General features: G+C 32.3%; 40 protein-coding genes and 6 pseudogenes (1 of these 46 running past the window's edge). 36 read left to right on the top strand and 10 right to left on the bottom strand.

The annotated features are described in order from the left end of the window. Positions 1-352 precede the first annotated feature (352 nt). Positions 353-2,050 carry a helix-turn-helix domain-containing protein gene (locus ABH959_RS26010; RefSeq protein WP_002068881.1) on the top strand — a complete coding sequence of 566 codons (1,698 nt, stop codon included), beginning with the start codon at positions 353-355 and terminating at the stop codon, positions 2,048-2,050. Between the two features lie 183 nt (positions 2,051-2,233). Further along, complete coding sequence (locus tag ABH959_RS26005) at positions 2,234-2,884, top strand: RpiB/LacA/LacB family sugar-phosphate isomerase (protein ID WP_404493372.1); 651 nt, start codon at positions 2,234-2,236, stop codon at positions 2,882-2,884. Here ABH959_RS26005 and ABH959_RS29445 read toward each other — a convergent pair. Further along, a pseudogene (locus ABH959_RS29445) lies at positions 2,872-3,093 on the bottom strand (IS256 family transposase); the annotation flags it as partial. The gene ABH959_RS26005 and the pseudogene ABH959_RS29445 overlap by 13 nt on opposite strands. Positions 3,094-3,142: 49 nt before the next feature. Continuing rightward, positions 3,143-4,840 (bottom strand): helix-turn-helix domain-containing protein, encoded by a 1,698-nt coding sequence (locus ABH959_RS26000; RefSeq protein WP_002068878.1) that lies wholly within the window; start codon positions 4,838-4,840, stop codon positions 3,143-3,145. Positions 4,841-6,161: 1,321 nt separating this feature from the next. Between ABH959_RS26000 and ABH959_RS25995 the strand changes: the two genes are divergently transcribed. The 14 genes and pseudogenes from ABH959_RS25995 (at position 6,162) to ABH959_RS25930 (ending at position 22,147) form a co-directional block, all read left to right on the top strand. Beyond that, a complete protein-coding gene (locus ABH959_RS25995; RefSeq protein ID WP_404493371.1) occupies positions 6,162-7,871 on the top strand; it encodes a hypothetical protein in 1,710 nt (569 codons plus the stop codon). Positions 7,872-8,812: 941 nt separating this feature from the next. After that, a pseudogene (locus tag ABH959_RS25990) lies at positions 8,813-9,183 on the top strand (ATP-binding cassette domain-containing protein); the annotation flags it as partial. A gap of 251 nt (positions 9,184-9,434) precedes the next feature. Then, positions 9,435-9,518 (top strand): annotated as a pseudogene (locus tag ABH959_RS25985) (GNAT family N-acetyltransferase); the annotation flags it as partial. Positions 9,519-9,801: 283 nt separating this feature from the next. Further along, positions 9,802-10,278 carry a GNAT family N-acetyltransferase gene (locus tag ABH959_RS25980; protein ID WP_016096899.1) on the top strand — a complete coding sequence of 159 codons (477 nt, stop codon included), beginning with the start codon at positions 9,802-9,804 and terminating at the stop codon, positions 10,276-10,278. Positions 10,279-10,989: 711 nt separating this feature from the next. Next, positions 10,990-12,318: a nucleotide sugar dehydrogenase gene (locus tag ABH959_RS25975; RefSeq protein ID WP_002068787.1), complete on the top strand. Its 1,329-nt coding sequence runs from the start codon at positions 10,990-10,992 to the stop codon at positions 12,316-12,318. Positions 12,319-12,326: 8 nt separating this feature from the next. Beyond that, positions 12,327-13,484, top strand: a complete 1,158-nt coding sequence (locus tag ABH959_RS25970) for a DegT/DnrJ/EryC1/StrS family aminotransferase (protein ID WP_242311585.1) — start codon at positions 12,327-12,329, stop codon at positions 13,482-13,484. Positions 13,485-13,490: 6 nt separating this feature from the next. Continuing rightward, positions 13,491-14,414 (top strand): NAD-dependent epimerase/dehydratase family protein, encoded by a 924-nt coding sequence (locus tag ABH959_RS25965; RefSeq protein ID WP_016096897.1) that lies wholly within the window; start codon positions 13,491-13,493, stop codon positions 14,412-14,414. After that, complete coding sequence (locus tag ABH959_RS25960; protein WP_404493369.1) at positions 14,389-15,630, top strand: aminotransferase class V-fold PLP-dependent enzyme; 1,242 nt, start codon at positions 14,389-14,391, stop codon at positions 15,628-15,630. The genes ABH959_RS25965 and ABH959_RS25960 overlap by 26 nt, the downstream gene beginning before the upstream one ends. A gap of 11 nt (positions 15,631-15,641) precedes the next feature. Next, the gene (locus ABH959_RS25955) at positions 15,642-16,523 is read left to right on the top strand and encodes a peptidoglycan bridge formation glycyltransferase FemA/FemB family protein (protein WP_113937380.1); all 882 of its coding nucleotides are present in this window, start codon (positions 15,642-15,644) and stop codon (positions 16,521-16,523) included. Positions 16,524-16,526: 3 nt separating this feature from the next. Next, a complete protein-coding gene (locus tag ABH959_RS25950; RefSeq protein ID WP_085313268.1) occupies positions 16,527-17,216 on the top strand; it encodes a WbqC family protein in 690 nt (229 codons plus the stop codon). A gap of 6 nt (positions 17,217-17,222) precedes the next feature. Beyond that, positions 17,223-17,900 carry a PIG-L deacetylase family protein gene (locus tag ABH959_RS25945; protein WP_002068796.1) on the top strand — a complete coding sequence of 226 codons (678 nt, stop codon included), beginning with the start codon at positions 17,223-17,225 and terminating at the stop codon, positions 17,898-17,900. Between the two features lie 11 nt (positions 17,901-17,911). Then, positions 17,912-18,847 carry a sugar phosphate isomerase/epimerase gene (locus ABH959_RS25940; RefSeq protein WP_242311581.1) on the top strand — a complete coding sequence of 312 codons (936 nt, stop codon included), beginning with the start codon at positions 17,912-17,914 and terminating at the stop codon, positions 18,845-18,847. Between the two features lie 131 nt (positions 18,848-18,978). Then, the gene (locus ABH959_RS25935; RefSeq protein ID WP_404493368.1) at positions 18,979-20,352 is read left to right on the top strand and encodes a M28 family metallopeptidase; all 1,374 of its coding nucleotides are present in this window, start codon (positions 18,979-18,981) and stop codon (positions 20,350-20,352) included. Between the two features lie 520 nt (positions 20,353-20,872). Continuing rightward, entirely contained in the window at positions 20,873-22,147 is a 1,275-nt protein-coding gene (locus ABH959_RS25930; protein ID WP_085313271.1) for an MDR family MFS transporter, read from the top strand. A 179-nt stretch (positions 22,148-22,326) separates the two neighbouring features. Here the strand turns inward: ABH959_RS25930 and ABH959_RS25925 are convergent, their stop codons facing one another. Continuing rightward, positions 22,327-22,794: an RsfA family transcriptional regulator gene (locus ABH959_RS25925; protein ID WP_002068801.1), complete on the bottom strand. Its 468-nt coding sequence runs from the start codon at positions 22,792-22,794 to the stop codon at positions 22,327-22,329. A gap of 301 nt (positions 22,795-23,095) precedes the next feature. On the opposite strand from ABH959_RS25925, the gene ABH959_RS25920 reads away from it, so the two are divergent. The 6 genes and pseudogenes from ABH959_RS25920 to ABH959_RS25895 all read left to right on the top strand — a co-directional run bounded on the left by ABH959_RS25920 (position 23,096) and on the right by ABH959_RS25895 (position 27,152). Beyond that, positions 23,096-24,736, top strand: coding sequence for a S8 family peptidase (locus ABH959_RS25920; protein WP_404493367.1), 1,641 nt, complete (start codon positions 23,096-23,098; stop codon positions 24,734-24,736). A gap of 428 nt (positions 24,737-25,164) precedes the next feature. Beyond that, on the top strand, positions 25,165-25,512 hold the full coding sequence (locus ABH959_RS25915; protein ID WP_404493366.1) for a YxeA family protein: 348 nt from the start codon (positions 25,165-25,167) through the stop codon (positions 25,510-25,512). A gap of 233 nt (positions 25,513-25,745) precedes the next feature. Beyond that, entirely contained in the window at positions 25,746-26,153 is a 408-nt protein-coding gene (mntA, locus tag ABH959_RS25910) for a type VII toxin-antitoxin system MntA family adenylyltransferase antitoxin (RefSeq protein WP_404493364.1), read from the top strand. Next, positions 26,143-26,556: a type VII toxin-antitoxin system HepT family RNase toxin gene (gene hepT, locus ABH959_RS25905; protein ID WP_016093854.1), complete on the top strand. Its 414-nt coding sequence runs from the start codon at positions 26,143-26,145 to the stop codon at positions 26,554-26,556. Before mntA ends, hepT begins: the two co-directional genes overlap by 11 nt. Positions 26,557-26,690: 134 nt before the next feature. Continuing rightward, a pseudogene (locus ABH959_RS25900) lies at positions 26,691-26,777 on the top strand (chemotaxis protein); the annotation flags it as partial. A 159-nt stretch (positions 26,778-26,936) separates the two neighbouring features. After that, positions 26,937-27,152, top strand: coding sequence for an alpha/beta-type small acid-soluble spore protein (locus ABH959_RS25895; protein WP_001167047.1), 216 nt, complete (start codon positions 26,937-26,939; stop codon positions 27,150-27,152). 75 nt (positions 27,153-27,227) lie between these two features. Here ABH959_RS25895 and ABH959_RS25890 read toward each other — a convergent pair whose 3' ends face one another. Together ABH959_RS25890 and ABH959_RS25885 are read right to left on the bottom strand one after the other, a co-directional pair. Next, on the bottom strand, positions 27,228-27,641 hold the full coding sequence (locus ABH959_RS25890) for a hypothetical protein (protein ID WP_098717920.1): 414 nt from the start codon (positions 27,639-27,641) through the stop codon (positions 27,228-27,230). A 743-nt stretch (positions 27,642-28,384) separates the two neighbouring features. Continuing rightward, positions 28,385-28,846, bottom strand: a complete 462-nt coding sequence (locus ABH959_RS25885) for a hypothetical protein (RefSeq protein WP_219303816.1) — start codon at positions 28,844-28,846, stop codon at positions 28,385-28,387. 1,004 nt (positions 28,847-29,850) lie between these two features. On the opposite strand from ABH959_RS25885, the gene ABH959_RS25880 reads away from it, so the two are divergent. After that, positions 29,851-30,177, top strand: a complete 327-nt coding sequence (locus ABH959_RS25880) for an ArsR/SmtB family transcription factor (protein ID WP_404493363.1) — start codon at positions 29,851-29,853, stop codon at positions 30,175-30,177. Between the two features lie 1,027 nt (positions 30,178-31,204). Further along, positions 31,205-31,630 (top strand): DUF4879 domain-containing protein, encoded by a 426-nt coding sequence (locus ABH959_RS25875; protein WP_002017095.1) that lies wholly within the window; start codon positions 31,205-31,207, stop codon positions 31,628-31,630. A 100-nt stretch (positions 31,631-31,730) separates the two neighbouring features. Here ABH959_RS25875 and ABH959_RS25870 read toward each other — a convergent pair whose 3' ends face one another. Both ABH959_RS25870 and ABH959_RS25865 read right to left on the bottom strand, forming a co-directional pair. Then, complete coding sequence (locus ABH959_RS25870) at positions 31,731-31,844, bottom strand: YjcZ family sporulation protein (protein ID WP_113937363.1); 114 nt, start codon at positions 31,842-31,844, stop codon at positions 31,731-31,733. Positions 31,845-32,393: 549 nt separating this feature from the next. Next, positions 32,394-32,501, bottom strand: coding sequence for a YjcZ family sporulation protein (locus ABH959_RS25865; protein ID WP_404493362.1), 108 nt, complete (start codon positions 32,499-32,501; stop codon positions 32,394-32,396). A gap of 247 nt (positions 32,502-32,748) precedes the next feature. Here ABH959_RS25865 and ABH959_RS25860 point away from each other — a divergent pair, with 247 nt between their 5' ends. Next, positions 32,749-32,883 carry a hypothetical protein gene (locus tag ABH959_RS25860; RefSeq protein ID WP_002016520.1) on the top strand — a complete coding sequence of 45 codons (135 nt, stop codon included), beginning with the start codon at positions 32,749-32,751 and terminating at the stop codon, positions 32,881-32,883. 217 nt (positions 32,884-33,100) lie between these two features. Here the strand turns inward: ABH959_RS25860 and ABH959_RS25855 are convergent, their stop codons facing one another. Then, positions 33,101-33,565: a hypothetical protein gene (locus ABH959_RS25855; protein WP_016093847.1), complete on the bottom strand. Its 465-nt coding sequence runs from the start codon at positions 33,563-33,565 to the stop codon at positions 33,101-33,103. A gap of 143 nt (positions 33,566-33,708) precedes the next feature. Further along, positions 33,709-34,272, bottom strand: a complete 564-nt coding sequence (locus ABH959_RS25850) for an excalibur calcium-binding domain-containing protein (protein ID WP_078205658.1) — start codon at positions 34,270-34,272, stop codon at positions 33,709-33,711. Between the two features lie 800 nt (positions 34,273-35,072). Here ABH959_RS25850 and ABH959_RS25845 point away from each other — a divergent pair. From ABH959_RS25845 to ABH959_RS25830, 4 genes and pseudogenes are all read left to right on the top strand, one after another. After that, positions 35,073-35,231, top strand: a complete 159-nt coding sequence (locus tag ABH959_RS25845) for a hypothetical protein (protein ID WP_181777931.1) — start codon at positions 35,073-35,075, stop codon at positions 35,229-35,231. Next, entirely contained in the window at positions 35,222-35,416 is a 195-nt protein-coding gene (locus ABH959_RS25840; protein ID WP_113937361.1) for a hypothetical protein, read from the top strand. Before ABH959_RS25845 ends, ABH959_RS25840 begins: the two co-directional genes overlap by 10 nt. Further along, positions 35,413-35,626, top strand: a pseudogene (locus tag ABH959_RS25835) (hypothetical protein). The gene ABH959_RS25840 and the pseudogene ABH959_RS25835 overlap by 4 nt, the downstream one beginning before the upstream one ends. 308 nt (positions 35,627-35,934) lie before the next feature. Continuing rightward, entirely contained in the window at positions 35,935-36,270 is a 336-nt protein-coding gene (locus ABH959_RS25830; RefSeq protein ID WP_016093844.1) for a hypothetical protein, read from the top strand. 152 nt (positions 36,271-36,422) lie between these two features. Here the strand turns inward: ABH959_RS25830 and ABH959_RS25825 are convergent, their stop codons facing one another. Next, complete coding sequence (locus ABH959_RS25825; protein ID WP_078205660.1) at positions 36,423-36,638, bottom strand: spore germination protein; 216 nt, start codon at positions 36,636-36,638, stop codon at positions 36,423-36,425. 253 nt (positions 36,639-36,891) lie between these two features. On the opposite strand from ABH959_RS25825, the gene ABH959_RS25820 reads away from it, so the two are divergent. From ABH959_RS25820 to ABH959_RS25790, 7 genes and pseudogenes are all read left to right on the top strand, one after another. Beyond that, positions 36,892-37,014: a DUF3983 domain-containing protein gene (locus tag ABH959_RS25820; protein WP_087943100.1), complete on the top strand. Its 123-nt coding sequence runs from the start codon at positions 36,892-36,894 to the stop codon at positions 37,012-37,014. 103 nt (positions 37,015-37,117) lie between these two features. Beyond that, positions 37,118-37,312, top strand: a pseudogene (locus ABH959_RS25815) (ArpU family transcriptional regulator); the annotation flags it as partial. A gap of 129 nt (positions 37,313-37,441) precedes the next feature. Next, a complete protein-coding gene (locus tag ABH959_RS25810) occupies positions 37,442-38,812 on the top strand; it encodes a lytic polysaccharide monooxygenase (RefSeq protein WP_404493361.1) in 1,371 nt (456 codons plus the stop codon). A 577-nt stretch (positions 38,813-39,389) separates the two neighbouring features. Then, positions 39,390-40,136, top strand: a complete 747-nt coding sequence (locus ABH959_RS25805; RefSeq protein ID WP_340853228.1) for a zeta toxin family protein — start codon at positions 39,390-39,392, stop codon at positions 40,134-40,136. 566 nt (positions 40,137-40,702) lie between these two features. Beyond that, positions 40,703-41,626, top strand: a complete 924-nt coding sequence (locus tag ABH959_RS25800; protein WP_404493360.1) for an HNH endonuclease — start codon at positions 40,703-40,705, stop codon at positions 41,624-41,626. A gap of 57 nt (positions 41,627-41,683) precedes the next feature. Continuing rightward, on the top strand, positions 41,684-42,046 hold the full coding sequence (locus ABH959_RS25795) for a hypothetical protein (protein WP_404446457.1): 363 nt from the start codon (positions 41,684-41,686) through the stop codon (positions 42,044-42,046). Positions 42,047-42,114: 68 nt separating this feature from the next. Further along, a protein-coding gene (locus ABH959_RS25790; protein WP_078205664.1) for a nucleotide pyrophosphohydrolase crosses the window boundary here: on the top strand, positions 42,115-42,253 show its start. It continues 191 nt past the right edge of the window; the window shows 139 of its 330 coding nt (coding positions 1-139); it begins with the start codon at positions 42,115-42,117; its stop codon lies beyond the right edge, outside the window.

The following is a 42,253-nucleotide window of genomic DNA, read 5'->3' as shown; positions in this document are numbered from 1 at the left end:
AGCGCAAAAGGAATGCAAGCAAAGAGGAATAGGGAAAAGAAAGAGCAAACGTGTTGCAAGTTGAAGAGGAAAGGAAAGAAAAGCGCAAAAGGAATCAAGCAAAGAGGAATAGGGAAAAGAAAGAGCAAACATGTTGCAAGTTGAAGAGTAAAGGAAAGAAAAGCGCAAAAGGAATGCAAGCAAAGAGGAATAGGGAAAAGAAAGAGCAAACATGTTGCAAGTTAAGGAATTAAGGAGAAGAAACCGCAAAATCTTGTAAATATCTGTTACAATAAATTAAATATAATAGTAGTAAAGATTTTTATGATGAAAACTACTTTGTTGTGATCCATGGTTTAGGGAGGAATATAAAGTGGATAACTTATTACAAATGTTCCGAGATGCATTGCTAATCTCTGAGCCAATTTATAAAACGAACGAGCTATTATGGAATAAGTGGAATGCGTACTTTAAAGATGTTGAAAACAATAATAACAAAGTACTAACCTCACACTATGCTTCTCCATCATTTACTGCATTAGTATCTTGGTTAGAGAAAAAGCAAGAATCCGGAATTACATTAGTACAAATTTATGCGAAGATTGATTCTTATAAGGAAGAAATATATAAGGAAATTGAAGAGTATATAGAAAAAGAATTTCAGAATGTAGCGCATTCAAATTCCATAATATTAGAAAATGATCAAAATATAGATAAGACAAATATAGTGAACCATGAGGATTATTACGAAGTAAATAATTCTGCTGTTTATTATAAACTAAGAGATGGAATTGCAAAGAATCAATTTGAAGAAGATGAAAAAAGTAAAGTCCTACAGTATCCCATTGAAACGAAGTCTTCTAATGGTGTAGCTCAACTTTCTTCACACAAAGACGAGGATTTAAGACTTACAAACAATGAAGAATCAGCTCGATGGAATACCCTTGTTGATGATGTAATGAGTAATATGGATGATTTGACGGCAGACTGTTTAGATGCAATTACAATACAGTGGATAAATGAGGCGAAATCTCCAGATGAATTCATTGATTTTTCATACGAGCAAGTTTTAGAGATGTGCAATATTCCAAAGACAGTCGTTAAAAATAAAGAATATTATCGAGCGGAAGATAAAATTAAAATAGCGAAGAGGATTGCGGCTTTAGCAAGTATTTTTATCTATTTAAATGATGATAATGAGGTCGTAGTACTAAACGATCGTGATGACGAAGGAGAACGAGTAGAATTAAAGCGTGAGGTTATTAAAAGGTTATTTGTTTTAGATTCGGTTGTATTGTGGAGACATAGTGTTACAAACGAATATATGGGGATTGAATCTTGTCGTATTAAGCCAGGTAGTTTTTTAACGAATTATTTATACGGATCAAATAATACAACAGCATTATTGTCAAAAAAAGCACTTGAATACAATAGTTATAGACATAAATATCATAAAAGGTTAATTCGATATTTAACATGGCAATGGAGAATTAGACAAATGTATTCATCATTGAAAAAGCCATATTCTATAGGAGGGGACAAGGGTTTACTATCAGTAATGGATATTCCAAAAGATTGGAAGCCAAATCGAATTAGAGAACAGCTAGAGAATGTTTTAATGGATTTAGAAAATGAGAAGGTAATTTCTCATTGGGAGTATAGTGACCCGCTTGATGAACAACAAGTTGGGAAACGTAACTGGTTTAAAAATTATTACTCTAACTTAGGTATAACTATTTTACCGCCTGAGGAAATGCTACAGTCAATGGATAGTGGAATAGGAAAGAAATTTATAGAGGAACCACAAGATCAATTACCTGTAGTAACAGTTGTTGAAGAGGTTAGGGAGACTGTGGAACCAGTCGAACAAAGAGAGAAGAAAATTCGGGATCAAATACTGAAAGTGCATAATGAAAAAAATGTAAGTATTCGTGAAATAGCAGATGAAGTTAGTATTTCGCCATCTACGCTGTCTAGATTTTGTAATTATAAAACAAAACGCTTGTCTAAAAAAGCATTAGAAAAGTTAACAAAATGGTGTGAAAGACAAGAAATATTAGAGAAGATGTAACGTAGACTAAAAACTACTTATAGAAATAGTTATAAATAAAATATTGGGATTGTCAAGAAATCTGTGTAAGTTTTTGAAACGAACACAGAGAATAGCAAATATTAAGGCAAGATCGCTTCTGTCTTTTTTATCTTCTTTTGACTTTCGGTTTGTGTGATAATTAAATCGAAAGGTCGTGGAAGAATGAAGATAGCGGTGATACAAGCAAGTACCCAAATTAGCAAAAATGAACTGATTTTTGAAGGGACAAAAAGGGCTGTGGCGAGGCATGGATATGAAGTGCTCAATTTTGGTGTTACAGTTGAAGAATCCGAGTTAAGCTATATCCAAGTGTCCTTAGCTGTTGGTCTACTTCTAAATTTAGGTGCAGTTGATTTTGTCGTCACTGGATGTAGTAGCGGTGTTGGTATGTCGATTGCCTGTAATACACTTCCGAATGTCATTAGTGGTTATCTGCCAACTCCAACAGATGCGTTCCTATTCGGTAGGATAAATAACGGAAACTGTGCATCACTGCCACTTGGATTGAACTTCGGTTGGGCGGGCGAATTAAATCTTCGCTTCACGCTTGAGAAACTATTTGAAGAACCGTTCAATACTGGGTATCCTGAAGAATCCGCCGAACGAAAGAAACGTGATGCAGAACTTTTTAAAGCAATCAAGAGTTTTTCACATCATGGCATCGTTGAGATTCTAAGTCAGATAGATGGAGCCGTTATTAATCCTGTTCTTCAAAAGCAAGATTTAGTGGAATTCCTCTTGCGAAATGGCACCAACACAGATATATCAAATTATCTTATCGAACAAACGAAGCATTTAAATTACGATAGGTAAATACTGTATTTTTTCAATACGTTTTGGCGAATTTATCGTTATCTATAAGTTGATTCAACACCATTGACCACTTGCGGATATGACCGACATTCCATTTGTTTTGGATTTCTTTTACACGTAAAAACAGAACTTTTATTAAGGCGTTTCCGGTCGGGAAAGCGCTTTTTCGTTATCTTACGGAAACTTGAATTGACACATTCGGCAACATTACACTCTCTAAAAAAGAAGCAGGTACCTCTTAAAGGTATCTGCTTCTTTTCACATAGATTCTATAATCATTTGTCTTTCATACCACTTGTTAAGTTTTTCATTAACACTTTTTGAAATGCGTTTCATTTTTTTATTACAAAATCTTGATAGCGTAGCAGGGGATAAACCTATTTCATCTGCTATCTCACGCATTGTTTTATTTTGATGCATATGCTGATGCATGATTTTTTCCCGAATCATATCCTCTGATCCTATAGTAGTTTGTTTTACTGTATCTGCAGTATAAGGTTCTTCCTGCTTCTCTTGCATATCTATTGTTTTTTTCTTCACCATACTATCTATATTATTCATCAATTCTTTTGGAGGTAAGATAATGATTCCCAACTTTTCATAGTAATTCTTAAACCAATTACGTTCGCCTATCTTTGTTTCATCCAATTCTTCTGCATATGCCCAATGTGAAATGACATTTTCTTTTTCTAAGTCAATTAAAACATTTTCCAGTTGTTCTCGGATTCGAGTTGGGCGACCCTTCGTTGTTTTAATACCTATTACAGATAGTAGACCTTTTTCTCCACCAATGGAGTATGGCCTTTTTAAAGTACTGTATTGTTGACGAATTCGCCACTGCCAAGATAAATAACGTATTAAACGTTTATGAAACTTGTGTCTATAGCTATTATACTCTAATGCTTTTTTCGACAATAAAGCAGTTGTACTATTAGATCCATACAAATAACCTGATAAGAAACTACCTGGCTTAATCTTACAGGATTCTATTCCCATGTATTCATTAGTATTCTTATCTCTCCATAACACTACAGAATCAAGTACGAACAGCCTTTTGATTACTTCACGTTTCATTTCGAATTGTTTCCCAGTTTCTGCTTGATCGTTCAATACTACAACTTCATTATCATCATTCAAATAAATAAAGATACTAGCTAAAGCTGCAATACGTTGTGCTATTTTTATCTTATCTTCTGCGCGATAATACTCTACACCATTTGCGGATGCTTTTGGCATATTGCACAATTCCAATACGTTTTCATAACTAAAATCTATGAATTCATCTGGTGATTTAGCTTGATTTAGCCACTGGATTGTAATGGTATCCAAACAATCTGCTGTAAGGTCATCCATATTACTAATTACTCCATCGACCAATATGGACCATCTCTCTGCTTCGTTTGTGTTAACTAGTCTCAAATCCTCATCCTTATGTGAGGATAGTTGTGCAACTCCACTTGAATTTTTCGTTTCTAATGGCAATACCGGTTTTGCTACTGCTTCATCTTCCTCAAAATGATTTTTTGCTATTCCATCACGTAATTGATAGTACATTGCGTCATTAGTTACAGGATAGTAATCATCCGATATATCTGCTATATGTTCTTTTACCTGACTATCTTCAAAAATTGAAATTTGAGTTGGCTCAACTGCTTCAACTTTTCCTCCGAATTCTTGTTCAATGATCTTATCTAGTACATTTTGAATCTCAATTTTATATTTATCCAGATTGGCATAAATGTTCAATACCGATACTCCTTGCTCTTGTTTCTGACCTAACCAAGAAACAAGCGTTGAAAAGGAAGGGGACATATTAGCAGATGTTACTAATTTATCGTGATTCTCTTGTACTTCTTTATAATATTTATTCCATTTGCCCCATAACTGCTTATTTTCTTCATAAATTGGAGCAGCAAGTAGGAGGGCATCACTGAACAATACTAATACTTTTTCCATATTTAAATACCTCCTAACAATGTTAATTACAAACATAATTTGCATCTTAAAAATGTGAAACGTCATAGCTATATGATGGCTACATAGCCTTGAAGTTAAAATATTATCAGAATAGTCCTTACAAGTATCAGCTTTCTTATACAATCTAATTATGGACTCATTTAATTTCTTCTGTGCTTGTCTTTATTATATAAAACTGTTTCTATTTGTAAAATTACTACTTTACAATACAGTTTCAATTTTTAAAAGTAAATTAACTATTTACACTGATTTTCTTCCTACAGCTTAGATAACTTACTACATTAGGTTACACCCTTTATAACCAGCTGCTTCTTACTTGAAATCATACAGCCTTATCATGGCTATAACTCCTTACTTGAAATCATACAGCCTTATCATGGCTATAACTCTTTACTTGAAATCATGCAGCCTTATTGTGGCTATAACTCTTTACTTAAAATCATACAGCCTTATCATGGCTATAACTCTTTACTTGAAATCATGCAGCCTTATTGTGGCTGCAATTCCTTATCTTTAATTAGACATAGCTCTATTGTGGCAACAATTTAGTAATTTATGAAACGTTATAGCTATATGATGGCTACAACTCTTAAAAAATGAAACGAGCATGCCCTGATCATTATCCTTCTAAAAAAAATTTTATTCTATATGATTTTATGATAAACGTTGATATAAAGCCATTTCATAAAATATGATTGAAAACTCGATTAAACCATTATAGCTATATGATGGCCACAACTATCATCATAAAAAATCACGAAAACCCTTATATACCAAGGGTTACAGCGGTTTTTTATATAAGTTAAGTTGTTTTGAAAACATGAAACGCTATAGCTATATGACGGCAGGAAATATGAAATAAAATGAAACGTTTATAGCGGTATGATGGCTACAACTTTTCAAATAAAAGCAAATCTATATCCCTATATAACAACGTTTCTGTGGTATTTACAAAATATTATTATTCAACCAAAACATGAAACGTTATAGCTATATGATGGCTACAACTTTAAAACGAAATCAGCGAAAAACCCTATTAAATCAATGCTTAATAAAGATTTACTACAATTTATACTACGTTTCATATTTACTAAACTTCATAGACCTATGGTGGCAACAAACTTTTTTTCATGAAACGTCAAACCCCTTGTCGCACAAGGGATTGAGGCACGTTTCATTTTTTTGTTTTTCCTCTTAAAGGGACAGATTTCACCAGCATTCGATTTGATATAATCAAAAATGTAATTCTATACCTAATTGTGGGGAAAACTGCAACTTAAAATAAAAGGAGGTGAAAAAGATGGAAAAACCTTTCGTTATAAAGAACAAACGTAGTTTGAATGGTGAAACAACAACACCGGTAATTGTAACAATTAAATCATGGCAAAAGTTAGTAGAAGCTTTGGAAGGTAGGTATTACAGTTTTAAAGATACTTATTTAGAAGACATTGTGAAGTCAATGTCCTATGAAGAACGAATTGCAGATGAAGAGGGGTTTGTTGAACAAGCAAAGCCATCTTTTTCACTGAAAATGAAAAAAGTTTTAGATAAAGTAAGTGTATTTGATAAAAATGAGGGCAGAAAACATAAGCTATATGGTATTACAAATGCTGATTTAGAAGTATTTCTATTTCTTTATAAAAAATGTAATATATATGGTGAGCTTTCGCATGTATCGATCCACATGCTTTGGGAAGATTATAAAAATTATAAAGAAGCATTTGCACATATTCACCACTCACAATTTTATGTGGCTTTGAAGAAGTTAAGTTTCCATAACATCATTACAATCGAAAATGAGTACAGTGGTAAATATAAAATCATCTTAACTGATTTCATGAATAAGGAAACGAATAAAGCAAATGCATATACATTTATTAGCCCGATAGTATTTACCAAAGAATTCTTTGAGTTATCCATTGCAGCTAAGAAACTATTCATGGATGTAGCAATGCAGCAGAAACGCGAAACTACCCTGAAACGTTCTTTATTCAAAGTTGATGAACAAGGAAACTCAACACACTTTGGTGGTATGTATCGTTACTTACATAAGAAATACCCACATCAGATTCGTGCTGTACTTGAGGAATTAGAAACAAAACTTTCTGCTACTGGATCTCCTTTATTTAAAATTTGCAAGTTAGAAAAAGGGAAGAGGAATAAAAAGCAATACACAACATTGCATTTATCTGTACATCCTGATTTCTTATGCGCGAAAGAAGAAGGAGCAGAATACCGTGATCCATTTACACCACGAGATACATATAAGCGTAAAGTTAAATTCATTGAGAACTTGTTAGTTGAAATGAATATTGCTGAATTTGCAAAGGATATGAACCAATTCATTAACGTTTTAAAACACTCTTGTCATCGTCAAATTCGCCAAGTAGTTCGTGGATTACGAGAAATAATTGATCGACAAGAAGGATATCCGAAAAAGCTTGTTTATACACTAAGTAAATTATTAAAGCAATCTTCTCAATATCGTGTATTAGACACAGCCGCTAAAACTGGTATTTATCCTTTAATTACACACAATGTACCAAAGCATGAACAAGAAGAGGCCATTTTTAAATTTGGTACTCATTTTGCTATATACTCTTTACGCAATGTTCAAAAGCTATTCCGGAAAGCGCATGACCTGCTTCATGCGAAATATGCTGTACCTGTAACCATAGATGCTTATCACCGTAATTACATGCAGTATCAAGAGGAATCACTATTTAGGAAATATGCTTATGAGCAAGGAGTAAATATTAACGCATATACAGCATTAGAAATTGAAATTCGCGAACTATTAAAATCTAGTGGGCATAAAGGAAATCAAATCCCTAGCGATATTCGTGAACTGTTCATTGAAAAAATTGATAAATTGCCGAAGGAAAAGATTCGTGTAATTGAGGTCGCTGAAGACTTTAATTTAATTCAGTTTCTACAGTCCTTAGAAGCATATTACCGTTCAACTAGTGAAGTACCGCATACGGTCGATCAGCTGCTTCCAGCAATGTAAAGATAAAGCTCTCTATTTTTGAAAAAACAAAAGTGGAGGGCTATTCGTATTGGAGATAACATGTGGAATGCATTACTTCAAACAAAACAGAGAGAAAGTTTTCAATCTTAATGATTACGACTCTCTATTTTTTATGCAATTACATACATTGCACGTGGAACAAAATGAGATATTCACAATTTCCGAGTTGAAGAATCTGAATTTTTATTTTTTTATGCCATTTCATCTACAAAAAAGCATAAATATTTTTTATTATTCTGTTGATATCTTAATAATTTTGTCCTGATGTGTATAATAGAAAGCTTTAAGTACTGTTCTTATCATGTTCTATCTCTAAATCTACTTAAAATCAGAAAAAATTCTGTTAGTTATGTTTAAAAAGTGGATTCTGTTCCTAACTATGACCAATTTGTTAATAAATTGGTCATAGTTTTTAAGAAATGTGGAAAGTTTGTTCGTAAGTCAGCGAAATTTGCATTTATTATTTATTCATTCACTCGAATCAAATTAACGATGATTATATGTAGATTTTATATACCTACTTTACGATATTTTGTAGTTTTTAATCATCATCCAGCTCATTAAGTACGTTCCCAGTATTTACTTTTTATGATTTTTTGCGGCTAGAGTAATTATGAACCCTTAGCACAGCACTGTTTTAACACTCTTTTCCCTCTGTATAAAAGTATTATCTTTTTTCTTTATATATTAAAGATATATATTATATTAGGTTTTAATATTGTTTAATGCTTACTATAGAGAATAGGTCCTGTGTAAAACCAATTTCATTTCTTAATGGAATTGGTTCTTTTATGTACTGTAATAAACATTTTATTTAGTATTAATCATTCCTAAAAAACTTTGATATAAAATATAAATTTTTTTATATTCTCTTAGATTTCCGAAAAAAGTAAATCATACTTAAAGTAGATAGTTGATTAATGGAAATTACAGGTGTGAAGGTACAAAATAAAAAAGCAAGAGCATTAGAATTATTAGAGAAGGTAGGACTCACAGAAGTAGAAGCGAACCGAAACGAAATGTCTTGCAACTAAGTGGTGGACAACAACAACGTGTAGCAATTGCTCGAGCACTATCTTGCAATGTCGATTTATTGATTGCTGATGAACCAACAGGAAACCTTGATGGAGAAACAGCAAATGAAATTATTGAGTTGTTTCAGGAGCTCGCTCATCAAGAGGATAAATGTGTAATTGTAGTTACGCATTCACAAGAAGTTGCAAAAAAATCGGATCGGGCAGTTTATTTAAGGAAAAAGAAGTTAGTAGTAAACGAAATTAATAATATTTAAGAAAAAAGCTAATTTCGTTCTTAATACACGTAATTTTCAAAATTAAAATTTATGGCTGTTAATATTTGTTATATAATATAATTGTCAAAGCATTACCCCTGTAATTTCTATGATGAATCTGTAAGATAGTTTGTTTGTCTCGTATATTCATCTGAAACTAAAAAGAACTTGTAGAGATTCCTACAAGTTCTTTTTGTTTTAAGGGTTAAATGTGGATTTGAAATAAAGTTACGATTTTTTGAGGGGAGGGAATAAATGTAAAAGTTTGTAAAAAAGAGAGGTTTTTAATACGAAAATTTGAGTTCAAAGATTGGCAAGCTGTCCATGAGTATACGCCATCAGGTGGTTTTGGTGCTACATGGCAAGAAGAAATGAAAAAACAGAAATAAAATAACATATATACCTATTATGTGGATTAATTGGTAAATTTATAGTTTCTATCATATTTTATGATATTTATTCTATAAAATTCGAAAAGATGACAGAGTGTTGGAAACCCAAGAGGATTTCTCAACACTCTGTCTATTACTAAATATTAATATTGTTGTTGATATTGTCTTATAAGAAGGAATTCATTTAAGATATTAATTGAAAATATTAATTGGGAGGATGTTAGAAATGGAATTAAATAATTGGGATGGAATTAGTATAGAAAAAGGTACAAGTATTAACATGGAAGAAATGGAGTTATTATTACTAGCTGATCCCTCAACAGAAGTAGTTAATGGGTATCTTAAAAAGGGGGATTGTTTTGTTTTAAAAAAAGGTGCTGTTACTGTGGGTATTATGATTTTAATTCCTACTCGAACTGAAACAATTGAGATTATAAATATAGCAGTTTCCGAAAAAGAGCAAGGAAAAGGATATGGGAAATATTTACTTAGATTTGCTATAGACTATGCTAAAAAAGAAGAATATAAAACTATAGAAATAGGCACGGGGAATTCTAGTTTAATGCAATTAGGCCTTTATCAAAAATGTGGTTTTAGAATAACCAGTGTGGATAAGGACTTTTTCTTACGCAATTATAATGAAGAAATATATGAAAATGGTATTCAATGTATGGATATGATTAGGTTAACGCAAAATATATAAAAATTATTTGTACATAAAAATCGCAACGTCCATTAAATGTGGAGAGTTGCGATTTTTTGATGTAATGCGTCATTATGATTTGTGGGTAGTAAGAGCGAGTATATGTATTTGTGAATTATTACAAGATAAACAAGTGTTAATAAATGTATCTGTTATGTCAACAATTTGAATATATTTCAAATTGTTTTTTATAATTCAGATAGATTTTTTTCCATTAATTTTAATAAAAAGTAAAAAATATGAAATTCATCCGTTTTAGTTATAATTAAATATTCATTTGAATAATCGTTATGTGTAATTTATTGGATAATTATGAGTGTAATTTTTACTTTATTATGGGATGAAATTCTTACTAAATGTAGATATAACAACTATTATGTCGTTTCAATGATATAAAAATGTACAGTTATTAAAATTAGAATTTTCATAATAATAAATATTATTATGTATTGAGAAAGTAAAAAATTAGAAAAAAATCAATTGAATCCCATAAAATAACGTGTGAATATTATAGATATAAGAAAACACTTTGATGTTTGAGGTGATTTTTCTACAAATTTAAATGCTTATTACATTAGGAGGAATGATAGTATTAATAATTTAGTTTGTTGCTAATTCAGTATTTTATATGCATCCATGGGCTTTTAGAACGCACAGTTCTTATTTGCTAGTAAGAATTTTAATATTAAATTTCTGGGGAAGTGATAAGTAATGGTCACTGCATTAAATAATGAAATTAAAAAATCATTAGTTGAAAAAATTGTGAATAAAAGTGCGTGTATTGGATATATTGGTCTGGGATATGTTGGACTACCATCGGCTCTTAAATGTTTAGAAGCGGGTTATGAGGTAAGAGGATTCGATAAAAGCACAGCTAAAATAGAAAAATTAGAATGTGGAACAAGTTATATCAGTGATATACAGGATACCGAAATCCAAGATGCTTTACATACAAATAGGTTTTTTATTAGTACAGAAATGAAATATATAAATGGATGTGATGTTGTCGTTATATGTGTTCCTACTCCTTTAGAAAAAGATAGTAAACAACCAGATTTAACATATATTCATTCAGCAGCTAATGAAATAGTCAAGTACATTAGAAAGGGTACATTAGTCATTCTAGAAAGTACTACTTATCCAGGTACAACAAGAGAAGAGATTTTATATAAATTAGAACATGAAACCAATTTTGAAATTGGTACAGATATTTTTGTAGCATACTCTCCAGAGAGGATTGACCCTGCGAATAAATCATTTTCAATCCAAGATATTATTAAAATTGTAGGGGGAGTTACGTCTAATTGTACAGATTGTGCTGCAGCCTTTTACAGTAACCTAATTAATGGGATCCATAAGGTCAGTAGTCCAGAAGTAGCAGAGACAGCAAAGTTATTAGAAAACACTTACCGTTTTATAAATATTGCTTTTATTAATGAAATGACACAAATATGTAATGAATTAAACATTAATATTTGGGAAGTAATTGATGCCTCTGGGACTAAGCCGTTTGGATTTCAAAAATTCTATCCAGGTCCTGGTGTAGGAGGACATTGTATTCCAATTGATCCTATATATTTTAAGTGGATTGCAAATAATAAAGATTTGGCAACAAGAATGATTGATGTAGCACAAGAAATTAACGAAAACATGCCAAATTATATTATTAAAAGGGCATTACAGTTACTACAAGATGAAGATGGAAAGAATGTTCTTATGATTGGCGTAGCATATAAGAAAAATGTTAACGATGCTAGAGAATCGTCAGCTTTGGATATTATGAATGGTTTAATGCTAGAAGGGTATAACGTCGATTACCATGATCCATTTATTGAGGATCTAATTGTGGACAATCATAATGTGAAAAAATCTATCGATTTAACTATGAATGCATTAAATAAATACCATTTAATTATTGTTCATACGGATCATGATTGTATTAATTTTAATTTGTTCAATGAGGCAAATTGCTTAATTTTAGATACAAGAAACATATTTAAAGATGAATCAATATATAAAAAAAATATTATATGTTTGTAGGTGATTATATGGTAGAATTTATTCCTTTTTATCGACCAGAAATAAATGATGAAGATGTTGAGGGAGTTATTCGTGCTCTTAAGTCTGGATGGCTTTCAAAGGGGCCAAAAGTGATAGAGTTTGAAGAGAATTTAAAAGAATATCTAAATACTGAACATGTAGTAAGTTGCAATTCAGGGACTGCGGCGTTACATTTAGCGTTATTGTCTTTGGGGATTGGATTAGAAGATGAAGTAATAGTTCCAAGTTTTACTTTTTGTTCAAGTGTAAACGTTATTATGCATGTAGGTGCAAAACCAGTATTTGTAGACATAGATGAAGAGGATTTATGTCTTGACCTCCATGATGTTAAAAGAAAAATCACTAAAAAAACTAAAGCCATTATTGCAGTTCATTTTGCTGGATACCCAGCCAAATTAAAAGAACTTCAAAAGATATGTAAAGAACACGGCTTATTTCTGATAGAGGATGCGGCTCATGCATTAGGAACTAAGTATGATGATACTTTGATTGGTACACATGGAGATATTATTTGTTTTAGTTTTTATGCTACTAAAAATATAACAACAGGTGAAGGTGGAGCGTTAGTCACTAAAAATGAGGAGATTGCTGAAAAAGCTAGATTATATGGTTGGCATGGCATCACCAAGAATGCATGGAATCGTTATGGCGAAAAAGGAAGTTGGCGTTATGATGTTCTATTACCTGGATTTAAGTATAACATGATGGATCTACAAGCTAGCTTAGGTATTAGTCAGTTAAAAAGAGCTGATAAAATGATTGAAAAACGAAAGAGAATAGCGGAAATATACCAGGAAGAATTAAAAGAAATCCAAGAGTATATAACATTACCTAACTATGTAAACAATCCAAGTATAAAACATGCATGGCATTTATTTGTTATAAAGATTAATCCTAATTCTCCTATCAGTAGAGATCAGATGATTCAAGAAATGAAAAAGAGAAATATTGGGCTGAGTGTTCACTTTATTCCCGTTCATATGCATCCATATTATCAAGAGAGATTTAATGTACATTTACCCAAAACAGAAGAAGTATTTGATCAAATTATTTCATTACCATTGTATAGTGCACTTACAGAAAATGAGGTTGAACATATCGTTACATCTTTAAAAAGTTTATACCAATTAAAGGTAGGGAGGTAAATATTTATGAAGATAGGAGTTATTGGTGGCGGTGGATTTATTGGTAAACATGTTACAAAGGAGTTAATAGCAAGAGGTTATGAAGTAATTATATTTGATAAATTTAAACCAAGTATTGATGTTCCTTTTGAAGAAATTGATATCTTAGATATTGCGACATTAAGAGAAAAGCTTATTAATGTGGATGGGGTCATACATTTAGCTGCATTAGTAGGTGTTGATAATTGCCGTTCAAATGAAGAAGATGTAGTCAGGGTGAATTTTGAAGGCACGAAAAATATTGTAGAAGTTTGTATAGAAAATGGAATAGATAAGTTATTATTTTCTTCTAGTTCCGAGGTGTATGGGGATGGTGTGAGTGTTCCGTTTAAAGAAAATGATGTCAAAATTCCCAAATCAGCTTATGGAAAAGCTAAATTAATGTCAGAAGATTTTTTGAAAGAATATGCTAATAATAGTTTTAAAGTCAGAGTGGTACGTTATTTTAATGTATACGGTTCACAACAAAATGATAACTTTGTGATTTCTAAGTTTTTAAAACAAACTCATAACGGCGAAAATATTACTATTTATGGGGACGGACAGCAAATTAGATGCTTTAGTTATATTAGCGATATTGTTAACGGAACTATATTAGCATTTGAATATGAAGGAGAGAATTTTGCTGATTTTAATATAGGAAATAACAAGCCTATATCTATGGAGGAATTAGCGGGAAAAATCAATGAGTTAATGGGAAACAAAAGTGAAATTGAATTTCTTAATTTAGGAGATGAGGGAGTAAGAGATTCTAACATAGAAATATTTAGAAGAATCCCTTCGATAGAAAAAGCTCAATTATTATTAAACTATCAACCAGTTATTTCATTAAATAAAGGGTTAGAGATAATAATAGAGGAGAAATATGGAAACACAGTATCTATATCCTAAAAACCCCAAAAAAATTAAGTATCCAATATATCCTTCTTTTTGGAGTATATTTGATCATATATATTTTTTGAAAAGTATATATAGATCCAATCATTCTAATCTAAAAGAGAGTTTACAAACTCTCTACCCTAATTCCGAAATTATATTAACTAATAGTGGTTCGTCGGCATTAGTAGCAGGGTTAAAGTATCTAAAGATAAAAAAAGAGGATGAAGTAATTTTATCAAATTTTAATTGTCCTAATGTAATAGAGGCTGTATTAACAGTAGGAGCAAAACCTGTATTAATTGATTTGACTACTGATTACTCACTTTCTCTTAATAAAATAAAAAAATACTCAAATGAAAATACAAGAGCAATTATTCTTACACATGTGTATGGATGTCATGAAGATTTAGAGGTTATTAATTGGGCCAGAGACAATGATATTTATATAATTGATGATGCAGCACAAGCAATGTTCTCTTATCAAAACGAAAAATTAATTGGTAGTTTAGGTGACATTGGAATTTTAAGTTTTGGGGGAACTAAACCCATCCCAAGTATAGGGGGAGGAGCATTACTTCTTAATCGTACGGTAAATGACTTGTGTAATATGGATGAAGAAAAGAAAGAAGAAGTGCTTTTAGATTATAAAAACCACCTGAAAACGCAATTAGCTTTAAGAATTAAGAAGAGTAGGCTACTGAGTTTATTTACTGATTATTGGGAAAAGTCAGGGATTATTCCTTCTTATAATGATAGCAAATTGGATTCTTTGCCAGAGGAAACGGAAGTTATATATCCAAAAACAATGTCCACATTACGCTCATTGCTAATTGATAAACACTTAAAGAGAACGAAAAAGATTTTAGAAATTAATATATGTAATGCCAGTTTGTGTTATACGATGCTGCAATCAATTGAAGAAAAGTACGGGGTAAAGATTATATTTTCAGCTCAGAATGTTTATTTGAACTATTTCACTATTATTTTCAAAGAACCCTCTGATAGATATGAGTGTTCCGTATATTTGGCGGAAAAAGGAATACAAACTTGTTGGAATTATCTACCTTTAGGTGAAATCCCTATCTTTTCCAATTATGCCACAGAGTCAAAAAATATAGAATTTTTATGGTCTAGAGTATTATCAATACCTTTTAAATATCCTTTAAGGAAAAAAGACCTTAAGTATATATGTAGTCAAATTCTAATATATTTAGAGAAAAAGAAGTAAAAGGTGATTATATGGAAATCGAAATATGTACTGATGCCCAATATTGGGATACTTGTATGGAAGAATATAATGGTTCCGTATTCCATTGTTATGAATGGGGAAAATTAATGGAATTATTACCTGGTGTTCAATTTTTTCCAGTATTAATAAAAACAAGGGGTACAGTAGTTTTATCTCCTATATATGTACAGGATGGTAGGGTGCTGGGAAGTTTAATTGGTTATGGAGGCCCTGTAATCATTGGCCAAGATAAAATAGATTTTGCATTTTATGAATCGATAATAAATAGGAAGTTTGAAAATAAAATTCAAAAGCTTTTATTACCTATAACAATAAATCCTTTTCAAAGTTATAGTGATGAAAAGTGGGAGTATAAAGAAACTTATATGTTAGATCTACCAAATAATTTTGAGGATTTATGGACATCGTGTTCAGGAAAAGCTAGGACAAGTGTTAGATATGCCCGTAAACAGAGTGTTGAAATTCGGCCTATAGCCTTAGAAGAATTAGATGAATTTTACAATTTATATCAGGAACATAATAACAGTATAGGAGCGAGTTATTCATTTAGTAGAGAGTTTTTTTATTATTTATTTATAAATTTAAAAGAAAGAATCCTTTTCTTAGGAGCATTCTTAGAAGAAGAACTAATTAGTTCCAGTATATTTATAATGGATAAACAAGTTTTATATTACTGGATTAATATTAATAATATCAAAGGGAAAAATACACAATCTTCATACTTACTACTAAATGTTGCGTTTGAATTAGCAATTCATAATAAATTAAAGTATGCGGATTTAGGCTATTCACATAATAAAGGGATTGCTAGACCTAAGATATACTGGGGAGCAGCTTTGAAAAAATGTTTTTGTTTAAAAGAGAGGATTTAAACTATGATTATTAGTGGCCACCAACCAAGTTATTTACCTTGGTATGGTTTTTTTGAAAAAATTCATAAATCGGATGTGTTTGTATTTCATGATATAGCACAATTTGAAAAGAAAGGTTTTTTAAATAGAAATCGTATTAAAACTTCCCAAGGAGTATCCTGGTTAACGGTTCCGATGCAAATGAAAAATTATAAAGAAATCCCATTGAATAAGTTAAAGATAGATAATACACAAGATTGGGAGAGAAAGCATTGGAAGACAATAAGAATTAATTACTCTAATGCGCCCTATTTCAATGTATACAAGGATTATCTAGAGGGTTTTTATTCAGAAAAATGGGACAATCTTAACAGTCTAAATATGAATTTTATTCATTTTATTATTCGAGAATTAAATATTGATACGGAATTATATTATGCATCAGAGATAGAGGGTATTACAGGGAAAAAAAGTGATTTTGTACTAGAGCTTTGTCAAAAGTTTAATGCCAGTACTTATTATTCTGGAAGTTTAGGTCAAGATTATTTAATAGAAAGTGATTTTGAGCATGAAAATATAGAAATCATGTACCAAAGGATAAGAGAGTATTCTTATCCACAGTTATTTGGTGAGTTTATACCGCATTTATCTATGCTAGATGTTTTGTTAAATTGTGGTCCAGAGGAAACAGAAAAATTAATTAAAGGAGTTTAAAATCATATGAATGTACTAGTATTTGCTGCACACCCGGATGATGAAATTATTGGTGTTGGTGGAACAATAGCAAAACACGTGGAACAAGGTGATGATGTACATGTTGTAATCCTTGCAGAGGGGAAATCTTCGAGATCTAAAGAATACAGAGAACTAGATTTAGAGGTTAAGAGCCTGTCTTATAAAGAAACGGAGGGGGCATGTACTACACTTGGTGTAACAAGTTTTGCGAGGTTAGATTTTCCTGATAATCGTCTTGATACATTGCCATTACTAGATGTTGTAAAAGAAATTGAAGAGCACATTAATAAAATAAACCCTACGATTATTTATACTCAATATGGTGGAGATATAAATATCGATCATACTGTTGTTTATAGAGCAGTGATGACAGCTACACGACCTCTACCAAATAGTAATGTTAAATGGGTGTTTGCATATGAAACCTTATCTTCTACTGAGTGGAATTATAATGAGAAAGATAAGTTTCTTCCTAATTATTTCGTAAATATTGAAGAACATTTGGAGACAAAATTAAATGCGATGAAACATTATGAATCGGAGTTAAGGGAATTTCCTCACCCACGTTCAATAGAAGCAATGAAGCACAATGCTTTTGTATGGGGAGCAAAGTCAGGATATAAAGCGGCTGAAGCATTTATGTTAGTAAGAGGAACATGGTAGGTGAAGAGAATATGTTAATACCACAGGTACCATTCTTTGGATTAGATAGCAAACAAATTGATTTAAAATGGGTTGAACAAGGTTATGGATTAGAAGCAAATATTTTTGATGGAGAATCTTTACATGATAAGTCATATACAACAAAGTTTTCAGATGTACTTTCTTTTGTTCAAACACTTAATCCATCTTTATTAACCTTGCATTTTCCAACTGATAATGCAGACTATTTAAATAGTGAATTTATAAAAAAACAGTTATATGAGTTTATTAATCTTGCTATAAAATATAACGCAGCAGGTATAACAGTTCATGCTAATCAATTTATGAACATAGCAGAATTTCAGACTTATAATCTTATTGATAATAGAAAAAGAATTATAGAGTTCTTTAAAATGATAGATGAGGAAATAAAAGGAACCAATATATGGATAGGTGTTGAAAACTTACCCATCATTGGAAACTTAGGTGATGACTTTGATCCTATATTTGTATACCCAGAAGATTTTAATGACTTGGTAAATTTGGATTTATCTAATGTTGGAATAACGTGGGATATATGCCATTGGTCTATCACTTATCTTACACGTCTAGGAATTTCTAAATTATTAAGACAAGAGGAAATTGAGTATAAAGACTTTCATAAGTATATAAATTTAATGGATCATATCAAACATTTACATTTTAGTTCTTTTAAACATTTGACGATTCCTTATAGTGAGGTACGCTGCTTTGAGGGAGAAAGTCCGACTAATGGTTCTATTAATGAAAATTTATTACATGAAACTTTATTAAAAGTAAAGAATCAAGTTTCAAGTAGAAATATAGGAATTGTATTTGAAGTACAGGAGACTGATTACACAAATAGAGTGAAATCATGGGAGACTCTTAATTGGTTCCAAAAGAATATTACTGGCGTACAAGCAAACTCGAATTTTTTAAAGATATAAAAAGAGTTACTGCTTTAATATCATAACAAGTAATTTGAGTTAGAGATGATTTTAGTAAACCTTTTCTTCTAAATAAGTATGTTAGAAGGAAAGGTTTTACTATTAATGTTTTCTAATAAAAGGGAGGACAAATGAAAAAATTAGCTATTACAAAAAAAATCATTGTAAGTTTTGGAATTCTATTGCTTTTCTTTTTTAGTAATCCATATGGAGAACCAGTAAAAGTAAATGCTATGGTTAATAATAATCTGTATTCTCCTGTAACAGAAAAAGTTCGTGCTAATCGTGCCATTGAGCATATACGTTTTCTTTCTGAAAAAATTGGTCCACGGCCAAGTGGGACTATGCAAGAACATAGAGCAGCTAAATACATTGGAGATACATTGCAGAAATTAGGATATGAGGTTGAGTATCAAGCATTCCCTGTACCTGATCAATATATTGGAAGTATTTCTTTTAGTATGTATGGGGAAAAAGATTGGCAGGTTGGGGCCGCATCTAATGCATTTATATCTACAAATCCAGTGGTTGGCTCGGTAGTTTTTATAGGAAAAGAAACCAATATTAATAGTTTACCTGAGTCGATCCATGGGAAGATAGTATTATTAGAACAAGCCGATACTATTGAAAAATATAATGAACAGGTTGAGCATGTAGCGATAAAGGGAGCAAAGGGTGTGTTGTTATATAGTACGATTGGGGATAGAGGGAACTATGGAGAAGCTTTTAATCCAGTTTTAAAAAAGAAACAATCGATACCTGTATTTGGGCTTGCCTATAATCAGGGGATTAGAATGAAAGAAAAGTTATTACATAATCACAATGTAGTCAGTTTAAAGGCAAAGCAAGAAGTAAATTTACGCTCATCAAATGTTATTGCGAAAAAAAAGCCTAAACATACGACAGGTGATGAGGAAGTAACAATAATGAGTGCTCATTATGATAGTGTTATTGGGGCACCTGGAGCAAACGATAATGCTTCTGGAGTAGGGCTTTTATTAGAGTTGGCTTACAATTTTAAAGATATAGAGACTAATAAAGAAATTCAATTTATTGCTTTTGGAGCGGAAGAAAATGAATCTTTAGGAGCTTATCATTATGTTAATCAGTTATCTGCTAAAGACAAAACACGTATTCGAGGAGTGTTTAATGCAGATATGATTGCAACAAGTTATTATCAGGCTAAGGATTTATATGCAATGACGTTAGATGGCTCTCAAAATGAAGTAACAAATACTGCTGTAGCTACTAGTAAAGAATTGAGGAAATCGGTTGTGTTGACTGGAAAGTTTGATTCTAGTGATCATGTACCATTTAATCAAGCAGGAATTCCCTCTGCTTTATTTATATGGATGGATGTAGAGAGTTGGGATCCTCTTATTTATCATGTTGAAAGGGTTTTCCATACACCTCAAGATACCGTTTTAGAGAACATCTCGGCTCAACGTATGCAAGATGCACTGGAGATTATTGGTACGAGTTTATATTATTTTATCAAAAGATAAGTATTTTTATGAATTGGTAGCTTATTTTGCTAAATTTAGATTTTGGTAAAAGTGTTATAAAGCTCTTTACTTGACACTCCCACCCCTAAAGGGGCCAGCTGACTAACGTCAGTGGGATTCTTGCTACCAAAGGCGAAGTCCATTTCTGGTATCGCTGACGTGCAAGATTGCGGTGTGCCATCACCACTCCCACAACAGACCATATAGGTTCGTGGGCTACGGTACTGTGACCATACCATACAGATTATTGGTTCTCAAATGTTTTTACGTCTTTTGCATGACGACTTAATACATTTTACGGAGTAGAAGAATTTGCTACCCCAACCTCATATGTATTCTGTTTTCAGAGAACAGTCGTTTTAGAGTCTTTTGCATGACTATAAATAAAGTATACCATGTTTTGCTATGCAAAAACGCTGCTTTCATCCCACGTCTAAAGACGGACTAAAGTCCTGCGTGGGCTTTCACGCTTCATAAATTCTGTAATAAAAAATATACAGTGAGCATAGGTGAGATATATATGAGAAGTACATGGAAAGAGTTCAAGGGGATGGACCTTAATGTATGGATTCGCTTTATTGGAGAAGCTTTAAATGGTATTGCAATGATGATGTTAATGCCATTTTTTGCATTATATTTAAAGGATAAAGTAGATTCTTTGCTTGAGGTAGGTGTGATCATAGCTTTATCTCCAATTGCAGCAAGTATAGGCTCGTTAATTGGAGGACATATAGCAGATACTTATGGCCGGAAACCAACTATGGTACTCTCTATGGCCAGTAATGGGTTATTAATGCTGTTTTTTTTGTTCATAGATGGTTTTATAGCATATGCAATCTTATCTATCGGTTTAGGGTTATGTAACTCTTTTTTTGAACCAGCCGCATCTGCGATGGTTACGGATGTAACAGAACCAGAAAAAAGAACTGAGGCATATGGATTACTTAGAATGGCTCATAATATAGGAGCAGCGATAGGTCCTATAATTGGCGCAGCAGTTGTAGTTGTATCAAAAGATGTCATCTTTTTGATTACTTCTGGAACCATGCTGTTTTATACAATATTAATGGTACTGTTTTTAAAGGAAACAAAACCTAAAAATGTCATGATACATGAAGAAACACCTGGAAATTCAATAAGATCCACATTAAGAGTTGTTATAAGGGATAGGATATTACTTTTCTATATAGTTACAGGAATCATTATATTTATGGGATTCTCGCAATCGGAAGGTATGTTACCGCTTCATTTTAGTAATGAGAAGACAATGATTTTTGGAAATAGTAATCCATTTCCATATTTAATGACGTTAAATGGCCTATTAGTTGTTTTTTTTCAATTTCCCATTTCAAAATGGTTAACTCACAAATCGATTGGGAAATCAATGCTATATGGCGCAATTCTTTTTGGTATTGGTCTTTTGGCAATAGGATGGTTACCAAAGTGGTTTCAAGTAATAAACACAAACGATTTAGTTATTTTAGTTTCATTATTAATAGCTTATACAGTTTATACTTTAGGAGAAATGATTATGTCACCTGTCCAAATGACTTTCGTTGCTAATTTAGCTCCAGAACATTTGAGGGGTACTTATATGGGAGCCGCTAATCTGCAGTGGATTACAGGTAATATATTAGGGCCTCTTTTAGGCGGTTTATTACTGGAGCATCTTCTAGGGCATATATTATTTACAATCTTAGGTGTGGGATGTGTTATGTCTGGATTTGTTTACTTATTATTAGATAAACTTGTTGAGAATAGAAGTAAACAGATACCTATAAAACAAACATCTTAATTTTAAAAGTGTTATCAAGTTGAAAAAAATTTCTATTTTATGAATTAAGTAAAGCGCACGTTTATTAACAATAAACGTGCGCTTTGCTTATTATCATTTATAATGTATTGAAATTAATTCATACATAGTAACTTTGACAGGCTACGGTTTTAATATGATAAAAATTAATTTGATTCTTCTTAGTCGACTACAATCAGGTTTCTTGTCTTATCGATATGGTTAATTAACATACGATACTCTTCTTCGTATGTAGTTAACCGTTGGAGAAGGGATTTATTCTCTGCCGTTAAATATTCAATTTGCTGTTGTAAATCGTTCACTTCACTCACTGCTTTATAATTTTGTAGAAAGATAATAATGTCATCTAATGTAATAGATAAAGAGCTTGTTTCTTTTGTTTGTTGGATGGGGGACTTGTTATTTCCAGTTTTTTGATTTTGTTTAGCCTGTTGTATTTCTTCTTCGTATTGTTTTCGTACGCATGAGTTCCAACGAAATCCGCAAGCAGCAGGTGTCCTAGCTAATTGCTTAGCTACCTCTTTAAATGCAGCTAATTGTGTTCCACCGTCACGAATATTTTGAAGTACTATTGTTGCGAGAAGTGAATCGTTATCGTTAGTCCAGGAATCTTGTCTTGAAATTACCATTTTTCAATCCCCCTTATATGCCTTTAATTACATATATGCAATTACTTAAAATGATAGAAGTCCAACTTCTCTTAAAATGTAAAGGTTTTATACTTAAATAAGAGATCGGTTTAATATGAGGAGAATAAGACTCATATTAAAATAATTAGGAGTAAGTTGATCGAAGTATACCCTCTTTAAAATGCGAAATTGCATAAAAAATAAGGTTGACTATTTATTATAGTTGTAACTATACTGGTTACGGTAATGTAACTAAAGTAATAGATTTGAAGGCATGAATAAATTAAAAGAGGTGCACGATTTGAAAATTTTTAAGGGAATTCTAGTTTCTTCAATTGCATTAACCGCATTTAATGGGGTGGGCGGACTACTCTCAAGTGAAAAATCAGAAGTTGCCTACGCAGCTAGTTACAATTATTCAAATAAGCAATTGAATTCTATTGTACATAAGCAAGTTACTAAACAATTAATTTTGAAATTTAAAAATGAAGCAAAATTGCCATATCAGGATGGGATAGAAAAATTCATTAAAGAAGAAAAGCAAGACCCTGAATTAATTGGAATTTTAGCCGAATATCAAAATGTGACTATAAATCGACTTTTTAGTTCTTTAAATCCTATAGAAATTAAAAATCTAGGTAAAGAAATAAAAGACTCTGATCATATTTCTTCTAATTTGCTAAACTATTATATTGTAGAAACCCAAGGTGATATTGATGTACAAGCATTGCTTGTACAATTTGGGAAATCATCTCTTGTTGAAACGGCATATTTACAGGAAGAAGAAGCTCCACCTGAAGAGCGTTTATCCAATTTATCAGTTAATCCATATGATGAACCTAGACTTACAAGGCAAGGTTACCTTGAACCAGCACCATTAGGAATCAATGCACCTTATGCCTGGAGTATAAAAGGTGGAGATGGAAAAGGAACAACTTTTGTAGATATGGAGTATGGCTGGTTATTTAGTCATGAAGATTTAGTGAATCAGAAGATTGAATTGATGTCCGGACAGAACAAGAGTGAACACCATGATCATGGTACCTCAGTCTTAGGAATTGTTTCTGCAGAAGATAATAAAATAGGTGGAATTGGGATTGCACCAAAAGCTAAGGTAAAGGTTGTATCTCAGATTAGAGACAACGGTATGTATAATACAGCTGATGCTATATTAAGTGCGGTTAACAATATGCAAGCTGGAGATATTCTTTTATTAGAAGCTCAAGCAACTTATGAAGGATATGGAGATAAGAACTATCTTCCTGTAGAAGTAAAACCGGATATATTTGATGCAATTCGTCTGGGAACAAATAAGGGAATTATTATTATTGAAGCAGGTGCAAACGGCGGAAATGACTTAGATCAATTTAGAGACCGTAATGGTAAACAAGTTTTAAATCGTAATAGTCCTGATTTCAAAGATTCAGGGGCGATTATAGTTGGAGCAGCTTCTGCAAGGGTCCCTCATAAACGTTCATATTTCTCTAATTATGGTAGTAGGGTAGATGTATATGGATGGGGGAATGCAGTGGATACAACAGATGCTAAACCACGTGAATTTATGACAAATCAATATACTTCTAGCTTTAGTGGAACATCTAGTGCATCACCTATCATTGCTGGTGCTGCTGCATCAATTCAAGGAATTACAAAAACTAATCTGGGAAAAGTATATACACCAAGCCAGCTTAGAGATATTTTAAGTGATCCTAGTACAGGAACGAAATCCAATGATCCAGCCTCTGATAAAATTGGTGTTTTACCTGATTTAAAAGCCATTGTATCTAAACTTGACTTTTCGCCAAACTTAAGCAATGATTCTTCCATTGTATTTCCAGAGGAACAAGAAATAAATAAAGGGAATGAAGGAACTACTATTACATTCCCGAAAGAGGATTCCGCTAATAGCGAAGGGAACTCTAACTTCATTTTCCCAGAATAATTGTAGAAATACTTTCTATTTAGTATAAAGGAATCTTATGTAACTAGTTGCTTATGATACTAGTGAGATAGGCTCTTATGTGTAATAGCATGAGAGCCTGTTTGTTGTACTTTTAACTAAAAGAGAAAAATGCTTTAATCAATTTTTTCAAAATGACTTCTATTTATTTTTATAAGAGTTCACATAATTGTTAGCTCCTTTTTTAGCATATACGTTTAAGTTGTTATAAACCGTATCAGTGCTTAAGTGATACTTTCATCCCATGCCTAAAGGCGGACTAAAGTCCGATATGAGCTTCCCCACATCGCGAAATCTGTAAATGATATTTATGATCTTACAAAAGCGTAATGTTAGTGTCACATAAATGAATTTTGCTATTAAGAAGATTAGGATATAATTTTTGTGAAAAGAGATGTGAGGTGAATAATATGAAACGAATTATGCTTATGTGTAGTGTTGTTGTTTTCTTTACAGTATTATTAACAGGTTGTAACTTAAACCGTCTTGGTACAGATACATATTATGTGCAAATTACCAAGGATGGTGAACAATTAAAAGAGAAAAATGTAAATGGGGATACGACTTACCAATATACATTACCTGGACTTGATAAGGATGGCGAAAAGAAAGAAATGGAGTTTACAGCGTTAAAAAACCTTCGTAAAGAAGCATTTTTACTTATATATTACTCTGAGGAAAAAGGTGTGAAATCTTGGGAAGAGGTTAAAAAAGACGAGCTCCCTACAAAAGTAAAAGAAAAATTAAAGTTGAATTAACATATAAAAGACGCCATTGTTAGAGAAATATATCCCCTATTTCTTTAGAGTTTCAAAAGCGAAAGACTGACAGTTATTGTCGGTCTTTTACTTTTACAGGAATACGCACGTAACTTTGAGGTGCTTTAAGTACTAAGAAGGCTTAATTTTGTTTATGTATTTGTTGTAACTTAATGGATTTCGTAATGGCTATGATATAATAAAATTCAAGTATAATAAGGGGGATTAATTAAATGATTTTTCAAAGCATGATAACAGCTATTATAGAAAAATTACAAGAGACGGTGAATCCCTATTGGATAATTGTGTTTGGATCAACGGCTGAGAACAGAGAACGGGAAGATAGTGATATTGATATAGCTTATTTAAGTGACACAACTTTAGGGAACTATGAACGTTTTTTATTAGCACAGGAGTTAGCAAACATCGTTAATAGAGATGTTGATTTAGTTGATTTATCCGAAGTTTCTACAGTTTTTCAAGCTCAGATTATACATACAGGAAAGACAATATTTTGTTCGGATGATAAACGTAAGGTCGTTTTTGAAATGAAAACCTTAAAAATGTATTCAAAATTGAATGAAGAACGACAGGTAGTATTTGATGATATAAAGAAAAGAGGTTCAATATATGAAGAATGAGGTTATTTTAAATAAAATTTCTACAATAGAGCGTTGTATAAAAAGAATCCAAGATGTGTATGGAAATGCCCCTGAAAATTTAGAGGATTTTACAAAACAAGATTCAATAATATTGAACATACAAAGAGCTTGTGAAGCGAGTATTGATTTAGCGATGCATATTGTTGCAGGAAAAAAATTAGGACTACCCCAATCTAGTCGAGAAGCCTTTGATTTGTTGGTTACAGCAGGATTACTTAGCGCTGATCTAGCAAATAAGTTAAAGGCGATGGTTGGATTTCGTAATATTGCTGTTCATGATTATCAAAGTGTAAATTTAGATATTGTTCGTCAAATTATTGAAAAACATTTAACTGATTTTAAACTATTTACGAAAGAAGTAATGGGGATATTGGAATTTTAGGCGAAAGAACAAAATAATAGAGCTGAGAAAGAAAGTAATTTATACCAGCTATTGAAACAATTACTTAATTTCGTAAAAAGAAAAGCGGTCATAAGATGAATTTGTTCATGTTGAAGTGAATCTTTGCATGAAATGTACAAGATATTGCAGGGTTGGAAAATTCTTTAAAATGGCTCTCCCAAGAGTTACAGGAGTTAATAGGGGAATTCAAAAATAAGTAGGATAGGAGAAGGTATGGGTATGACCTATACCTTTATTTATTCCCACATAAGGGATGAAAGCTTAGGTATATATGTAAAATAGCTAAAAGAATAATTTTTTTGCATATTTTGTTGGAAATAGAGCATGATATTACCAAATTCAACGGAGGTGTTTAAAAAATGCAAATTCGCGAAAATAATAATTCAAACGAAATCTTAATAGCAGCTGCAGCAAGTGCAATTGAACAAATGAAATATGAAATTGCACAGGAGTTTGGTGTTACTCTTGGGCCGGATTCAACAGCAAGAGCAAATGGTTCAGTAGGTGGAGAAATTACAAAACGTTTAGTTCGTATGGCGCAAGAGCAGTTATCTGGTCAATATAAAATTCACTAAAGTTAAAGGTATATCCCATGGAAGGGATATACCTTTTTAATTTGTCTTTAAAGAGGATAGTGAAAATTTTTACTGCTAGTTAAATTTAGACACTGCAAATTTGGCTGTGAAATTCATCTTCTTCATGTAAGAAGAATTTACTCCTGCTTGAAATTGAACCGAAATATTACCGTCTTTTTGTGCTTTGAATACGCGACCGTATGGTGAATTCGCATTGTATGTGCCAATTACTTGATCATCTGCATCAAAGACTGTATAAGAAATTGGGAACCCGGAATTTTGTACAAAGACCGTAAGTTCTTCCCCTTTATTAAGATTAAATGATTCTTTTTGAGAAACCTCATAGGAACTCATAGAGTAATATTTTGTAACTTCTTGAATTTCTAAATTTGTAGTTGCTGCACTCGCTTTAGGTGCCTCTGCTCCTGGTAAGTTCATACCTGATAGTACTGCAATTCCTAATGCCCCTGCTAAAATAACTTTTTTCATAATGCTAGTTCCTCCTTTAATATATTGTGAGATTTGAAAACGAAGTGAAAATATCACCTCTTGAAACCATTATAGTTACAACGAGAATGATTTTCAATGAGATTTAATATGTAATTTTGCATACATAAGATGTCGATATAAGGTAATCTATCCGAAGTTTAAAGTATTCTAAAGAAGTAGAGAACAACTTTTCAAAACTATGAATGTGATGGTAGCTGGTTTTTACATACATTGGTTCTATAAGTGAATATTTTGTTGTTTTTTTATTGTGCATTCATTGTATGTAAATAAACAATCAATTGTTTATAAAGTTTTATAATTCGGAATTATTAAACGAAATAAGAGGTTATATGTTATAATAAAGCTGCAATAAGGTTTAGCATCCTAATCTTATTGTGTATATTTAGCCTAAGTATGTCGTTTGTATTAAAAATAAGAAGTCTCTCAAAAAGAGGCTTCTTATTTTTGGTATGGAGGGAGATTACAGATGATTGATTATTATCAAATTTTTTTATTTACTATGGCAGGTATTGCCTTGTTTTTTTATATACAACATGCTAGAAAACCAACGAAAAGAAACAAGTGGAAATTCTTTGTTGTAGTATTTTTATTTTTCCTTTTGAATTATTTGTTTCTTAGATTTATATAGGTAAATGTAAGAGGGGATACGTTTTTAATTTTAAAATATAAAAAAAGGAAGGTGTAATCCTTCCTTTCATAATCTAGTTTGTCAATGCAAATATTTAATTAACTAATGTCATTGGCGCTGTGTAAATTGTGTCAACAGATCCGTCAGCATTCGTAATTTCAACTTTATAACGGAATGTGCCTGCATCCCCAATATCTTCGCCATTGCCTGAGAAAGTAACTATTTCTTCATTTGAACCAGCTGGTAACATAGAGTTCCAATTGAACCAAGTTTCATAATAGCCCCAGCCAGTTTCATATTGTTTTTCGATAGCAACTTTGTAATTCACACTTTCAGCTCTATTATTTGTAACTTTTGCAATGACATTTTGTCCAAATCCGTATTCCGTAGCGTGTAATTGAATCGTGAAATTGTTCACTGTTTCGCTAGGGCCACAAATGTAACGACAATATTCGCTCGCTCCATCGGCATGAGCTTTAGGTGTTTCTATATTCATTGCTGTTAAACTACCAAGAGCCAATGTTCCCATTAATAATACTTTACCAAATTTTTTCATATAAAATCCCCCTTGAGTATCTTTTCAATTTGTTTAATAGTTGTCACATCAAGTAGTTATATGACATTAAGCAAATTGAATGTTCTTTTTCCCTGAGTACATTTGCTACCATTCTTCCATCTTGTAGTAATTTAATCTGTACATAAGATTCCATGGTTTTAAATCCTAAATATGTATCTGAATGTACATTGAATAGATCCTTTAATATATCGATGATACATTTGGTTTATTTACTTGTATCATCTCTTCATTACCGTTTATTGGTAAAAAGGTAATGTTATTATACATAATATTGGAATCTACTGACAAGAGCTAATAATTTTGATTTAGTCATTAACAGGAAAGAAAAGTATTAAATTAGGACGGTGTTCAAAAAGAAGATAAAAACATTTGAAATGTGTGAGAAATGATTTGCAGAACAATTAGAGCACAAGTACTGTGGGAGTTTGTAAGTACTGTAACAGAAGAGAATATGAAGCAGAAGCAGGAGTTAGAGTCTACACCAGGTTTATTAGTAAATCTATTTAAAACTTGTAAAAGAAACCATTCAAAATCAAAAAAAAGCGAAATAGAAAGGATATTTAAGGAAATTTAAAAGGCCTTGTCATTTTAGACAGGGCCTTTCAAAAAGGGACACAATTGACAACTGAAGGTGACTTCATATTACCATTTTTGGTATTTTAATTCCAGGGATTCATATTGAGAAATAAAATGATTATTTTGTAGAGTGTGAGATGGGGAATACTGCCTATCAATTTTTCAGGACGGGAAGGCATAAGCAGAATTTTTTATTTGCTTTAAACAAGGGATAGAAGAAATACTTTTGCTTAGGAAAGTGAGTTAATCATAGTTCAAAGTTATGTGAAAAACTGTTTTCAGGATAGGTAACCTTTTTGTTTTAAAAAGAGAATATATTTTCTCAACAGGACAAATGGTAATCATCTATAAGTACTACTTATAAGGATAATAGGAAAATAGAAATTAATAATAAAGGAGAATGCGAAATGAAAACAGTAGTATCTGATAGAGATCTATCTGAAATCCGCGAAGAAGACGTAGATGTTTTAAAGGTAATGGCACATCCGGTTCGATTACAAATTGTAAATGAATTAATGCACCATAAAATGTGTAATGTTACGCAGTTAACGGAAATATTAAGACTCCCACAATCTACTGTTTCACAGCATCTATCAAAATTAAGGAGAACCGTACTCCGTGCAGAAAGAAGAGGGTTAGAGGTGCATTATTATATAGATAATGCTAAGGCTCGTCAGATTGTAGGAATTTTAGGTTTGTGGGGAAATAATAAGCAAAAAAATTCTCTTCTTTAACGAATTCCCCTTCCTCAAGCGTGTGAAGGGCGTAGCCCAACGGTAGGTGGGAGATGAATTTCGGTTTGGCATAGCCAAAAACTTTTGATAAACTAGCTATATGAAGTTCTTTGATAACTTGATATATGAGGTTGCAGGAAGAAAATAGAGTGCGAAAACCAAGCCATTCGGTTCCTGCGTAAAATATCAACCGTGCCAAAAGAGCGTCCAAGCGTTGGACATCTAGGGGTGGAACACCCCGAAGTAACGCTCAGGGAGACGAAAGGGTACTTTCGTCGTGGAACTGAGAAGCTCCCACTTTAAGCTTTGCTAAGTGGCGAGTAGTTCACAAGGAACTGTTATAAACGGTGGACAGTTATACGAGTTATATGAACCTGAATATTGTTAAAGAAAGGACACTCATTTGAGTGTCCTTTCTCCGACTTGAACCATCTTAATTTTATTGTGTTGTTATCATATAAGAAAAGAAGACATCGATTAAGATGTCTTCTTTTCCTTGTACAATTGGTGTTAAGAAGGTATTGTATTACTTAAAAATATAACAATCATCGAGTAAGCTTATTATAGCATCAATAAATAGGATTTTTATATGTAATATTGCATATATATAGATTTATTGAAGTTTTATCTATATAGTTTAATTGTCTGTTATTTGTTTTAATTCATTTACTTATATTATTTTTTGAGCGCTCCAGCAATGGAGCCTTTTTTTTATGCAATAAAACATTTTCTTTACATTATTTAGTCGATGTATATTAGCTTTTCCTTCTTAAAAGTTCCCTATATTTTACCAAAACATTGTATAGACGACCAGTCTTTTTATGAGAATTTAGTGAGTTAATAGTATTAAATTTGAAAATAGTTTTTATATCAAAAGTAGTAGATGGATTATTCTGTATGTCAATCGATATGCTAAATTGCATATCGAAAAAAGTAGAATTTGTTAACGTTTTCAAAATAAGGGATATTTTTATAAATTTCTGCTAATATCAAACTTGTACTTATTATAAAACAAGGGGATGTTTATATGTTTAAAAAAGTTACATTAGGGATATCATCATTAGCGGTGGCGGCGGTAGTTGGGTTAGGAATGGCATCGGAGGCATCAGCAGGACCAGCAGCACCTCTAACTTCTTTAAGTGTAGTAAAAGTAGAATCACAATTGGGTGGAGTTGAATACATTAATCCTAATAGTTTTAGTACAACTAAAGATCATGGGGGAAGTTACTTATATGTTTACACAAAAGAAATAGGATATGGCCAGTTTCCTTTTGCCAAAATGAATGGATTTGATGTGAAAAGTATTGGTTCACAAATAATTGGTGGTAATCCTATTGTAGGTTGGGAATATAAATGGGACGCATCAAATCATCAAGAAGGGACTTTTGAATATCAAAAGACTTCAATAAATTATCCAAGAGATACGTGGCGCACTTCATTATATATTAAATAATTAGTTTTATATATTCGTAGCATGAAAATTCCTGCACCTTGTGTGGAGATTTTCATAAAGAAAAGGCACCCTTATGTAGGTGCCTTTTCCAATAGTTTGTTTAGCAGAAGCAGCTAGCTCCAACTATGATTAATAAAATAAATAGTACAACTAATAAAGCAAAGCCTCCAGCAAAGCCGCCGCCACAACTACCGCAACTACCACCAAATCCCATTTTAATCTCTCCTTTGAGTAGGAGGGGAAAATTAAGGTCATTCATGTATTTTAACGGGTTCACTTTACCCTATGTTTTTACGGATTAATTGAGCAGGTCCTTTTGAAAATAAAAAAAGACACCCTAAGGTGCCTTCCTCCGACTTGAACCACTTTACTTTTAATAATATGTATTGAACATTAAGTAAACACATCCTATAAAACAGAATCATTTATTTTTACCAGATTGTTAGTGTACAAATACAAGAGAATCGAGATCGTTTGTTTGGCTAGATTAAAGCAACGCCACATCTATATGGTTGAGATGTGTTACGCCTTCTAATCGGAGAATCTGCTTTATAGAACGTGTCCACAATTTATATTTTACTACATGTAATATTTATTTAGTGTAATTTTTTACAAATATGTATAATTGCATAAAGTTTACGAAAAAATGAGAGTATAATTTGGTATTGTGTAATAAAGATAAAGTCCACCTACGGAAATAGGTGGGCTTTTTAATGCATAAAGAAAAGACACCCATATAAGAGTGTCTTTTCCGATAGTTTGTTTAGCAGAAGCAGCTAGCTCCAACTATTATTAATAGAATAAATAATACAACTAGTAAAGCAACTCCTCCAGCGAAGCCGCCACCACCACAACTTCCACCAAAGCCCATAATAGTTCCTCCTTTAGATAAGAGGATAAAACAAGAGGTCACTCATGTATTTTAACGGATTCAATTTACTTTATGTTTTTATGCATTAATGGAGCAAGTTCTTTTGAAAAAAAGAGAAAGCCAATCTAAGGCACTTCTCCTGAATATTAATAAATCGCATATATTAATAAAAACAGACTATTTAATTATATCAATAATAAGATTATTTAATATAATGTATTAATCCTAACAGAAGGGAGGAATAACCATGCAATTAGTTTGTTTCCAAGTAGTAAGTGGACAATACTTCTTAGTTGTAGAAGGTATCCAGATTCCTGTACCAATTCCAGCGTTTGCTGCAGCTCTATTAATTGGTTTAGGAGTAATCCCACTTTGTTCTTAATTTAAGGAATTGTAAGCAGTTTTACCTTTCAATCGATAAGCCCCTAAGTATATAAATGCTTGGGGGTTTTCTTATAAAAAAAAGACACCCTAAGGTGCCTTCCTGCGATTTGAACCAACGTAATATGGTATTGGATGCCAATCCAATTATTATTTTACCACGTTAGATAATTTCGAGTATTGAGAAATAGTAAAAGCACTCTTTCGAGTGCCGCTATTTACTTCACTACTTTATCCATAACTTCTTTATACTTATTAAACTCTTCATCTTTCATATCGCCATTCATCTGTAAAAGGAAATTCCCCTTAGCATATGTATGTGAGAAAAGCATTGGAGCTGAGTTTCCTAGCTCATCATAGTACTTCTTAGCTTTTTCTAAATCTTCTTTCTTACTAAATTCAAACACACGGCCACCTTTATCCTCACCTAATTTAGGAATTAGGATTCGTTTACCATCTTTACGCATGTTACCGAACTCTTTTTGTGGTAGATCCGTAGCATTTTCAGCTTCTATACCAGCTTTCTTGAACTCGCTAATAAGTGAAGTTGTAGTAACCGGTTCAGGCTTTTTAGCTTCTTGTTTAGGTTTAGATTCAGTTGCAGTCTTCTCATTTGAACCACAAGCGGATAATCCCATAAGTAAGGCGCTACATGCTAATGCTGTAAGTAATCTGCGTTTCATTGTGTTACCCCCAGTATGTATTAGTTATATAAGCTGAAATGTAAGATTTCTTATCTCATGGTAGCAAACAAGTTATTTGTATTTTGTTATATTTTGTCGAATGAGAATAAAAAAAGCACTCACAAGAGTGCTTAACCATAAATCTAATGTTTTTTACTAGATTTTTTATGTCCTTTATTTCGTTCACAAGCCACGCCATCGCCATCGCGATCTAAATGTGAAGCATAAGCTGGGCTATCTGGAGTTATATCATAGTAACCGGCATTATTTGCATCTGTACAGTTTGCAAAGTGTACTTTCTCTTGTTTAGGTACAGCTTGTTGCTGAGGTGCTGTATTAGCAGTAGTTTTTTGTTGCTCCTGTTCTTTTGCCCGAGCTGCTTCTTGTTGTTTCTTTTGTTCTTCCTGTTGTCTTTGAGCCTCTTCTTGTTTTCGTTGTTCTTCTAATTTCTTTTGCTCTTCAGCCTTTTTCTGTTCTTCTAATCGTTTCTGCTCTTCAACTTCTTTTTGTTCTTCGGCTTTTTTCTGTTCTTCTATTTTCTTTTGTTCGTCTTCCTGTTTTTGCTCATCTAGTTTCTTTTGTTCATCTTCTTTTTTAGTTTCTTGTTTTGGTTCTTCTGATGTACTTGCTTTATCACTTGAACCACAAGCAGCCAATCCCATAAGTAACACGCTGCATGCTAAAGCCATTAATAATTTCTTGCTCATAATTTAATTCCTCCAAGATATATAAAATGTAATATTTCTGGACAATCTTATCAAAATAATTATCCGTATATTGTCATATTTTGTCGATTAGAAATAAAAAAAGAGAGCCGTAGCCCTCATTGGTTAATTTGGTACAATCTTCACATAATTTTATCCCTAGAAAATGGAAGGAAGTACATTCTCGTATTTTATGATACTGGTACTAGTTATCGGAATTGCAGGATTCATTTACCTGATGGATCGGATAGACAAACGGATTATGAAGGATGAAAAGTGATGGATAAATAGCAGCCTGACAAAGAAGAAATAGCAAACCTAATCAAAATGATACGAGATTTAAGAGCTAAAGGGTTACATAACAGCGCAGATAAGGTAGAGGAAGCACATAAACATATTACTTTAGCTAAATAAAAAAGCCTCGCAGGGGGCAAGGCTTTAAACAGGGTAAAAGAATTGTCGAGTAAATAAGAATTACTTCTTGAGAATGGCTTAATTTTAACACGATAACTCGTATGCATGTGTTACGGAATTATGAACTATTCTGATGTGCGAAGCATCATAAAGGGTGAGAAAAATGCATCCGCTAACTAAAATTAGCATAGTAAAAGGCCTGTGCAGATGCACAGGCTGGTTGATACACATATCGGTAATTAAATGTTAACAGATTTATTGAATAATCGTTATTGAGAAAATAAAAACAGTCGATTACCCCTAATTAGCTATTTCATGAAACGACACAATATTTTGTCCCTCTATTATAACATGGTCGTTTCTTCTAATTAAACAAGGAGTGAAAGCCTATGTTAGATAAAAATCAATCAAAAGTCTTCCTTCCTTCATGGGTATGGAAGGAAGGAAGAAATGAAAAAGAAGCAAAAGAAAAAGCGATTGAGTACATTACTCCCAATCGCTATCCAGGATACAAAATCATTGAAATAAGAGGCGATATATCGCTTTAGAAGGATTGGACCTAGTGTTTGATGAAAGCGAAGTGATTCAATTACGAGAAGTGTGGGATGAGGATAAAGATATTCTTGAAATAGCAAAAGGGCTAGGAAGGAATCAACTAGAAATCGCCACATTAATCATGGATCAGGCAGATAAGAACAAAATTAAATCTCGTCCAATGGGGTTAGGGGCATGAAACAACTACCACGGGAGGGATATAGTCGAAATTTTTGATTATACTGCAACAAGTACAGCGGACAAATTTTTGAAGCGTAATAGCGTTATGACGTACTCATTAGAGTTTTATGACAAAGACGAAAAGTGGAAGCGTCGTTGGCTTGAGGCGAAGTCCGAGAGAGAAGCTATAGAAATCATAGGATTACCAACGGATTACCATAATAGGTAATATATTTCCAAACGCTAGGTGTTGAGAAATCTTTTTATAAATCCTTCATTCGGCTCAACAAAGCAATCAGCTTAATTAGCTAACTGCTTGTTGTACAAAAGAAAATTAGGCCCTGCAAGTTAGGATGTGTAACGTTAAGTTACAGTTATAGTGTTAGCAGGACCGGAAATGTTATACGGGGATTAATGTAATGAAAATTTCATTTTGTCGAACTCTATTTGAATAAAGTAACTAAAATTAATTGATTGTATCCAATGCAAGGGATATTTTTGAATAAAGTAACTTTAATTAAAGGGGAGATATATATAATGACTGGACAAAACAATCGTGGTGGGAAAAGAGAAGGAGCAGGACGTAAAGCGATCGGTGTAACAAGAAAAGTATCGTTAACTTTACCAACTGAGTTATGGAGTGAGATTGAGTTTCTGTGTGAATACGATGGGGGGAGTCAATCTAAAGTAATTCGAAAAATGTTAGAGACGCAGATACCGAAAACTCAAATGGTACGGGATATAAAAGAACTTCAGAATGCCAACATTGGTGCAAATATTACAAGTGATGAGGATGCCGTAGATTTTTGCGTGAAACTGGTTCACGAGATCTTTATACAGAAGAAGCATAAATATGAACCGGATTTAAAATAAAAGAGCAGCTAGCAAAAGCTAACTGCTCAGTCTTGAAGGAGATCTCGATTAGTACGGTTACACATAAGAGATTTCCGGCTGCTTAAAAGCCTAGCTACAGTATTGACGTGATTTTTAGTTTTATTCAGGGAGGTAGAGGGAAATGAATAAATTTATGCTGTTCCAACTTGGTTTTGGTCTGCAACATCAGCATCAAATGTGTTTGTCGCACTAACACCACTAAAGGTATTAGCAACAAAAGCAACATTGGATGAGCCTGAACCATTATAAGCTTTTGTATTTTCCTTTGGAGAGACGTTATAAAAATCACCTAAGTTGAAAGAACCGTTACTATTTTGTACAACCATGTTTCCAACAATAGATGGCATCAGTTTCACCTGCTTTCTTAGGAAGCGTTTAAATTAGAATATGGTCTATGAGTCTAGATGTTCATCTGAATCTGAAAATTTTAAAATGAGGGATGTTAGAAAACCTAATAAAATAATCCTTTTGTGGGGAAAAAGAATTTATAAAATAGGTACAATTCACGTTTAGATCATTTTTGAATGTAATAAGGTATCAAAAGGAGTAAAACGCTCCAAAATGGAAATGAGAGACGTTTGCATGAAAGGGATGAGAGGAATGGCAAATGCAAAGAAAAAGAAAATAAGAAAAGCTATCGTTCGTCGTGCGATATCCGTTGATAAATACCAAGTTAACAAAGCTTGGAGAAACATCTTTGTGCAGGCTGGTATTATTAAATAAATGAAAACAGAATACAGTCCGGCTAGAAAACTAGAGGATACCAATTTTTAGAGCAGCAATAAAGCTGTTTTAAGAAATGGTGTCCTCTTTATTTTTGAAAGGGGATGTGGCAATCGCTAATTTGCAGCAAAGTGAGCATGAAGAGTGGTTGGAGTTAATGTCATTCCGTATTAATCAGTTTTTAATAGTAGATAAGAATAGAAGAAAGTTCAAAAACTGTGCACAATTTCAGTATAAGTTTAATGAATTATCATGTAATAATTTAATTATAAAGCTATTTGGATGTAAAGGAAGTTAAATGAATATTTAAGTATGAAGTTATGAGGTTTCGTTTTTATTTATTTAATCTTTGTAATCTATGTTTTATTATTCTTTTACATCAATGCTCTTAATATAGTAAGCAAATTAATAGGAGGGGACTATTAAAATGAATAAAAAAATTCTAAAGCAGTTGAGAAAAATGACTACAAATAAAAAGGGATTAAGTGCTGCTGTAGTAGCAGTAGGAATTATGAGTACAACTTTAATTCCTCAAAATGCCTATGCACATGGGTTCGTTGAAAAACCAGGTAGCCGTGCTGCTTTATGTAGCCAGAATTATGGAGCTTTGAATTTAAATTGTGGCAATGTAATGTATGAGCCGCAAAGCTTAGAAGCGCCTAAAGGATTCCCACAAGGTGGACCGGTTGATGGGAAAATTGCTTCAGCAGGAGGCCTGTTTGGTGGGATTCTTGATCAACAAACAGCTGATCGATGGTTTAAGAATACGATTAAGGGTGGAGAGAATACATTCACTTGGAAATACACTGCTCCTCATTTAACAAGTCAATGGCACTATTACATCACAAAAAAAGGATGGGATCCAAATAAACCTCTAACAAGAGCGGATCTTGAATTAATAGGAACTGTAAAACACGATGGTTCTGCAGCATCTAATAATTTATCACATAAAATTAATGTACCAACTGATCGTAGTGGATATCATGTCATTTTAGCGGTTTGGGATGTAGCTGATACCGTAAATGCTTTTTATAATGTGATTGATGTGAATCTAGTTAATAATGAAAAACCAGATACAGAAGCACCAACTCAGCCATCTGGACTACAAGTAGTAAAAGCCACTTCCAATAGCGTAGAACTTAATTGGAAGCCTGCAACAGATAATGTAGGGGTGAAAGAGTATCAAGTGTTACGTAATGGAGAAGTAATTAATACTGTAGCGGGTACTAGTTTAGTTGATAAAAAATTAAGCCCAAACACAGATTACACGTATACAGTAAAAGCAGTAGATGCTGTAGGGAATATATCTAAGGAAAGTGAAGCATTAGTTATTAAAACAACAGTGGAAAAACCAGATACAGAAGCGCCAACTCAACCTAAAGGGTTACACAGTATGGGAATCACTGCCAATACTGTTGACTTAATGTGGAGTCCGTCTGAAGATAACATAGATGTGGATCATTATATTGTATACAGAGAAATTGCGGGGGTTACGAAGGAAATAGGTACTGTTAATACCACATTATTTATGGACAAGAATTTGCAAGCAAATACAACATACAAGTATGCAGTTTCTGCAGTTGATACGGCGGGTAATGAATCAATGAAAAGTGATGTCTTAACAGTTACTACGAAGGAACAAGAAAACACTTATGAGCAATGGGATTCGTATAAAGCATATAAAAAAGGAGATAGAGTAGTTCACGAAGGCAAGGAATACGAGGCGGCCCAAAGCTATCAGGGGAATGGGGATCCGAATTGGATCTTTGCTTTATCTTTATGGAATGAAATAAAATAGTAATTTAATTAGTAGCTCATTTTTCATGTAATCAAGTAGATTTGAAATGAATAATTAAGAGGAGACAAAATCAAGTTTTATATTATAATTAAGCGCATCCTCTTAAAAAGAGGGGCATTATTAATAGATTATCTTGATAATAATAACTGAATTATGTAATATATAGGTATATTGTTAGTTTAATTGATTCCGTTTATTCCCACACCTTATGTGTTGTGGTTGAGTTGTAGAAGCAAGTTGTGTTCTTGTTTCAATTTTGAAAGGGCTTCTTTGAGCCGATTAGTGTATATAGCTTATTTTGCTATGCACAATTAATCGACTTAAAGGAGTCCTTTTTTGTTTGTTTAAGTGGATATATAGAGTAGGTATTAAGTTAGAGAGAAATATGGTTGTTTAGAAGGAATGTGTAATGATGAATTGAAAAATATAGCATCTAACTAAAAGAGCTATATGGAATCATAGTAAGAATGATCTCAAGTAGAGACGAGAAATCAAAGTTATAAGTACAGGGTTAGAGTAAGTACTCTAACTTTTGAAGGGAACCTAATAATTCATTTATAGAAGAGGAGAAGACGAATTGAGAACAACCCGAGAAAGATACGTAAACAATGGGGAGTATGTAATAGAACGTAAGGATCTACATAATGAGATTATTGAATCATTTTTAAATGAACATTCACAGCAAGAAAAAGAACCTGAAGCCATATTACTTGGTGGTGGTTCTGCTGCTGGAAAAAGCTCAATTGGAGAGTTAGTAAGTAAGGGGTATAAACGTAAGAAGAAACATATAATTTGGATAGATTCTGATAAGATCAAAGAAAAAATACCAGAATATCAACAATTAATGGAATCAGGGGACACAGAACTAATAAAACAAGCAGCCTTTTTGGTTCATGATGAAAGCAGTGATATTACCATGGAACTTTTAAAAATCTGTATGAAGAGAAAAATAAACTTTATGTATGATGGTACAATGAAAAATGTAGAGAAATATAAAAAATTGATTCAACAATTAAGACAAGCTGAATTCAGTATTAATGCAATCATTGTAGATGTTCCAATAAAGGTTGCTTTAGAACGATCAATCATGCGTTTTAAACTAACAGGAAGATTGGTTCCGGAACATATTATTGAAGAAAGCCATATGAAAGTAGCAACTACATTTTGTAAAATTAAAGATTTGATAGATTGTTATAGCTTATATGATAATACGGGTCAGCAACCAGAAATTTTTGCTTTTAAAGAATCAAAACAAGCAAAAGAAATTATTGTTGATGAATCTCGAAATAATCAATTTAACGAAAAATCAGCTCTTGTTTTTTAGGGAACATACATTTAATAAATTTTATAAAATAATAAATAGATTTAATTTCTATAATCTCCTGACAACTTATAATATTATTGATATAATAAGTATAGGAGGCGATATGAATGGAATTTAAAGAACTTATGAAGTATATAGAAGAAAACAAAGAAGAGCATTTTCATGATTTAATCGCTAAAAATGAACGGGAAATGGAAAAAAAGGAAGAAGAGAAATAAAGAATTTGAAGCAGAGGAGTTGACCTTTTAGGTCAACTCTTTTGTTTGCATAAATGAGTATTTAGTTAAAACTCTCCATTTATCACAAAAATCAATAATAGCGCATGTGCTGCTTTTGTAGATATTTGTGTGATATGTACTTTATTGTAAAATAACTATATTATTTTTACATGTTAACATCATTGTGTGTGGGATTTAATTTATGAGAAAAAAATCGTATGAAATAATAAATGTATAATTAATTATTAGTAAAAACTTAAATAGGTTATTTGCTAATCGTAGGAGAGTTTTTTAGTATTAAATTAAATAGAAATCAGTGTAGTAAATATACGCTTTAGGAGAGAATATATGAACCATTTTATTGTTATGCAGGGACATACTTATCAAGAAGAAAAGGAATTAGGAATTATTTGGTCACCAAAAAAAGATAGAGGTGGTAATGTACCACATTCATGGAAAAGAATGATGGATGTAAAAAAAGGAGATCGAATCTTTCATTATGTAAAAGGGAATATTGTAGCGGTTAGTATTGCTGAAGAAGATTGTAAGGAATCGAATAAACCATCGATTATGAAAAGTCATGATCAATGGAATGATGAAGGCTATCTGGTGCCTTTAAAATATCATGAGTTAGAAAAAACAATTAATATACCTGAGAATTTTGAAGAGATATCGCAGCTTTTACCAATTAAATACTCGCCTTTTCAATCAGATGCAAATGGAAATCAAGGTTATTTATACCCATGTAATGAAGAATTAGCTCTTAAATTAATTGAATTAATTAGTGATTCAAACATCTATAAGAAGAAAAATGAGCAATTAGAATTATCAGTTGATGAGGTAAGAAGGACTGAAAATAACACATTAATTCCTGTTATATCTGAAACGGAATCAAAGGTAAAAGCTACAATCCGAATTGGGCAGCAAAAATTCAGGAAAGCATTAATGGAGCTGTGGAACGGGAAATGTGCATTATGCGGAATAAATTTACCAGAATTATTAAGAGCGAGTCATTCAAAGCCATGGAAAGATAGCACAAGTATGGAGCGTTTAAATTCTTATAATGGTGTGCTCCTTTGCTGTAATCATGATGCCCTGTATGATAAAGGGTTTATTACATTTGATGGCCAGGGGCGATTGCATATTTCTCCATTGATAGTAGAAACAGATTATTTGATATTTGGATTAACACCCAAAGCTAAGATAGAAATTCGCCCAGAAAATAAATTATACTTTAAGTGGCATAAGAGTAACATTTTTAAAACAAAATAGTATAATTTATAATTTCAAGAGTATGAAGAACATAAGAGAATTGAAGGAGATTGCTACATGTATAACTGTAATCAATGTGGTACAGAAATGATTATGCAATTGCAAGATAGATATAGAGAATATTGTCCAAAATGTCAAGATCTCAGGCCAAGTAGCTTAGTATATTATAATTTACATGAGCTGCTAGAATATATGGAAGCAAATGAATACATGAGTCAGGAAAGTATGTTATATAACTTTTTAAAATGGGAGTTTGAGTTAAAGGAAGGAAGTGTATTCAAGTTATATTTAGATGTAGATAGATATGATCAAGTCGGTGATGAGAGCCTATCAAAGCAATTAGATGCATATATGAAGGGTATCCGATTAAAATTAAATGTTAAATATGAGGACGATTATATCTGGATTAAGGTGGATTAGTTGAGACCCTATATAAAGTGCGTTTTATTTTGAAAAGATAATACGAAAAAGAGGGGAGATTAATAGTGATGCAAGATTTACAAAAGGCAGTAATAAAATTTCGAGATGAGAGAAATTGGGGTCAGTTTCATAATGCAAAGGATTTGGCAATTTCATTAAATTTAGAGGCAGCAGAATTACTTGAGACTTTTCAATGGAAGTCTAGTG

The organism is Bacillus sp. RC51 (assembly GCF_044908115.1).
Lineage (GTDB): Bacteria > Bacillota > Bacilli > Bacillales > Bacillaceae_G > Bacillus_A > Bacillus_A mycoides.
This window is presented reverse-complemented; position numbering and strand designations above follow the sequence as displayed.

Coding starts and splice junctions, on each gene's coding strand:
- ABH959_RS26005 (WP_404493372.1), top strand. CDS start 2,234: ATGAAGATAGCGGTGATACAAGCAAGTACCCAAATTAGCAAAAATGAA.
- ABH959_RS26000 (WP_002068878.1), bottom strand. CDS start 4,840: ATGGAAAAAGTATTAGTATTGTTCAGTGATGCCCTCCTACTTGCTGCT.
- ABH959_RS25995 (WP_404493371.1), top strand. CDS start 6,162: ATGGAAAAACCTTTCGTTATAAAGAACAAACGTAGTTTGAATGGTGAA.
- ABH959_RS25980 (WP_016096899.1), top strand. CDS start 9,802: ATGGAATTAAATAATTGGGATGGAATTAGTATAGAAAAAGGTACAAGT.
- ABH959_RS25975 (WP_002068787.1), top strand. CDS start 10,990: ATGGTCACTGCATTAAATAATGAAATTAAAAAATCATTAGTTGAAAAA.
- ABH959_RS25970 (WP_242311585.1), top strand. CDS start 12,327: ATGGTAGAATTTATTCCTTTTTATCGACCAGAAATAAATGATGAAGAT.
- ABH959_RS25965 (WP_016096897.1), top strand. CDS start 13,491: ATGAAGATAGGAGTTATTGGTGGCGGTGGATTTATTGGTAAACATGTT.
- ABH959_RS25960 (WP_404493369.1), top strand. CDS start 14,389: ATGGAAACACAGTATCTATATCCTAAAAACCCCAAAAAAATTAAGTAT.
- ABH959_RS25955 (WP_113937380.1), top strand. CDS start 15,642: ATGGAAATCGAAATATGTACTGATGCCCAATATTGGGATACTTGTATG.
- ABH959_RS25950 (WP_085313268.1), top strand. CDS start 16,527: ATGATTATTAGTGGCCACCAACCAAGTTATTTACCTTGGTATGGTTTT.
- ABH959_RS25945 (WP_002068796.1), top strand. CDS start 17,223: ATGAATGTACTAGTATTTGCTGCACACCCGGATGATGAAATTATTGGT.
- ABH959_RS25940 (WP_242311581.1), top strand. CDS start 17,912: ATGTTAATACCACAGGTACCATTCTTTGGATTAGATAGCAAACAAATT.
- ABH959_RS25935 (WP_404493368.1), top strand. CDS start 18,979: ATGAAAAAATTAGCTATTACAAAAAAAATCATTGTAAGTTTTGGAATT.
- ABH959_RS25930 (WP_085313271.1), top strand. CDS start 20,873: ATGAGAAGTACATGGAAAGAGTTCAAGGGGATGGACCTTAATGTATGG.
- ABH959_RS25925 (WP_002068801.1), bottom strand. CDS start 22,794: ATGGTAATTTCAAGACAAGATTCCTGGACTAACGATAACGATTCACTT.
- ABH959_RS25915 (WP_404493366.1), top strand. CDS start 25,165: ATGAAACGAATTATGCTTATGTGTAGTGTTGTTGTTTTCTTTACAGTA.
- mntA (WP_404493364.1), top strand. CDS start 25,746: ATGATTTTTCAAAGCATGATAACAGCTATTATAGAAAAATTACAAGAG.
- hepT (WP_016093854.1), top strand. CDS start 26,143: ATGAAGAATGAGGTTATTTTAAATAAAATTTCTACAATAGAGCGTTGT.
- ABH959_RS25895 (WP_001167047.1), top strand. CDS start 26,937: ATGCAAATTCGCGAAAATAATAATTCAAACGAAATCTTAATAGCAGCT.
- ABH959_RS25890 (WP_098717920.1), bottom strand. CDS start 27,641: ATGAAAAAAGTTATTTTAGCAGGGGCATTAGGAATTGCAGTACTATCA.
- ABH959_RS25885 (WP_219303816.1), bottom strand. CDS start 28,846: ATGAAAAAATTTGGTAAAGTATTATTAATGGGAACATTGGCTCTTGGT.
- ABH959_RS25880 (WP_404493363.1), top strand. CDS start 29,851: ATGAAAACAGTAGTATCTGATAGAGATCTATCTGAAATCCGCGAAGAA.
- ABH959_RS25875 (WP_002017095.1), top strand. CDS start 31,205: ATGTTTAAAAAAGTTACATTAGGGATATCATCATTAGCGGTGGCGGCG.
- ABH959_RS25870 (WP_113937363.1), bottom strand. CDS start 31,844: ATGGGATTTGGTGGTAGTTGCGGTAGTTGTGGCGGCGGCTTTGCTGGA.
- ABH959_RS25865 (WP_404493362.1), bottom strand. CDS start 32,501: ATGGGCTTTGGTGGAAGTTGTGGTGGTGGCGGCTTCGCTGGAGGAGTT.
- ABH959_RS25860 (WP_002016520.1), top strand. CDS start 32,749: ATGCAATTAGTTTGTTTCCAAGTAGTAAGTGGACAATACTTCTTAGTT.
- ABH959_RS25855 (WP_016093847.1), bottom strand. CDS start 33,565: ATGAAACGCAGATTACTTACAGCATTAGCATGTAGCGCCTTACTTATG.
- ABH959_RS25850 (WP_078205658.1), bottom strand. CDS start 34,272: ATGAGCAAGAAATTATTAATGGCTTTAGCATGCAGCGTGTTACTTATG.
- ABH959_RS25845 (WP_181777931.1), top strand. CDS start 35,073: ATGTTAGATAAAAATCAATCAAAAGTCTTCCTTCCTTCATGGGTATGG.
- ABH959_RS25830 (WP_016093844.1), top strand. CDS start 35,935: ATGACTGGACAAAACAATCGTGGTGGGAAAAGAGAAGGAGCAGGACGT.
- ABH959_RS25825 (WP_078205660.1), bottom strand. CDS start 36,638: ATGCCATCTATTGTTGGAAACATGGTTGTACAAAATAGTAACGGTTCT.
- ABH959_RS25820 (WP_087943100.1), top strand. CDS start 36,892: ATGGCAAATGCAAAGAAAAAGAAAATAAGAAAAGCTATCGTTCGTCGT.
- ABH959_RS25810 (WP_404493361.1), top strand. CDS start 37,442: ATGAATAAAAAAATTCTAAAGCAGTTGAGAAAAATGACTACAAATAAA.
- ABH959_RS25800 (WP_404493360.1), top strand. CDS start 40,703: ATGAACCATTTTATTGTTATGCAGGGACATACTTATCAAGAAGAAAAG.
- ABH959_RS25795 (WP_404446457.1), top strand. CDS start 41,684: ATGTATAACTGTAATCAATGTGGTACAGAAATGATTATGCAATTGCAA.